This is a genomic window from Prevotella fusca JCM 17724, assembly GCF_001262015.1.
Classification (GTDB): Bacteria; Bacteroidota; Bacteroidia; order Bacteroidales; family Bacteroidaceae; genus Prevotella; species Prevotella fusca.
In genome coordinates, this window is the sequence record NZ_CP012074.1 from 197,843 (window position 1) to 255,513 (window position 57,671).

The 57,671-nt window shown below is 45.8% G+C and carries 45 protein-coding genes, 1 tRNA gene and 1 pseudogene (2 of these 47 running past the window's edge); 26 read left to right on the plus strand and 21 right to left on the minus strand.

Annotation, left to right across the window (positions count from 1 at the left end; all coding sequences use genetic code 11):
• The 4 genes from ADJ77_RS00790 to ADJ77_RS00805 all read right to left on the minus strand — a co-directional run.
• Window positions 1-714 carry the 5' end (the start) of an acyl-CoA dehydrogenase family protein gene (locus ADJ77_RS00790; protein WP_025078024.1) on the minus strand. It extends 1,020 nt beyond the left edge of the window, so the window shows 714 of its 1,734 coding nt (coding positions 1-714); the start codon lies at window positions 712-714; the stop codon falls past the left edge of the window.
• 80 nt (window positions 715-794) lie between these two features.
• Window positions 795-1,184 (minus strand): endonuclease domain-containing protein, encoded by a 390-nt coding sequence (locus ADJ77_RS00795; protein WP_025078025.1) that lies wholly within the window; start codon window positions 1,182-1,184, stop codon window positions 795-797.
• Between the two features lie 86 nt (window positions 1,185-1,270).
• A complete protein-coding gene (locus ADJ77_RS00800; protein ID WP_025078026.1) occupies window positions 1,271-2,293 on the minus strand; it encodes an electron transfer flavoprotein subunit alpha/FixB family protein in 1,023 nt (340 codons plus the stop codon).
• Between the two features lie 193 nt (window positions 2,294-2,486).
• On the minus strand, window positions 2,487-3,356 hold the full coding sequence (locus ADJ77_RS00805) for an electron transfer flavoprotein subunit beta/FixA family protein (protein WP_025078027.1): 870 nt from the start codon (window positions 3,354-3,356) through the stop codon (window positions 2,487-2,489).
• Window positions 3,357-4,626: 1,270 nt separating this feature from the next.
• Between ADJ77_RS00805 and ADJ77_RS00810 the strand changes: the two genes are divergently transcribed.
• From ADJ77_RS00810 to cls, 4 genes are all read left to right on the plus strand, one after another.
• Window positions 4,627-5,655 carry a hypothetical protein gene (locus ADJ77_RS00810; RefSeq protein ID WP_234398077.1) on the plus strand — a complete coding sequence of 343 codons (1,029 nt, stop codon included), beginning with the start codon at window positions 4,627-4,629 and terminating at the stop codon, window positions 5,653-5,655.
• 134 nt (window positions 5,656-5,789) lie between these two features.
• Window positions 5,790-7,724: a DNA primase gene (gene dnaG, locus ADJ77_RS00815; RefSeq protein ID WP_050695924.1), complete on the plus strand. Its 1,935-nt coding sequence runs from the start codon at window positions 5,790-5,792 to the stop codon at window positions 7,722-7,724.
• Complete coding sequence (locus ADJ77_RS00820) at window positions 7,721-9,403, plus strand: hypothetical protein (protein ID WP_050695925.1); 1,683 nt, start codon at window positions 7,721-7,723, stop codon at window positions 9,401-9,403. The genes dnaG and ADJ77_RS00820 overlap by 4 nt, the downstream gene beginning before the upstream one ends.
• A 19-nt stretch (window positions 9,404-9,422) precedes the next feature.
• Window positions 9,423-10,844 (plus strand): cardiolipin synthase, encoded by a 1,422-nt coding sequence (gene cls, locus ADJ77_RS00825; protein WP_025078029.1) that lies wholly within the window; start codon window positions 9,423-9,425, stop codon window positions 10,842-10,844.
• A gap of 886 nt (window positions 10,845-11,730) precedes the next feature.
• On the opposite strand, the gene rsmD is transcribed toward cls, so the two are convergent.
• Window positions 11,731-12,261: a 16S rRNA (guanine(966)-N(2))-methyltransferase RsmD gene (rsmD, locus tag ADJ77_RS00830; protein ID WP_025078030.1), complete on the minus strand. Its 531-nt coding sequence runs from the start codon at window positions 12,259-12,261 to the stop codon at window positions 11,731-11,733.
• Between the two features lie 190 nt (window positions 12,262-12,451).
• Window positions 12,452-13,264, minus strand: coding sequence for a DUF3822 family protein (locus ADJ77_RS00835; protein ID WP_208595987.1), 813 nt, complete (start codon window positions 13,262-13,264; stop codon window positions 12,452-12,454).
• A 225-nt stretch (window positions 13,265-13,489) separates the two neighbouring features.
• On the opposite strand from ADJ77_RS00835, the gene ADJ77_RS00840 reads away from it, so the two are divergent.
• Both ADJ77_RS00840 and ADJ77_RS00845 read left to right on the plus strand, forming a co-directional pair.
• Window positions 13,490-13,993, plus strand: a complete 504-nt coding sequence (locus ADJ77_RS00840; protein ID WP_025078031.1) for a CidA/LrgA family protein — start codon at window positions 13,490-13,492, stop codon at window positions 13,991-13,993.
• Window positions 13,993-14,742 (plus strand): LrgB family protein, encoded by a 750-nt coding sequence (locus ADJ77_RS00845; RefSeq protein ID WP_025078032.1) that lies wholly within the window; start codon window positions 13,993-13,995, stop codon window positions 14,740-14,742. Before ADJ77_RS00840 ends, ADJ77_RS00845 begins: the two co-directional genes overlap by 1 nt.
• A 58-nt stretch (window positions 14,743-14,800) precedes the next feature.
• Here ADJ77_RS00845 and ADJ77_RS00850 read toward each other — a convergent pair whose 3' ends face one another.
• From ADJ77_RS00850 to surE, 3 genes are all read right to left on the minus strand, one after another.
• Window positions 14,801-15,385: a hypothetical protein gene (locus tag ADJ77_RS00850; RefSeq protein ID WP_025078033.1), complete on the minus strand. Its 585-nt coding sequence runs from the start codon at window positions 15,383-15,385 to the stop codon at window positions 14,801-14,803.
• A 314-nt stretch (window positions 15,386-15,699) separates the two neighbouring features.
• A complete protein-coding gene (lpxB, locus tag ADJ77_RS00855; protein WP_025078034.1) occupies window positions 15,700-16,893 on the minus strand; it encodes a lipid-A-disaccharide synthase in 1,194 nt (397 codons plus the stop codon).
• 12 nt (window positions 16,894-16,905) lie between these two features.
• Window positions 16,906-17,679, minus strand: coding sequence for a 5'/3'-nucleotidase SurE (gene surE, locus ADJ77_RS00860; RefSeq protein WP_025078035.1), 774 nt, complete (start codon window positions 17,677-17,679; stop codon window positions 16,906-16,908).
• 115 nt (window positions 17,680-17,794) lie between these two features.
• On the opposite strand from surE, the gene ADJ77_RS00865 reads away from it, so the two are divergent.
• From ADJ77_RS00865 to ADJ77_RS00885, 5 genes are all read left to right on the plus strand, one after another.
• Window positions 17,795-18,562, plus strand: a complete 768-nt coding sequence (locus ADJ77_RS00865; RefSeq protein WP_025078036.1) for a ParA family protein — start codon at window positions 17,795-17,797, stop codon at window positions 18,560-18,562.
• Window positions 18,563-18,765: 203 nt separating this feature from the next.
• Entirely contained in the window at window positions 18,766-19,671 is a 906-nt protein-coding gene (locus tag ADJ77_RS00870; protein WP_050695927.1) for a ParB/RepB/Spo0J family partition protein, read from the plus strand.
• A 213-nt stretch (window positions 19,672-19,884) separates the two neighbouring features.
• Window positions 19,885-20,664 (plus strand): DUF5683 domain-containing protein, encoded by a 780-nt coding sequence (locus tag ADJ77_RS00875; RefSeq protein WP_025078038.1) that lies wholly within the window; start codon window positions 19,885-19,887, stop codon window positions 20,662-20,664.
• Between the two features lie 40 nt (window positions 20,665-20,704).
• Window positions 20,705-21,841, plus strand: a complete 1,137-nt coding sequence (locus tag ADJ77_RS00880) for a lytic transglycosylase domain-containing protein (RefSeq protein ID WP_050695928.1) — start codon at window positions 20,705-20,707, stop codon at window positions 21,839-21,841.
• A gap of 40 nt (window positions 21,842-21,881) precedes the next feature.
• On the plus strand, window positions 21,882-24,173 hold the full coding sequence (locus ADJ77_RS00885; protein ID WP_025078039.1) for a RelA/SpoT family protein: 2,292 nt from the start codon (window positions 21,882-21,884) through the stop codon (window positions 24,171-24,173).
• 794 nt (window positions 24,174-24,967) lie between these two features.
• Here the strand turns inward: ADJ77_RS00885 and ADJ77_RS00890 are convergent.
• The 4 genes from ADJ77_RS00890 to ADJ77_RS00900 form a co-directional block, all read right to left on the minus strand.
• Entirely contained in the window at window positions 24,968-26,479 is a 1,512-nt protein-coding gene (locus ADJ77_RS00890) for an ATP-dependent DNA helicase (protein WP_025078040.1), read from the minus strand.
• Between the two features lie 41 nt (window positions 26,480-26,520).
• On the minus strand, window positions 26,521-27,402 hold the full coding sequence (locus tag ADJ77_RS00895) for a DNA/RNA non-specific endonuclease (RefSeq protein ID WP_025078041.1): 882 nt from the start codon (window positions 27,400-27,402) through the stop codon (window positions 26,521-26,523).
• Between the two features lie 22 nt (window positions 27,403-27,424).
• The gene (locus ADJ77_RS13695) at window positions 27,425-27,775 is read right to left on the minus strand and encodes a hypothetical protein (RefSeq protein WP_148301581.1); all 351 of its coding nucleotides are present in this window, start codon (window positions 27,773-27,775) and stop codon (window positions 27,425-27,427) included.
• 476 nt (window positions 27,776-28,251) lie between these two features.
• Entirely contained in the window at window positions 28,252-28,833 is a 582-nt protein-coding gene (locus tag ADJ77_RS00900) for a DUF417 family protein (protein ID WP_025078042.1), read from the minus strand.
• A 1,040-nt stretch (window positions 28,834-29,873) separates the two neighbouring features.
• Here ADJ77_RS00900 and ADJ77_RS00905 point away from each other — a divergent pair.
• The 6 genes from ADJ77_RS00905 (at window position 29,874) to ADJ77_RS00930 (ending at window position 40,398) form a co-directional block, all read left to right on the plus strand.
• On the plus strand, window positions 29,874-32,297 hold the full coding sequence (locus ADJ77_RS00905; protein WP_208595985.1) for a TonB-dependent receptor: 2,424 nt from the start codon (window positions 29,874-29,876) through the stop codon (window positions 32,295-32,297).
• 16 nt (window positions 32,298-32,313) lie between these two features.
• Window positions 32,314-33,771 (plus strand): hypothetical protein, encoded by a 1,458-nt coding sequence (locus ADJ77_RS00910; RefSeq protein ID WP_050695929.1) that lies wholly within the window; start codon window positions 32,314-32,316, stop codon window positions 33,769-33,771.
• A 15-nt stretch (window positions 33,772-33,786) separates the two neighbouring features.
• A complete protein-coding gene (locus ADJ77_RS00915; protein ID WP_050695930.1) occupies window positions 33,787-35,193 on the plus strand; it encodes a hypothetical protein in 1,407 nt (468 codons plus the stop codon).
• 441 nt (window positions 35,194-35,634) lie between these two features.
• The gene (locus tag ADJ77_RS00920) at window positions 35,635-36,714 is read left to right on the plus strand and encodes a DUF4876 domain-containing protein (RefSeq protein ID WP_025078043.1); all 1,080 of its coding nucleotides are present in this window, start codon (window positions 35,635-35,637) and stop codon (window positions 36,712-36,714) included.
• 164 nt (window positions 36,715-36,878) lie between these two features.
• On the plus strand, window positions 36,879-39,476 hold the full coding sequence (locus ADJ77_RS00925) for a transglutaminase-like domain-containing protein (protein WP_050695931.1): 2,598 nt from the start codon (window positions 36,879-36,881) through the stop codon (window positions 39,474-39,476).
• A gap of 160 nt (window positions 39,477-39,636) precedes the next feature.
• A complete protein-coding gene (locus ADJ77_RS00930) occupies window positions 39,637-40,398 on the plus strand; it encodes a copper homeostasis protein CutC (protein ID WP_025078044.1) in 762 nt (253 codons plus the stop codon).
• Between the two features lie 641 nt (window positions 40,399-41,039).
• On the opposite strand, the gene ADJ77_RS00935 is transcribed toward ADJ77_RS00930, so the two are convergent.
• Complete coding sequence (locus tag ADJ77_RS00935; protein ID WP_025078045.1) at window positions 41,040-41,378, minus strand: MerR family transcriptional regulator; 339 nt, start codon at window positions 41,376-41,378, stop codon at window positions 41,040-41,042.
• Window positions 41,379-41,556: 178 nt separating this feature from the next.
• Here ADJ77_RS00935 and alaS point away from each other — a divergent pair, with 178 nt between their 5' ends.
• The gene (gene alaS, locus ADJ77_RS00940) at window positions 41,557-44,223 is read left to right on the plus strand and encodes an alanine--tRNA ligase (protein ID WP_050695932.1); all 2,667 of its coding nucleotides are present in this window, start codon (window positions 41,557-41,559) and stop codon (window positions 44,221-44,223) included.
• A 241-nt stretch (window positions 44,224-44,464) separates the two neighbouring features.
• On the opposite strand, the gene ADJ77_RS00945 is transcribed toward alaS, so the two are convergent.
• Both ADJ77_RS00945 and ADJ77_RS00950 read right to left on the minus strand, forming a co-directional pair.
• Window positions 44,465-44,857, minus strand: a complete 393-nt coding sequence (locus tag ADJ77_RS00945) for a rhodanese-like domain-containing protein (protein WP_025078046.1) — start codon at window positions 44,855-44,857, stop codon at window positions 44,465-44,467.
• A gap of 72 nt (window positions 44,858-44,929) precedes the next feature.
• Window positions 44,930-45,000: transfer RNA gene (locus ADJ77_RS00950), tRNA-Gln, on the minus strand.
• Between the two features lie 339 nt (window positions 45,001-45,339).
• Here ADJ77_RS00950 and rsfS point away from each other — a divergent pair.
• From rsfS to ADJ77_RS00970, 4 genes are all read left to right on the plus strand, one after another.
• Window positions 45,340-45,699, plus strand: coding sequence for a ribosome silencing factor (gene rsfS, locus ADJ77_RS00955; RefSeq protein ID WP_050695933.1), 360 nt, complete (start codon window positions 45,340-45,342; stop codon window positions 45,697-45,699).
• A gap of 50 nt (window positions 45,700-45,749) precedes the next feature.
• A complete protein-coding gene (gene ftsH / locus ADJ77_RS00960) occupies window positions 45,750-47,780 on the plus strand; it encodes an ATP-dependent zinc metalloprotease FtsH (RefSeq protein ID WP_025078047.1) in 2,031 nt (676 codons plus the stop codon).
• 14 nt (window positions 47,781-47,794) lie between these two features.
• Complete coding sequence (locus ADJ77_RS00965; protein ID WP_025078048.1) at window positions 47,795-48,661, plus strand: phosphatidate cytidylyltransferase; 867 nt, start codon at window positions 47,795-47,797, stop codon at window positions 48,659-48,661.
• 87 nt (window positions 48,662-48,748) lie between these two features.
• Window positions 48,749-49,396 (plus strand): SprT-like domain-containing protein, encoded by a 648-nt coding sequence (locus ADJ77_RS00970; RefSeq protein WP_025078049.1) that lies wholly within the window; start codon window positions 48,749-48,751, stop codon window positions 49,394-49,396.
• Between the two features lie 284 nt (window positions 49,397-49,680).
• Here the strand turns inward: ADJ77_RS00970 and ADJ77_RS00975 are convergent, their stop codons facing one another.
• From ADJ77_RS00975 to ADJ77_RS01000, 5 genes are all read right to left on the minus strand, one after another.
• Window positions 49,681-50,748, minus strand: a complete 1,068-nt coding sequence (locus tag ADJ77_RS00975; RefSeq protein WP_025078050.1) for a relaxase/mobilization nuclease domain-containing protein — start codon at window positions 50,746-50,748, stop codon at window positions 49,681-49,683.
• Window positions 50,732-51,163: a plasmid mobilization protein gene (locus tag ADJ77_RS00980; protein ID WP_025078051.1), complete on the minus strand. Its 432-nt coding sequence runs from the start codon at window positions 51,161-51,163 to the stop codon at window positions 50,732-50,734. The genes ADJ77_RS00975 and ADJ77_RS00980 overlap by 17 nt, the downstream gene beginning before the upstream one ends.
• Before the next feature lie 340 nt (window positions 51,164-51,503).
• Window positions 51,504-51,992: a DUF3408 domain-containing protein gene (locus tag ADJ77_RS00990; protein ID WP_025078053.1), complete on the minus strand. Its 489-nt coding sequence runs from the start codon at window positions 51,990-51,992 to the stop codon at window positions 51,504-51,506.
• A 4-nt stretch (window positions 51,993-51,996) separates the two neighbouring features.
• Window positions 51,997-52,977, minus strand: coding sequence for a toprim domain-containing protein (locus tag ADJ77_RS00995; protein ID WP_025078054.1), 981 nt, complete (start codon window positions 52,975-52,977; stop codon window positions 51,997-51,999).
• A gap of 207 nt (window positions 52,978-53,184) precedes the next feature.
• Window positions 53,185-54,540 (minus strand): VapE domain-containing protein, encoded by a 1,356-nt coding sequence (locus ADJ77_RS01000; protein WP_234398078.1) that lies wholly within the window; start codon window positions 54,538-54,540, stop codon window positions 53,185-53,187.
• Between the two features lie 491 nt (window positions 54,541-55,031).
• On the opposite strand from ADJ77_RS01000, the pseudogene ADJ77_RS01005 reads away from it, so the two are divergent.
• From ADJ77_RS01005 to ADJ77_RS01020, 4 genes and pseudogenes are all read left to right on the plus strand, one after another.
• Window positions 55,032-55,323, plus strand: a pseudogene (locus ADJ77_RS01005) (helix-turn-helix domain-containing protein).
• Window positions 55,320-55,610: a helix-turn-helix domain-containing protein gene (locus ADJ77_RS01010; protein WP_007410962.1), complete on the plus strand. Its 291-nt coding sequence runs from the start codon at window positions 55,320-55,322 to the stop codon at window positions 55,608-55,610. The pseudogene ADJ77_RS01005 and the gene ADJ77_RS01010 overlap by 4 nt, the downstream one beginning before the upstream one ends.
• A 417-nt stretch (window positions 55,611-56,027) precedes the next feature.
• The gene (locus tag ADJ77_RS01015) at window positions 56,028-56,642 is read left to right on the plus strand and encodes a TetR/AcrR family transcriptional regulator (RefSeq protein WP_025078056.1); all 615 of its coding nucleotides are present in this window, start codon (window positions 56,028-56,030) and stop codon (window positions 56,640-56,642) included.
• A gap of 125 nt (window positions 56,643-56,767) precedes the next feature.
• On the plus strand, window positions 56,768-57,671 hold the 5' portion of the coding sequence (locus ADJ77_RS01020; protein WP_244148553.1) for an ABC transporter ATP-binding protein. The gene runs 758 nt beyond the window's last position; the window shows 904 of its 1,662 coding nt (coding positions 1-904); the start codon lies at window positions 56,768-56,770; its stop codon lies off the right edge, out of view.

Below are 57,671 nucleotides of genomic sequence, written 5' to 3' on the forward strand. Positions count from 1 at the left end.
ATAGATGAACATTGAGAGTCCACGACCATCACGTGTGCCCTCTTCTGAACGTGCAAGGACGAGGTGGATGTCAGAGTCACCATTGGTGATGAAGCGCTTCACACCATTCAGTCGCCAGCAGTTCTCCTTCTCGTCGAAGGTTGCCTTGAGCATCACGCGCTGGAGGTCGGAGCCAGCATCAGGCTCGGTGAGGTCCATTGACATTGTCTCACCGGCACAGATACGTGGGATATACTTCTGACGCTGCTCCTCGTTGCCGAACTCGTAGAGTGTGTCGATACAAGACTGCAGTGACCAGATGTTCTGGAAACCAGCATCGGCAGCAGCGATAAGCTCAGACATCATAGAGAAGACAACGTTTGGCAGGTTCAGTCCACCATAGCGGCGAGGCATAGAAACGCCCCACAAGCCAGCCTGACGAGTAGCTTGGATATTCTCTAAGGTCTTGCTGGCATAGTGCATACGTTTGTCGATGAGGTGTGGACCTTCGAGGTCAACAGACTCCGAGTTAGGTGCAATGATGTTTGCTGTTATGTCACCAGTGATATCCAAGATGCGCTTGTAGTTCTCGATAGCATCCTCATAGTTTACCGGTGCATCAGCGTGTGTCGTAGCATCAGCGTAGTTACGCTCTTTCAGCTCTACGATGCGTTTCATCAATGGATGCTCCAAGTGAAACGCTATTTCTGGGTGGTCAGTATAATAATTTGCCATGATAAAAAGAGCCTCACCCCCAACCCCTCTCCGAGTGGAGAGGGGAGTGAAATGTTCTATTGGAGGTTGTTAGGACTTTATTATTTATAATATAATTCTTCTTTGATAGTTCTTAAAACAGCTTTTGGGTTTGATAGTGCTTCTTCGTTAGTGAAGCGTATTACCTTATATCCCATATCAGAGAGTATGTCCGTGCGGACTTGGTCATTCTTTTGTTGTTGAGGTTCACTGTGATATGCTCCATCAACTTCTATTATCAGTTTTGCCTCTAAGCAGATAAAGTCAGCAATGAAATCGTTGATAGGATGTTGACGTCTAAATTTAAAACCATAGACAGTTTGACGTAAGAGAGTCCAAAGTGTTTTTTCGGCAGCGGTCATGTGCTGTCTGTTTTCTTTGGCATATTCTTTTAAGAGGTCGTATCTGTCAATAGATGCAGTTTCAAACCATTCTGTTACATCCTTCTCCATGTGCTTTAGCAACTCTTTCTTTTTAGTCTCACCAAACATTGGTGATTACTCCCCTCTCCACTCGGAGAGGGGGTCGGGGTGAGGCTTTACTTACTATTCTGCTTATAGTACTTTATCAACTTCGGAACAACCTCTTCAACAGAGCCATTGATGACATAGTCGGCAATGGTATTGATAGGAGCGTCTGGATCGTTGTTGATAGAGATGATGATGCCACTGTCCTGCATACCAGCGATGTGCTGAATCTGTCCAGAGATACCACAAGCAATGTAAACCTTTGGATGGACGGTGACACCGGTCTGACCAATCTGACGATCGTGGTCTACCCAACCTGCATCAACGGCGGCACGGCTGGCACCAACCTCTCCATGAAGTTCCTTTGCCAACTTAAAGAGTAGGTCGAAACCCTCTTTAGAACCGACACCATAGCCACCAGCAATAACAATTGAAGCTCCCTTCAGGTTGTTCTGTGCTGGCTCAACATGACGGTCGATGACCTTTACCACATAGTCAAGCTCTGGTACATACCTCGCTACGTCTGGATAGACAACCTCACCCTTTGCCTTACCCTCATAGATAGCCTTCTGCATAACGCCAGAGCGTACGGTAGCCATCTGTGGGCGGTGGTCAGGGTTGACGATGGTTGCTACGATGTTACCGCCGAATGCAGGACGAATCTGATAGAGCAGGTTCTCATAGTGCTTACCAGCTTTCTTATCTTCGTAGTCACCAATCTCAAGTTGAGTACAATCGGCTGTAAGGCCACTGGTCAATGAAGATGACACACGTGGACCAAGGTCACGACCGATAACAGTAGCACCCATCAAACAGATCTGTGGTTTCTCCTCAGTGAAGAGGTTAACGAGAATGTCTGTGTGTGGTGCTGATGTGTAAGGGAAGAGTCCCTCACCGTCAAAGACAAAGAGTTTGTCTACACCGTATGGCAGGATCTGGTCTTCTACCTTTCCCTTGATACCACTACCGGCAGCGATGGCATGGAGTTCCACACCTAACTCATTTGCGAGCTTGCGACCCTTGGTCAGCAGCTCCTGTGAAACCTCCTGTACGGTGGTTTCCTCTATTTCGCAATATACAAATACGTTGTTCATACGCCTCACCCCCGCCCCCTCTCCGAACCAACGGTCACTGACCGAAGGGAAGTAATGGAGAGGGGAGTGAAATGCTTCACTTGCTGGGGGATTTTCTTATGTTTATATGATACCTCCCCATAATGTTCAATCTTATGTTTAACAGAACATTCTATGCCCCTCTCCACTCGGGGAGGGGTTGGGGGAGAGGCTTTTAACCAATAATCTTCTCTCCTAACAGTTCCTTGATGAGTCCTTCCACATCCTCGTCTGAGCCGGTGAGGGTCTTGCTCTCCTTAGCTTGGAAGACGATGTTCTGAACAGACTTCACCTTTGTTGGCGAACCACTCAAACCGCACTGCTCCTCGTCACCGTCAACATCGGCAACTGACCACTGGTTCAGTGTGAGGTAAGGACGCTCCTCATAGAGCTGTGTCCAAGGTTCATCGCCCTTGCGCTCCATAGGACAAGTAGCATACTTGTACTTCATTACGAGCTTGGCATTGCAAGGACGTGCAGGAGCAGCCGTACCATTCACTGTGACGAGTATTGGCAATGGAGCAACAACGGTCTCTACACCACCGTCAATATAACGGCGGATAGTAGCCTTGCCATCCTCAATCTTCAGGATTTCCTCTGCATAAGTAACTTGATTGAGTCCTAACTTCTGTGCAACCTGTGGTCCTACCTGTGCGGTATCACCATCGATAGCCTGACGTCCGCCGATGACGATGTCTACATCACCGATTTTCTGTACAGCCATCGCCAAAGCATAAGAAGTAGCGAGTGTGTCAGCACCAGCAAACTTGCGGTCAGTAAGCAGCCAGCCGGTATCAGCACCACGATAGAGTCCCTGTCGGATAATCTCTCCAGCACGTGGAGGACCCATGGTTAAAATTCCTACAGTAGAGCCTGGGTTCTGTTCCTTTAGTCTCAGAGCCTGCTCCAGAGCGTTTAGGTCTTCAGGGTTGAAGATGGCAGGCAGCGCAGCACGGTTCACCGTTCCTTCGGCTGTCATAGCATCTTTTCCCACATTTCTTGTGTCAGGTACCTGCTTGGCAAGTACTACAATTTTCAAACTCATAAATATAATAATGTGTTATTTAAATATTCAATTGTTTTGGTTGAGGGCAAAAGTACAGTTTTTTTGTAACATAAACAAAAAAAGTTGCACAAAAACCGCTTGACTGTGTTTATGTTTATTAGGAGTCAGGGGATTTTTCCATTGGGTGCTTTGTTGGAGTTAAACCTTTTCCTTTAATTGTATGGGCGTAGTAAAGATGGTGATTGACGACTTTTGTTTAACCTCTATAAAGCGGTTCTTCCGTTAAATGTGTGGATGCTTTTCGTATAGCTTTAACGGAAGAACCAAAGTTATTCGTTAAACAAAAACATAGCCAAGACCGTCTTGGCAGTCTGTTCTGTTATCATCCTCCGACACAGAAAACCTTTTCATGTTAATACTTTGAAATCCGCAGATAATGAATTGAAAAAACATGACATAATTTCGGGTGAAGCACCTACAAATAAAGGCAAAAACACGTGTAAAAAGCAAGTTTACAACCAACAGTAAATCAGTCAGTTATAAAGTCGTGCAAGAAAAGGTGCTTAATTGGACTTCAAAAGGGCGTTAGTTAGACCTCAAAAGGGCATCTATTGCAAGTCAATTGGGCGTCTTTTAGAAGCCAAGAGACCATGTATTGGTTTTGGAATGCATGAAAATAGTTTACAAACATTAAGTGATATGGGACTAAGTTGTTTGTAGAAGACGGAAGGACATAGTATTTATTTACCTTTTCTACATTTTACCTTATCCCCCCTTGTAAGACCATCTGATTTTGGATAGTCATACCATGCAGGTGGATAAGCCTTTGTTCTATTTCCAAACTACGCATTTATCGGATGAACCTATAAAGCCCTTGAAACTAATGGGGAACCCTGTCTGATGTCCAAATTGTAGCCTGTGCAATGAACAAAACCACATAACTTGTAAGTTCTATTCACGATCATAAATATTTTTCTTCACGAAAATAATTCGGCAGTGAGTGTGTAGCATGACAAAGAAGTATGTATTTTGTTATGATACAATATGTTTATGAGTGCATAAATTGTGTAATAAAAGTAGACGGTATTGTGTGTGTTTTTCTTTTTTCATACCTTTGTGCGATGTGTTGTCACCTTTTAAGAATCTTGATACTTGCAGAATCATGAAGACAATAGGAATTAGTTGATAAATAAAGCTGATGTGCCAAATGAATAAACGGTCTGTAGTCGTTGTTGCTTTTTTATTTCTTTCTGTGACTCTGTTTGCGCAGAAAGGCTTTGTGATTTGGGATAGGGTAAATAATATTCCAGTGAATAGGGCAAGCGTATATACCACCTACATGGGGAAGGTGAGAAGTACGTTCAGCGACCAGCAGGGTAGGGTAGTTGTGGATTTTGCCTTTGATAATCTGACAGTCTCGCATATAAACTACCAGAAAGAAAGTGTGAAAGTATTGCCTGATACACTGTTTATGGAGCAAAGCACACAGTTGCTTTCGGAAGTTGTCGTGAGTCCTGTTGGTGAGCCGGCATGGGTCAGACCCATGTTGATGGGTTTTGTGAAGACGAAAGCACGGAAATATAGAAACGTTGGTGTGCAACGATATGCGTATCAGACGCAGAATGTGGGCGATACTGTGTTGTACCGCTTTGCGAGTAATGGACTGGTAAGAAAGAACGAATACTTTGAGATCTCTCCCTTGGAGAATGTTATCACCTTTAAGGATAAGTCGGCTGGCTGTGACTATGGTAACCTTAAAAACACGCTCTATCATGACTTTGTTTCTGATATGGACGAGAAGTTCGTGAAGGAACATAAGTTTTATGTGGATAACGAATCTGAAGATTTGGGAGCCAATGTGGTAAGGATTCTGTTCAAGTCGAAAAAGGATTGGAAAGATTCGGGCTATTTATGTATAGACACACTGCAGAATGCCATCCTCAGGGCAAAACGTTCTACGGGGTTGGCTTATAATGTACAGCACCGAACCAATGCCCTTGTGCGCTCAACAATCAATGCCATGTACGGGCATAAGTATAAGGACTGGCAGATTGACATTGAAGCAGTGTATCAGCAGGCAGACAATTACTTCTATCTAAGTAGCTGCCGTTATTCCAATTATATGCAGGAGGAGTTTGACGGAAAGAAGAAAAGGGTTGAGGTTTATAATGTCATATCTACCTATGAGGCACAACCTTGCCAGAAAGATATGGTAGGCGAGGATGCCGTCTTTCTCCTGTTGCCCCGCCCTTTTGCGATGAAGATTATCATGAGCAAGAAGGAAAGCAGACAAGAGGGGTTGCTGCAGAATGTGAAGAAAGCGTATCATATTTATTGAATGCCGTGTGAGGATTCTATGAAGTCTTGGCATAGAGAGCAGTTGTCTATGGCAAGGTTTTCTTGCAGGATGTATCTATCTTTTTCCTGTTCTTGCTTTGTCATATCATCGGTTTATGTTATCTTTGTAGCATAATGATTGACAGACCGACCGTAGACAGGATTATGAATGCGTCGAATATCGTTGAGGTAATCAGCGATTTCGTTTCTTTACGCAAGGCGGGAACAAGCTACAAAGGCTTGTGCCCTTTCCATGATGACCGTACCCCATCGTTCTCCGTCAGTCCGGTGAAAGGTGTTTACAAATGCTTTTCATGTGGCGCAGCGGGTAATGTGGTGAAGTTTGTCATGGAACATGAGCAGATGACTTATCCCGAAGCCTTGAAGTGGCTCGCGAATAAGTATCACATCGAGGTGCATGAACGGGAACTTACGACTGAAGAGAAACAGCAGGAGAATGAACGGGAATCGATGTTCCTGGTCAATGAATGGGCTGCAAGGTACTTTGACAACATCCTGCACAACGATGTTGACGGTATGGCTGTTGGTATGCAGTATTTTCGCAGCCGTGGTTTCAGAGATGATATTATCCGTAAGTTCCAGTTGGGTTTCTGTTTGTCGAACCGTCATGCCTTTGCTGATGCTGCCTTGAAGGCAGGTTTCCAGAGGGATTTTCTTATTAAGACAGGTCTTTGCTTCGAGCGTGAGAATGGAGAACTTATCGACCGTTTCAATGGGCGTGTAATGTTCCCGTGGGTGGGTGTTAGCGGTAAGGTTACAGCCTTCGGCGGTCGTCTGCTGGATGCACGGACGAAAGGAGTGAGTCAGAAGTATGTCAACTCCCCTGATAGTGCCATATACCACAAAGAGCGTGAACTCTATGGCATTTTCCAAGCGAAGAAAGCCATTGCCAAGTATGACCTCGTCTATATGGTGGAAGGATATACGGATGTTGTTTCCATGCATCAATGCGGTATTGAGAATGTTGTTGCCAATAGTGGTACGGCACTTTCGGTGCATCAGATTCGGCTCCTGCACCGTTTTACTTCCAATATCGTTCTGCTCTATGATGGCGATGAAGCCGGACAGCACGCAGCCCTTCGAGGTACTGACATGCTGCTGTCGGAGGGTATGAACGTGAAGGTGCTATTGCTTCCTGACGGCAAAGACCCTGATGAGTTCGCACGTAATCATAGTGCGGAGGATTTCAGAAAGTATATAGAAGACAATCAGACTGACTTCATTGTCTTTAAAATTAATATTCTTCTCAATGGTGTTACCGACCCTGTCAAGCGTTCAGAAGCTGTCGGTTCGATAGTGCAGAGCATCTCTGTTATCAAAGACCCGATACTCCGTGATACCTATATCCGTGAGTGCGCTAACCGAACTGGTGTGTCAGAACGGACGTTGATGGAGCAGATGAATCGCAATATCTATTCCAACCGGGAACAGCAGACACGTGAACAGCAACAGCAACGGGATGCGGTCATACGGCAACAGCAGGTGGAAGAACAGGCTACAGTACCTGTCCGGCAGGTGTCGAAGGTGGAACAGATGCTCGTTCAGGCTGTCGTCAAGGACGGTGAAAAGGTTATCTTCCGTGACGTGAAAGACGAGGATAGCGGACAGGTCTACAGTCTGACCGTAGCGCAATACATAGCCTACGACCTTGGAAGTGACAACCTCGGCTTTTCGAACGAACTTTATACAAGGATATTGCAGGAAGCAGTAGACCATTGTGGCGAGGAGGGTTTCAAGGCAGAAGAATACTTCACGCAGCATGCAGATATTCATATCGCATCTGCAGCCGTGAAGCTGAGTGTTGACCGTTTCCAGCTTGCAGAGAGTCTGCAGGTGAAGGAAACAGAACAGACGTTGCGTGACCGTGTTTTACATCTTGTTGCCGACTTCCGTCTTGATTATGTTTCTTCCCATCTGAAAGAGCTCATGGAGAAGATGCGACAGACGCAGGATAGTGAGGAGATGATGAAGACAATGGCAGAAATCAAGAAGTTGCAGCTTCTCCGCAATGAACTGGCAAAGAAATTAGGTAGTGAGATTCTGATATGATAAATAAGATAAGAAACATATTCAGACAGCCGCTTCAGCTCTCAAACCTCAATCAGAGTGAGAACAGAAGGATTGTGTCAAAGGCACTGAAGGCACTCAATTGTACTGGAGTGTGGCGGGAGGAGAAGGAAGCGGTCATTGTTCGTTTTGACTTCCAGAGCGGACATTTCGGTATTCATATCTCTAACCAGCATCCGCAGGTAGAGTTGTCTTTCCTCTTTTTTGCTGAAACAGAGGTGAATGACATCAATATAGTGCGCCATGTATGCAATCAGTTCAATCTTAATTCTGACGGTCCTCGGTTTAGTTATACTATCAATGAAGAGACGAATGTCATTGATTTGCATATTCTGAGGACGCTTCTGCTGGATGATGACCGTGCCAAAGAGATTCTTTCTTCGGCTATGGTTGATTCCTTTGCATGGCAGAGTGCATTTGTAAGAAACCTGAATGAGGTGAAGAGGGATGCGAAGAATTCGGATACAAACGACATAGAACGTGCAGTGAAAGACCTGTCGCGTGACTTCTTTCTTCTGCGTGAACAGGAACTGAGACACCAGAAGACGGCACCTGGATGGCGGCAGAACGACAAGGATGTTGCCACCTTGAGCCAGTGGATGGATAAGGTGTTCGGTATGGTGGATGCGGTTTTCTCTGAGTTGACCGTTGTGACAGAGGGACTGACGGTCATCAACGACCGTGATGCCATTGCTTCCTATAACCTTTCTGAGGAGTTGATAGCTGACGGTTCGTTCGTCCGACAGAATGTAATGCTCGACCTCATCTTCTTTCTTCCGTCTCATCCCACGACACGGCGTCGCATGACTTTCAGTATTCAGCAGGCAGATAGTTGTGATGATGTGCTCTATTACCAGGTAGTTGCCACGTTGTTACCGTTGCCGTCAGCGGCTGGCAGACCCCTTTATTCGAGGGAAATGCAGGTGGTGTCGCGTTCGGTTCTGTTGGCATACGACCTTCGCACAACGAAGCAGTTGCAGGATGAGTTTGTCTATATGTGGAAGGAAGCCAAGAGCAAGATCGCTAATGGTGAGGGCAATCAGCTTACCGAAGAACAGCAGGTGATAGCCAACGTGGTAAACATGGATGCCGGTCAGTTTGTCTATCGTGGCAGAGCTCTTTATCGGCAGAAACGTTATTATGAAGCAGTAGCCACTTTGGAGAATGCTTTCCGACTGTTGCATGCAGGTTTCCAGAAGTTGGGTAAAGGTGAGCGTGACATCTTCTTTGAGATATGCTATATGTTGGGTTTCTGTTATAATGAGCTGCGACAGTATGAACGGGCTTATTATTATCTTACGTTCACCATCGGACTTAACCGTGCTGTCTATGCCGAAGAGTATGTGAACTGTCTGGTCAATATGGGCGACTTCCGTTCTCTTATGAGCATAGATAATATCTTGGAGGAACTGAGAAATTCTGTTCCAGATGATGATGAGGAAGAACTCGACCCGCTGTTGCGCCCTTTCCTGCAGTTCCTGTACAGGCGGAAGGCTTATGTGTTGATAGAGCTGCGTCGGCTTGATGAGGCTGAACAGCTGCTCCGTCAGATGGTTGATGACCCGGAAAACAGCGACTTTGCATTGGATGAATTGGCATATATCCAGCGTTTGCGGGAAAAGGAAGGAATAAGCGGAAAAGACAATTCTAAGGGAAAGTGAAAAGGAAAGGAGGATAAAGATGGATTACGTTCATTGGATTTTCCTGGCTATCTACATCGTTGTCATCATCATAGTGATGGTGCGTGTGTTGATGGACAACCGGCAGCCTGCCAAGACAATGGCGTGGATGCTGGTACTGACGTTCATTCCCATGTTGGGTATTATCCTCTATTTCTTCTTCGGACAGACAACACGCAAGGAACGTAAGATATGGCAGTATAGCATTGACCAGCTTACCAAGCGTTCCATGTTGGAGTTTGTTGAGCAGAAAAGGCTCCATCTGCCTGATGAGTATCGCATGCTCATCAAACTTTTCATGAACCAGAACTGGGCTTTGCCTTTCAAGAATAACGAAACGGAAATCTATACCTCTGGGTATGAGTTCTTTCCTTCGTTGCTGATGGAAATAGGTAAGGCGGAGCACCATATCCACCTTGACAGCTTTATCATATCCGATGATCCTTTGGGACAGATAGTTGCCGATGCACTGATTGACAAGGCACGACAGGGTGTTGAGGTGCGTGTTATCTACGACGATGTGGGTTCATGGAAAACCAAAAACCGTTTCTTCGACCGTATGCGTGCTGAAGGTGTTGAGGTACATGCCTTCATGCCTGTATGTTTCCCGGTCTTCACGAGTAAGGTGAATTACCGTAATCACCGCAAGATCTGTGTGATTGATGGCGAGGTGGGCTTTATCGGTGGTATGAATATAGCCATGCGCTATGTGAAGGGAATCGGGAAGTTGGCATGGCGTGACACACATGTAAAGATAACGGGTGCAGCTGTATATGGCTTGCAACGTGCTTTCCTGGTAGACTGGTTCTTCGTCAGCCGGGTGCTGATAACTGACCGAAGTTATTATCCGGCGAGTATCGTGGGTGAGAATGACTGTATTGTACAGATTGTTACGAGCAGTCCCACAAGTCTGTGGCCTGAGATTGAGCAGGGATATGTAAGGATACTTGCCAGTGCCAGACATTATGTTTACATGGAAACACCTTATTTCCTGCCTACCGAGCCAATCCTCTTTGCCATGCGCACGGCGGCGTTGTCGGGTGTTGACATAAGACTGATGATACCTTACGAGACGGATACGAAGATTGTGGAATGGGCATCACGTTCGTATGTGATGGCAACGGTGAAGGCTGGTGTGAAGGTGTATCTGTATAAGGCGGGTTTCAATCACTCAAAACTCCTTGTAACTGATGATACAATGGCAACCATAGGATCTACGAATGTAGACTTCCGCAGCTTTGAGAATGATTTTGAATCCAATGCTTTCTTCTATGATAAGGATGTTGCGCTGCAGGTAAAGGCAATCTTTCTCAAAGACCAGGAAGAGTGTGTTGCCTTGGAGGATGTGCGCAATCTTACCCATCGTTCTTTCCTTCAGCGTCTGTGGGAGTCGATGGTAAGGCTGTTGAGCCCGCTGTTGTAAAGGTGAAAAGCCCTTTCAAAGGTAGAAGTGGGCAATATAATAAGGATAAAGATAGATAATCGGGCGGATGTGTCAAAAGAATAACGGACACTCCGAAGATTACAGATTATATTCGTCAAGTTTTAAAGAGCCATATCGGAACGCTAATAATGGGTTCCGATATGGCTTTTTTTGTTGTTGAATATGCTTTAGTCCTATAGAATATTATAATCCCAGGTTGAGGACAATCGGGAATTAGGAAAAGTTGAGAGCTATTATTATCCGATAAAACTTAAATAGCATCCGCTCCAATGCAAAATCTCTTTTAATCCCAAATCAGTTCATTAGAACCTGAACGGATTTGTTTATTGTCGAGCTGATTGTCTTTGTGATGAAGGCGTAGGGGCGACAAAGAACACTGCCAACGGCGGTAATCATAATCCTGAATCACTGGCGTAGTCTTCTGTGAGTTCTATGACCTTCAGGTCTTTGTGACACAGCTCTCACACAGAGAGCCCTTGCGGTCAGTGGAGTGCACAGAGTGTGGGAAAGATAAAGACGTTAAACTGTTATTATGTCCTGATGTTCTAATCAAATAAGTGTTGTTTGCTTATGGTAGTACAACTGTTTTCCAATAACATTGTATTGCAAGGTGTTCAGCACCCAACACCATTGGTGTTTACCAACAACACCAATGGTGCTGGGCAACAGCACATCGGCAGAAAATGATAAGAGAGATTTATAATTGTCGTTATAATGATTGGTAGGACACTAATGACTAACTTCCATGGGAAAAGTTGTCGGATAGCAATGGTTTGGAACTGGATTTCTGACAGCTGATTGGGATTAAAAGAATCTTTCTTATGTATTTGACCGTTGATACCCGAAGGCGGCGGAGTGGCAGTGCCTATCTGAACAACGTGAAGTTCACACTGCCATAACTTCTGTGTTCAAGGAAGTGGGGATGGGTAGAGAAATCATTGTGCTTGCCATGTTCAAAGACGAGCAGACCATCTTCATTCAACAGGTCATACTGGAAGATTAGGTCGGGGATGGTAGCCAGTTCCTGCAATGCATAGGGAGGGTCGGCGAAGATGAGGTCGAACTTCTGATGACAGCTCTTGAGGAAACGGAAGACATCACCTTTTATCAATATATGGTCATCTGCCCCGATTTTCTCCATACATTGACTGATGAAGCGGGCATGGTCACGGTCTTTCTCTACGCTTATCACCTGTCGGCAGCCCCGTGAGAGAAGTTCCAGGGAGATGCTTCCCGTACCTGCGAAGAGGTCGAGTGCGCTTGTCTCTTCCCAGTCTTGATAACCGTTGATGACATTGAAGATGTTTTCTTTGGCAAAGTCGGTTGTCGGACGCGCCTTGAAGGTACGTGGGATGTCGAAATGCCTGCCTTTATATTTTCCTGTTATGATTCGCATTGTTTCTTTTTTAGGAGTTGTAAGGGATGGAAGGGGTTGAAGGGATGAAAGGAGTGAAAGGGAGTTAAGGCATTACCCTTTATCGTATATGTAAGGAATTATAGAAACTAAGGGAATTATGGGGAGTTAAGTTGGCATAACCTCTTCGGTCTCCCTTGACCCTTTATGCCTTATCTGCCTCTCCTCCCTGTTATTCCAGATAGATGGCTTTCATGTCGTAAGGAATCTCCATCCTTCGTGCCAGCTGAACGTTGTTGAAGTCTACTTCCTGATTGACTATCCTACAGAACTTCAGATGCTGTTTGATATTTCCGACAAGTCGCTCCTGATCAGGTATGTCACCGATGAGATATAACTCGTCCTTGTCAGTATCCATTCCCGTCAGTTTCCATATATAAAGAAGATAATAGAGGGCATCATGTGCCTGTGCTACATCGTATGAATTGCAGAAGCGGAACCTGTTCTGCTGGAAACTGAAAACTTCCATCCGTTTCTCATGGAAGTAAGCGTAGAGCTTTCGGCGTGGACCAGCAAAGGATCGGCGGTAGAGATGTGTCCATACCGATTGCATCAACGGTTGGATGCGGATGTCCTTGAAGTGGTCGTCAATGACAAGTTTGAGGTCCTTGTTGATGGCAAAGACCGCAACAGCATTCAAGTCGGGCAGCACACTGGAGAGAATCTCTTCGTTGCCCTGCCTGTGATAGGTGTGATGATAGAGTGTTTCAATATCCTGTGTTCTGAATTCATCGACCGGCATCAGCATCACGGGCGTATCCAGCTCAGCCAGCAGTCGTTTGTAACCACTCTGCAACAGTTCTGAAACCTTGAAGGCTTCACGCAGGTTGGCAGCTATGGAGATACCCGTATTCATTTCGTAGGGTTCATAAACAAGCATGCCGTTCTCCTGTGGGTCGCCTACGGCAAATGCCATGCTGTTCCTGCCGAATCGGATGGTCAGTCGCAGTTTCTTGTCGGATATGTTGTTGTCAGTCTCTGTCATTACGGAAGTCATAAACCTTTTTATTGTCTGCAAACTTACGCAAAAAAATCCGATTACGCTTGTTTTCTGATTGATAAATATCACCTACTGGACTTTTAGCAAGTATTAAAAAAGAGAAAAACAGATGCGGATACCTGAAAAAACTATAACTTTGCATGGACATTTAAGTGCTGTAACTATTCAAGCGACCATTTCTTTGGCTGTGCTGAATAATAACTATTTTACATGGCAAGACAGTTTTTCGTCATCTTCGGATGCCTGGCATTGGGAGAGTTTGTTGTATGGGCTACAGGAATAAAACTGCCGTCCAGTATCATCGGTATGCTTCTTCTCACGCTTTTCCTAAAGTTGGGATGGGTGAAGTTGAAGTGGGTTGAGCGTCTTTCAGAGCTTCTGATAGCCAACCTTGGTTTCTTCTTTGTTCCGCCTGGGGTAGCATTGATTCTCTATCTTGATGATATCAAGGAAAACTGGTTCCCGATAGTTACGGCAACTGTTGTCAGTACTCTTCTCGTGCTGGTCGTTACGGGTCACATGCATCAGCTTGTCATCAAGTTTGAACGCCGGTTGATGGCAATGGACCTGCTTCATCATCGTGCCCATGCTGAAAAGTTGAAGAAGGCACTTCAGGAAATGGAGGAGGCTGAAGCCTTGAAAGATGCTGAACAGGCTGAGGTGGAGAAAGCGTTACACGGACAGAGTGAAATCAATAAAACGGAGGAAGAATAATGTCACCATTGAAAGAAACTATTGGTCAGACGATCAACCTCATACAGGACGGCAAGGATATTTTCTCAAATCAGTATGTCATCCTGACATTGACTTTTGCAGCGTTCTTTTATATCCGTCGTCTGCAGCAGCGTACAGGCTGGATGCTACTCAATCCTATCTTGATTGCGATTGTGCTTATCATCGTTTATCTCAAGGTGACGGGTGTATCTTTTGAAGTCTACAAGCAAGGCGCACAGCTGATTGACTTCTGGCTCAAGCCTGCTGTCGTAGCCTTAGGCGTACCTCTTTATCTTCAGCTCGATGCGATTAAACGATTGTGGTTCCCAATCGTCATGTCACAGCTTGTCGGCTGTCTTGTCGGCATCGTGAGTGTTGTTTTGGTAGCCAAACTTTGTGAAGCACCACCGGTAATAATACTTTCAATGGCAAGTAAGTCTGTCACAACACCTATTGCGATGGAAGTAACGCAGAGTCTTGGCGGTATTCCTTCACTTACTGCAGCTGTAGTCGTTATCACGGGTATCATCGGTGCATTGGTAGGCTTCAGAACCCTGTCTATTGGTCATGTCAGCAGTCCTATCGCACAGGGTCTCTCTATGGGAGCAGCTTCCCACGCCGTTGGTGCATCGACTGCGATGGCATATAGCAGCAAGTATGGTGCCTTTGCCAGTCTGGGTATTACCCTGAATGGTATCTTTACAGCCCTGCTTACGCCGACGGTACTCCGTCTGATGGGTATTATCTGACCAGATAATCTTCCCGCTCTTTTATGGAAAGGGTGGGAGGAAACCGTATTCAAGCCTTTTATGATATGGAAGCTATGATAAACATAAGTAGACTTACGCCTAAAACCACAATACTTAAAGGCAGGATGAAATAGTCCCGGATTATTTGAAAATTAAAGAGGATTGTTCCGATGGCACCAAGAGCCCACCAAATAAGAACGGGGTTATAGCAAGAGAAAAGGATGTCAAAGAACAACCAAAGGGTAGTTCGTGGATTACCTTTTTCGCATAATCCATAGTAAGGTATTCCCTTTTTCCCATCTTTTACTTCATGTTTAACGGTATAGAAGGTAACAGTTTCATCCTTTTTCCCATTATGTTGAAAACACAGCCAGCCATCATAACGTTGAGTTATATACACATTTGTGTCATTCCTGATTTTTAGAGTTGCATCATTGAATTCTCCGCCTGTATGATTCCAATAGGAAACAACCCCTTCTTTGTACTCAAGGTTGTCTATCTTGTGGCATGTGTTGCTTATCGTAACATAGTCAACGTATAAACAGCAGTAGATGAAAAACAAGCCGATAAGGTAGGATGTCTTCTTATGGCTTAGAAAGAAGGTTTTAGCTTTCTTCCATGTCAGGGAGATATTTAACTTCATGTGTCTTGACTTGTACAATATATGGAATTAACATGGGAATGACTGTTATTCCAGCTTGTTATTGTGATTGTTTAGACGGTAAAGTAGCCTCGTTGCCGAATTCTTTTCATGAAAAGAAATATTTATTTTCACGAAGAGAAATATTTTTCTTCATGAAAAGAAATCTTTATTATCGTGAAAATAAATCGCAGTGGTGTGGTTTAATGTGGCTCAGTTGCTGCCCCTTCTGTCTTGAAAAGTTGAAAGGGATAGTTTGAACAGCAGCTATCGTGTCAAGCAACCTGTCTGCTCGTCAACTTTTTCCGTCGTCAACTTTATCCCTGTTCATTCGTCAACTCGTTCGCTTGTTCACTTGTCAATCTATCCACTCGCCCATTTGTCAGCTTCTCAACCATAATTCTTGCCGCATTGTCGGGTGCAGCTTCATTGCCCAATTGGTCGCGTACAAGCTGATAATCAGCAAGCATGCGGTCGCGGGAAGGCTGACCGGGAAGAATGCGGTAAAGCTCGTTGGCAATGTTGCGGATAGAGAAACGGTCGGCAAGAAGTTCCTGCACAATCTCCTTGTCGGCAATGAGATTGACGAGGGAGATGAAGCGTACCTTGATGATATGCTTGAAGGCAAAGCGAATCAACTTTGGAACTGGTGTTTCGTAGCAGACCACCTGCGGGACATTCAGCAGTGCGGTTTCAAGTGTAGCAGTGCCACTGGTGACAAGTGCTACAGTGGAGTGGGAGAGGAGCTCGTATGTCTGCGTCTTCACCATCTTAGCCTCGCTGTCGCCCAGGAACTTCTTATAGTAACTTTCAGTGATGGAAGGTGCTGCAGCAATCACCATCTGATAGTCCTCGAAGTGGCGTGCAGCCTCGAGCATAGAGGGCAGGTTGTCCTTGATTTCCTGCTTCCTGCTGCCGGCAAGGATGGCTATGATAGGCTTGGATGACAAGCCGTTGCGCTGGCAGAACTCATCTTTTGACTCTGTGTAGACATGGCGGAAATTATCTATTTCCTCGGCTGTCGGGTTACCAACATAATGAATTTTGTAATTATGCTTCTTCTCATAGAAAGGCACTTCAAACGGCAGGATGGAGAACATCTCCCTCACGTCACGCTTGATAGATTTGATACGCCACTCCTTCCATGCCCATATCTTCGGTGAGATGTAATAATAGACAGGAATCTTTGTATTCTTCTTTACAAACTTGGCGATATTGAGGTTGAATCCCGGATAGTCAACGAGGATGACGACATCAGGCTTCCAACGCACGATGTCTTCCTTACACATCTTCATGTTCTTGAAGATGGTGGGCAGGTGCAGCAGCACAGGAACAAAGCCCATATAGGCAAGCTCACGGTAATGCTTCACACGTGTACCCCCTGCTTTCGTCATCAGGTCACCACCGAAGAAACGGAACTCTGCGTCCGGATCATACTGCTTCAGCGACTGCATAAGCCGTGAGGCATGCAGGTCGCCGGATGCTTCGCCAACTATCAGGTAATACTTCATAATATCAATGAATTAAAGAGATTCCCACGTTTTCATCTTGTTGAGCACCTCGAAGTCAGTCACGTCAATTTTCGTTGGTGTGACAGATACATATCCATGTTCCAATGCCCACTGGTCATTGTCGGTTGCTTCTGGCTCGTCGTTACGGTAATGTCCTGTCATCCAGTAGTAGTCAAAGCCACGAGGATGCTTGCAACGTTCCACCTCTCTTATCCAGCTTCCAAAGCCCATACGGCACACCTTCAGTCCGGCAAACTTCTCAACCTTAGGGAAGTTCACGTTCAGACAGATGCCTTTCGGTAATCCCTCGTCAAGAACTTTCCTGACAATAATCCTTACGTAATCACGCAGGTAAGAGAGGTCGGCAGCAGTGTTGTAGTCGCAGCTTGAGAATGCTATGGAAGGAATATACTTCATGCAGCCCTCATACGCAATACCCATTGTTCCGCTGTAATGATTGTTCACAGAAGAATTGTCGCCGTGATTGATACCGCCCAGGATGAGGTCGGGCTTGCGCCCGGCAAGAATCTGGTCCAAAGCCAGCTTCACACAGTCGACAGGTGTACCCGTGCAGGACCATACCTCACAGTCGGGTATGTTGTGACGCTTCTTCAGCAGCAGGTAATCGACTACGGAGAAGGCGCACGAGAACCCCGAACGGGCTGCCTCTGGTGCACAGACAACGATTTCGGCAAAGTCGGAGAGGAATGAAACGAGCGTGCGGATACCGTTAGAGTGGTATCCGTCATCGTTGGATATAAGTATGAGAGGCTTCTTGGAATTCATAATTTTCACTTTTATTTCTGTGCAAAAGTACGAAAAAAGGTTTATAAAGCCCTCCAATCTCATATAAAATATGTATCTTTGTACCCTAATAAACGTATTTGGATTAAATAGAAAAATGGGAAAGATTATCGCACTTGCCAACCAGAAAGGCGGCGTAGGAAAGACGACTACCACCATCAACCTGGCGGCTTCCTTGGCAACACTTGAGAAGTCTGTATTGGTGATTGATGCCGATCCGCAGGCGAATGCGTCCAGCGGTCTGGGCGTGGATATCAAGGAGGTGGACTGTTCGCTTTACGAATGTATCATTGACCATGCCGACATAAAAGATGCTATCTATACAACTGACATAGAGGGGTTGGATATTGTTCCGAGCCATATCGACCTTGTTGGAGCTGAGATTGAGATGTTGAAGCTCAGTGGTCGTGAGAAGGTGATGAGCAATCTGCTTGCTCCGATTCGTGATGACTATGATTACATTCTGATAGACTGTAGTCCTTCGCTCGGTCTGATTACTGTCAATGCCTTGACGGCAGCTGACTCGGTCGTCATTCCAGTTCAGTGTGAATACTTTGCATTGGAGGGTATCAGCAAGCTGTTGAATACCATCAAGATTATCAAGAGCAAGCTGAATCCGAAGTTGGAGATTGAGGGCTTCCTGCTGACGATGTATGACAGTCGTCTGCGCCTTGCCCGTCAGATTTACGACGAAGTGAAACGCCATTTCCAGGAGTTGGTGTTCAAGGCGGTTATCCAGCGCAACGTGAAACTATCCGAGAGTCCGAGCCACGGCTTGCCGGTCATCCTCTATGATGCCGATTCTACTGGCGCAAAGAACCATCTCAACCTTGCAAAGGAAATCATTGAAAAGAATAAGAACTAAAGAAGGGAAAGACGCAGAGGATAAGGATATGCGCTGAAAACTGGGGATGTGCTGTTTGTCGGTTGTGAACCTGCTGTTTTGTAATCGTAGATGTGCCGTCCGCAGAAAGTAAGGAAGTCGTCTGTCGGAAGCAAAGAACAATGTTGTGGCTGGCTTGATTCCTGCTGATTACCCTTGGCTGCTTTAACTCCCAAACAAAGACTATGGCTGTACAAAAGAAATATAATCGAAATGCAAAGACCAATGCCCTCGGCCGTGGTCTGGATGCGTTGATATCTACTGAGGCTGTCAGCACACAGGGCAGCTCAACGATTAACGAGGTCGCTTTGGACCAGATAGAAGCCAATCCTAACCAGCCGCGCCGTGAGTTCGATCCCGTTGCGCTGGAAGAGTTGGCAAACAGTATTCGTGAGTTGGGACTCGTTCAGCCGATTACCCTGCGTCAGGTGGACGATAACCGCTTCCAGATTATTGCTGGTGAGCGTCGTTGGCGTGCCAGTCAGCTGGCAGGATTGACAGCTATCCCGGCTTATATCCGCACCATCAAGGATGAAAGTGTGATGGAACTGGCGTTGGTTGAGAATATTCAGCGTGAAGACCTGAATGCGATAGAGATAGCCTTGGCATACGAACATCTGCTGGAGAAGAGCGGTATGACACAGGAACGTGTGGCAGAACGTGTGGGCAAGAGCCGTGCAGCCATTGCCAATTACCTCCGTCTGCTGAAACTTCCGGCACTGGTCCAGATGGGTCTGCAGAAGAAGGAGATAGACATGGGGCATGCCCGTGCACTGCTTTCACTGGACAGCCCGTCGCTGCAGCTGAAGCTCTATCGTGAGATACTGAAGAACGGTTATAGTGTCCGCAAGGTAGAGGAACTCTGCCAGCAGCTTAATAGTGGTGAAGATATCCAGAGTGCAAAGAAGAAGATTGCAGCCCGCACCCGCCTGCCAGAGGAGTTCAATATCCTCAAGCAGCGTCTCTCGTCGTTCTTTGATACAAAGGTACAGATGAGTTGCAATGCGAATGGTAAGGGTAAAATCAGCATTCCGTTTGCATCAGAAGAGGAGCTGTTGCACATCATGGAAGTGATGGACAAGATGAAGTAGGCTTTTCGGATCTTGGAAATAAAGGTATTAGTAAACATAAGATAATCAAGATTTCTGATTCAGACGGATTGTTGCTAACTATTGGTAATACGATTACTGGCTGTTGGTAATATGATTGCCTGATAGTGGGATTGCCGTTCAAACTGCTGGCTGCAGAGCAGATGACGATGAGTTTGCGGCAAATCAGAAACTTGAGAAAGATAATGGGTGGTGATGAAGTTGAATGAAATGATCCTCAGAGGACTGTTGACAGCCGGAATGTTTGCCGGTGTCGTGGGCGTACAGGCGCAGGTTCTTTCCCATGACACGATAAAGGTGGTCTATCCAGGTGATTCTGCAGTCGTTGAGGTGACTGATTCGCAGGATAAGTACATTGAGGAGAAAGCTATCCTTACGCCAGACGCCGAGGGGAGGCTTACCTCCGTGATGCGGAAGGACAGTGTCAGCATGACAAGAAAGAAGGGGCGCGACTGGGACAAGTGGCGTCCAAGTCCAAAGCGTGCACTGTGGCTTGCCCTCGTGTTGCCGGGTGCTGGACAGGTCTACAACCGCAAGTACTGGAAGCTGCCTATCTTCTATGGAGGCTTTGTGGGTTGTATCTATGCCATGACATGGAACAATCAGATGTATCATGACTATGCCCAGGCATACTTAGATATTACAGATAATGACCCGAAGACGCAGAGTTATAACAACTTCCTGCATCTCGGAACGGCCATCACTCCTTCCAATGAGGAACGCTACAAGAACATCTTTAAGCAGCGTAAGGACCGTTATCGTCGTTGGCGTGACTTGAGTATCTTTACCTCCATCGCCGTTTATGCGTTGTCGGTTATTGATGCATACGTGGATGCCTCATTGTCTGACTTTGACATATCAGACGACCTTTCGCTGCACATTGCACCGACGGTCATATCAGATAAGAGTTTCGCTACACCCAACAATCCTTTCCGTTCATCGGCTATAGGACTCGGTTGTAGTCTGACATTCTAAGCAGCAGCGCACTGTTTTTGCGCCAACTAAACAAGAAATAATGAACTGGAAAAGATATATTGTTTCCTTCCTTATAGCAATGGGGGCAACTTGTGGAGTACATGCACAGCACCAGATGGTCATTGATAATCGCGGTAAGACCGTTGATGTGATGATTCCTGCAGCTGATGGAACTATGGTAGGGTACGTGGATGTGGACTATTCGGATGCAAAGTTCTATAACAGTGGCATGCAGATGGGGTTCAACAGCACGCCTTCATCCAGTATAGCAGATGCAGATAACGGTATGGAAGTTATCGACCGTAAGATGCGCAATCTCTCGAATGTGATGATGCTGACGTGCAATGAGGAAGTAAAAAGGTATATCGACCGTTATACAAAGGCTGGACGTCAGTCTACCTGTTACCTGCTTGGACGGGCACGTTATTACAATCCGTTCTTTGAGAAAGCACTGCGTTCCTACGGTTTGCCGTTGGAACTAAAGTATCTTCCTGTGATAGAGTCCGGACTGAATCCCAATGCTACATCACGTGTGGGGGCTGCAGGATTATGGCAGTTCATGACAACTACAGGAAAGCAGTATGACCTTCAGATAGACAGCTACATTGATGAACGGCGTGACCCGGAGAAGTCTTCTTATGCCGCAGCACGTATGTTGAGCGACCTTTACAATCGTTTCGGCGACTGGACACTGGCACTTGCTGCCTATAATTGTGGTCCCGGTCGTGTCAGCAATGCCATAGCCAAGGCTGGTGGAGGTGCCGATTTCTGGGCGGTCTATCAGTATCTGCCGAAGGAAACACGAGGTTATGTGCCGGCTTTCATCGCAGCCAGCTATGTGATGAACTACTATGGTGATTACGATATAACGCCTTTGTCGACAGGTCTGCCTAACAGTTGCGATACGATTATCGTGGAAAAAGACGTCACACTTGCCAGAGTCGCAGGCGTATTGGGTATGAATGTGGATGATTTGAAGGTTCTCAACCCGCAGTACCGGCAGGGTTTCATCAGGGCTTTTGCCAGCAATGGTGCAGCCAAACTGCGTCTGCCGTCTGAAATGATTGAGAAGTTCAGATGCTACAAAGACCAGATTTACCAGAACGATACAGCCACCGAAGATCCTGACATGACCATTGCAGCTGCTAATACAAGCCAGCAGGAAGCACTACACTAACAAGAAACTTTCACCTTATTATATAACTGGAGGATGCACTATGGAGAAGGACAATATTGAAGTTAAAGAGATTGACTATGAGAAGATGGTTGATGATGCCTTTCAGCATCTTATTGATACCTATCTCGCTTCACGTCACCGAAAGAAGGTTGACATCATAACCAAGGCATTCAACTTCGCACGACAGGCACACAAGGGCGTGCGCCGCTTGTCGGGTGAACCTTATATTATGCACCCTATTGCCGTTGCACAGATTGCCTGCGAGGAAATGGGACTGGGTGCAACGAGCATCAGTGCAGCCCTGTTGCACGATGTTGTTGAAGATACCGACTATACGGTTGAAGATATGGAGAATATCTTTGGTCCGAAGATTGCACAGATAGTGGACGGGCTGACAAAGATTTCCGGTGGTATCTTTGGCGAACAGGCTTCGGCACAGGCTGAGAACTTCAAGAAACTGCTGCTTACGATGAGCGATGATATTCGTGTTATCCTCATCAAGATATGCGACCGTCTGCACAACATGCGCACCCTTGAGTCCCAGCCTGCCAGCAAGCAGTATAAGATTGCGGGTGAAACGCTTTACATCTATGCGCCTCTTGCCAACCGTCTGGGGTTGAATAAAATCAAGACAGAACTGGAAGACCTCAGCTTCCGTTATGAACATCCTGATGCATACGCCTCTATTGAGAGGAAACTTGCTTCAACACAGGCACAGCGTGACACCCTCTTCGAGCAGTTTACAGCACCTATCCGTGCCGAACTTGACAAGATGGGCTTTGAATATGAACTCAAGGCACGTGTGAAGAGTCCTTATTCTATTTGGAATAAGATGCAGAACAAGCATGTTACCTTTGAGGAAATCTATGATATTCTTGCCGTCCGAATCATCTATAAGCCTAAGTCAAAGGACGATGAAATCAATAACTGTTTCCAGATTTATGTGGCTATAAGCCAGATTTACAAGAGCCATCCTGACCGTCTGCGTGACTGGGTGAACCATCCGAAGGCAAATGGCTATCAGGCTTTGCACGTGACGCTCATGTCTGCTAAGGGGCGTTGGATTGAGGTGCAGATTCGTTCCGAACACATGAACGAACTTGCTGAACAGGGCTTTGCTGCACATTGGAAGTATAAGGACGGCGGCGAGATTACAGAGGATGAAGGCGAATTGAACGAGTGGCTCAGTACGATAAAGGAAATACTTGACGACCCGCAGCCGGATGCCATGGACTTCCTCGATGCCATCAAGCTCAACCTCTTTGCATCAGAGATATTTGTCTTTACACCGAAAGGTGAGATTAAGACGATGCCGGCAGGATGTACTGCACTTGACTTTGCTTTTCAGATTCATACCTTCCTTGGCAGCCATTGTATTGGTGCGAAGGTCAACCACAAACTTGTACCATTGAGTCATAAACTCAGCAGTGGTGATCAGGTTGAGATTCTGACTTCCATGTCGCAGCATGTCAATCCGTCATGGATAAACTTCGTTTCTACGGCAAAGGCGAAGGCAAAGATACAGGCTATCCTGCGGCGTGAGAGCCGTGAGTTACAGAAGGCTGGTGAGGAACAGCTTTCAAAGTGGTTGCAGGCACATGACCTGGAGATGACCACAGCTACGCTGGATAAGCTCTGTGAGCTGCACGACCTGCACAAACATGACAGTCTTTTCCTTGCTGTCGGCGACAAGACGGTTATCCTCGGTGACACTGATCTGAACGAACTTCGTGGAAAGAAGACGGAGAAGACCATTTCTGTTAAAAAGTGGCGTCGTTATGTTCCGTTCCTGAAGTCGAATGAGAAAAAGGCTGATGCTCCATCAGATGCTAATAGCCTCTCATCCACAGAAGGATTGATTGTTGTGACAAAAGAACTCAACAGGAAAAAGCCAATCTTCATCAACGAAGAGAATGTTCATCGTTACCTTTTCCCACATTGCTGTCATGCCATCCCAGGTGATGATGTTCTCGGTTATATAGATAATAAGAACCACATCGAAATCCATAAGCGTGCCTGTCCGGTTGCTTCAAAGCTGAAGGCAAGCTATGGTGGCAGAATCCTGGATGCCAAGTGGGATATGCATCGCCGTATCTTATTCGATGCAACGATTGAGATATGCGGTATCGACCGCAGTGGTATGCTGCATGACATCTCCGATGTTCTTTCCGATCAGTTGGGTGTCAATATTCGCAAGATAACCATTTCCAGTGATAATGGTATCTTTGAGGGAAAGATAGAATTGCAGGTTCACGACCGTAAGGATGTCAAGCTCATTGTGGAGAGTATGAAGAATATCAAGGACATGCAGGAGGTACTGGAGGTGCTTTAGCCTTTTGGTAAACTACTTGTTCTCATGTCCTATACGTGTGTCAAAGCTATGACGGCACAAAGAAAAGTTTATATTGTAAGGATTAAGATTTAAAGAGCCGTACCGGAATGCTGTGTTAGCATTCTGATACGGCTCTTCTTCGTGTTTAGTAGGTGTTTAAAGCTATCACGCAATTGTTTCATTAAACCTCAACGTTCATCATTCCTTATTAATTGTTTTTATATTCGGCACCTTGTCTGCCTTCCAATCTTGTCCTTGCTCGCTATACCTTTGTTATAAAGACAAACATTCTGCCCGACAATCAACCGAAAAAGGTTCAGGCTCTAATGAACGATTCGTTTAAACACACCTGTGCGTCTGTTCTGTTTTCTTTCTTGCTTTACTAATGTCTTCAAATCTGTTTTTCTTCATTCCGCCTGCTATTCATCTGTCTGAAGTTATTGTAGCAGATAGGAACAGGCATTCTTCTCAGTCCATTATATCAAATTGTGGCGGATTCTAAAAGGGTGTTTCTCCTCGTTCAAATCTTCTCTTTGGCGAATTCTTTTCATGAAAAGAAATACTTTTCTTCATGAAAATAATTATTTCTTTTCGTGAAGAAAAATATTTATGGTCGTGAAGAAAACCTGCAAGTTATGTGGTATTACTCATTGTAGACAGGTGTACTGTTACCCGTAAAGCCTGCTTTTGTGAGGCGAATGGTATATGAAAAAGAGGGAGTTCAGTATCAGCTCTCTCTTCATTACATTTCTTTGGACTGTGATTAAGTCTGCGATGGTAATTCCCACAGTCCTTTATTCCACTTGTGTCTTCGGCCAGTTGACAAGATAAAGATGCTCTGTAGCACGGGTGAAGGCTGTATAGAGCCAGTGGATATAATCGGGTGTAAGCATCTCATCCGTCATATAACCTTGGTCGAGATAGATGTGTGCCCACTGTCCGCCCTGCGCCTTATGGCAGGTGATGGCATAACCGAACTTAACCTGCAAGGCATTGTAATAATCATCCTCACGGAGTTTCTTCATACGGTCAGCCTTTAATGGAATGTCTGCATAGTCCTCCAGCACACGCTGAAAGAGCTGTTCATTCTGCTTCTGTGTCAAGGCTGGTGCCTCCGTCATCAGTGCATCAAGGATAACGGTCATATCCTCTTCTGCATTATCATAATCGGGGAACTCCAGCGAGACATCGGCAAATCGGAATCCATAGAGTTCCCGAACGTTGCGGACACGGCGGACAACGGCACGGTCGCCGTTGGCAATGAAGGAGAGAGATGTGGGATGTCCTGTCGCTGACAACAGAGTGTTGTTCGGGATTGTATTAGCAACAGCGGGGCTTATGCCCCTCCCTTCGGGGGAAGGGAAGGGGGAGGTTACAGGTTCGTTTGCTTTATACTTATTCTTCACCACCATCAACATATCTCCCGTAGTCAGTTCCTCTTCACGTCCAAGCACCATGGTGCGGATACCCTGATTGAAGATGTTGGCACGCTTGTTTGAGCGTGTAATGACCATCGTTTCATCTATCCCTACTTCCGAATAGCTGGACGCAAGTCGCTCGATGAGCTCGTCACCGGGGACGATGGAGATGTCGGCAAAGCCGTTGAAGCGAATCTTGGGCAGCTGCGTGACATCATCGTGGGTAATCATCTGTCGGATAACCGTGGCATTATAAAGGATGCCGGAGTCCTGGCTCTGGCGGAGTACCTCATTCAGGTCACATTCGTAGACCGTCAGTCCGTATGTACGCAGCACATCAGCACGCAGGGCAGGACTCTCTTCTTCCCCCACTGGAGGGAGCTGTGCCTTGTCACCCACAAGCAGCATACGGCAGTTGCGGTCGTTATATACATACTGAATGAGGTCATCCAGCAGACAACCACTGCCAAATGTCGTGTTGTTTGATGACAGACTGATCATAGAAGCCTCGTCAACCATGAAAAGGCGGTCGCGAAAGAGGTTGACATTCAGATTGAACTTCCCCTCCAGTCCTGTAAAGGCTTTCTCCCGATAGATACAACGATGGATTGTGGAAGCCGGCTGGTTTGCATTCAAGGAGAATACCTTTGCTGCACGACCAGTCGGAGCCAGTAGTGTGACCTTCTGTCTCAACTCCATCATTGTGCGCACAATAGCACCCGCCAGGGAGGTCTTACCCGTGCCGGCACTGCCTCGGAGAATCATCACCGCACGCTCATCACGGTCGGTCATGAAACGTGCGAAGGTGTCGGTGGCACGCATCTGGTCATCGGTAGGAGCGAAACCAAAGTTCTGCAACACCCTATACGTCAGTTCTTCGTGTATCATCTTTCATTGTTCTGAAGGGTTATAAGGCATTGACTTGCCGATTACCATTCTGCAATATCGGTCCGACGCTCTATGCGCTGTTCGATATCATCCGGCAGTTGTGGGAAGAAGTCCATCCCTGTGATACGTTCCACTTCGTCAACCGAATTGACATAATCAGTCTTCTTGTGCCCCTTGGCTGACACGTTCCTACAGATAAAACCGATGGCTTTCGGTTCATCTTGCAGACAGAGAACCACCTTGAAGAACGCTTCCGGCACCTGCACCTTGTTCTTGCCGATGGTCTTGTGCTTCTGATTGAAGTAGACCGGACCACAGACAATGTACACATCACCATACTTCTCTGCCCATGTGCGGCATTGTTTCTCTATCGTATTCCACAGTCCGCTGTTCAAAGCAGGACTCTGAGGACAGACATTCGTCATCAGGAAACTCTGTTCCATTGCCAGTTCACTCCAGTGATTATCACCCGCAGGACACATGTGTCCACGGTCGTAACCTGACCGCATATAGTCGTAGGTGTCAACACGTGGTTCCGGGACATCCTCATCTGGGTGAAAACCAATGCCTTTACGCTTTGCAGGTCCATTGGTGTGGTCGTCTGTCAGATGCCATGCAACCCAGTTAGGTGTGCGCATCTCCATATTATAAGAAGCTGTATAACCCTCACGATAAAGCAGTATCGACGGAACACCAGCCTTGCCGACAGGAATTTCCAAGCCCTGTCTGTAGCCTGTCTTCTTGGCTTGGGCATCCCTATTCTTCGTGTTTGAAGTCTTTTCGGCATCCTCTTGCTTGTTCTGCTGAACCTCGCTGAAGGGCTGGTCAAAAGTAGATAAATGTCCTTTCCTGCTTCCTCCCTGGCATGCAACAGCCATCAAGGACAAGGAAAGGACAATGGTTTTAAGGCATATTCGTTTCATCGTTCAATTCCCGACAACCGTATTAGTTGCATCTGGAGCATGCTCTGTAGCCTTCGTTCAGGGCTGCCTTTAAAGATATACGGGAGTAGTTTCCACGCCAAAGAGCAGGACAGGATGTGCGGGAATGGTGGCATGAGCCTGTAGGAGTTATATATACCATGCGCCCGACACTGGCTGAACGTGACGTTGTCCTACGGCTTCTCTGTTTCTTAGCCTTTGCACGGTGGTGGTTTCTTGTGCCTTTGTGCTTCTTTTGTTTTTGTACGCCAGCTGTAGAAAGTTCAGTGCGGTTAACCTCTAAGGTTTCGTAACTAAAACTGCTTGTTCCCAACAGCATCGCTATCAGGAAGAGAAAGGAAAGTAGATTTTTCATATAAACTGTTTTTAAAATTAATTGATAACGCTTACAAAGTTACAATTTTCTTGTTAGTTTAAGCTGCTTTTCAAATACAAAAAATGAATTAAGATGAATATGTGAAGTGCAGGGGAATAGCAAGTGCCATATTGATATAGTCCCCATACAGTTCTCTCCTTTCATTCGTATCTATAGTAAATAAAGTACGCTTAAACAGGTATGACTGGCATAGGAAAACCTGTATCTGTTATCCGCTTCCTCCTTGTTTTGTCTTGATAGAATCATTATGGATTACATTGTTTGCATGACTTGTCCGCACTGTGATGTATCTTTGTCCAGAAATTCTATTGTATTCCTAATTTGTGAGTATTGTCCTTCTTATCAGTCAAACAGTACCAAAGTGGTTTTGTCTAAACTCTTCCCATTCATCATATCCACGTGAAAAAGGGAAGGTTCATAATTCTGAAACCTTCCCTTTCTGCATGGCTTATTGCTTACTTCCTCTTCAAGATTCGTTGTGCACAGTCTGCCAGTACCACTACTGCTCCTGCCAGGATACATACGTCTTTGATAACAAGGCGTCCAGCACCAGTGAGTAACGGGAATCCATGCTCTCCACTTCCTAAATCAGGAACCCATACTTCAGGTGTAGTTACGAGGAAAGACAGTGTCCCAAAGGTCATCAACGTGACCAGCCCCGTACCAATAAACCCGACTTTAGGGAACCAGATGCCTAACAAAGTCAAAAAGCCGAATGACATGATGGCAACACCCAGTCCGTGGGAGAAGGTGTATGTGTTGTTTGCCTTATGCCATTCGTGCTTAACCTTGTCAAACTCACCTTCTTTGAGTTTATAATCCTTATACTCTGGCGCATCCTTTGCATAGAAAAAACTCATGAAAGGACTGTTTGCAACGAAAGGAACGATACCTTCCGCTTCATAATTCCAGAACTTCAACCCACCAATCCATACAAAGATGATAAAGATGGCAATACGTACCATATGAATACCAGCACCTTTCAGAGAAGCTGCAGTGTTGAGTACGAAATCTATCAGTAATTTAACTTTGCTCATAAATATTGTTATAAAATTAATAATTGTATCTGCTCCTTATTCTGCCGTTTGCAGTTTAAGCCCGTATTTCATTGTTATATTCCCTTGTTTTTATCCTTGAATATGTGAATCTTTTTATCTCTAACATGTAATTTATCGGCAAAGATATACAATTGTCATCAAACCACAAAAGATTATATTGTATTTATTCCAATCTTCTTCCTTTTTTTGTTTACAAGTGGCATAAAAAACATCATACCATTACTCCAAATTCCGGAAAATCTGAATATATCCCAAACGCATAGAAGGTTCACAGTGTTTACTCCCCCTCTTCGTCTGGAGAGGGCTTGGGGTGAGACCTTTTGTCCATTTTTTTCCTATCCCTGTTTTCAATCTACGCTTTCCTGCACTCGAATTAAGCCCAGATTGGAGTTCAAAAGGGCGTTAATTGAGGCCTAACTAAGGCTTAATTGAAGTCCAATTAAGCACCTTTTCTTTCGCACCTTTGTAACGTATTGAATTGTTGTTAGTTATAAACTTGAAAACAATAAGAGTTATGCTTGGGTTTTAAGGGAGAATGGCAAGGATTATTGTAAATATATTTCAAAGCTCGTACTGCGGTAAAACGTTATATAGAAGACTGGAAAAAGCAATATGAAAAACATACAGTTACTTTGGCTTTATTCCCTATCGGTTGTCAGCTCATTGATAAGTCGGGGCTTGTCTTGTAATACATTATTATATGATAACTTATAAAATAGCATTTCTGATGTCGGTTATCAGGAAGCCATTTTCAACAGCCATTTATGTTCTGATGGATGATTTGGGTTAAAAGAAGGGAGATGATAATTCACTAATTGTAAGTATTGTATAAGACAATTATTCTCTTTATCTTTGCATCCGCAAATCGTAAAAAATGAAAGTGTGAGACTGACTTTATTTGCAGATGCCTGCAGACTTGGTCTGAAACCTGAGTAAACCATACAGACTTGTCTTCTTCTCTGTGATAATAGGGGAGTGGTGGGTCCACATTAAAAACAAACATTTGTAATCTGAGTATAATGAACAAATCAAAATTGAGCTATGAAAGGCGTATCAGGTACTCTGTATCCGCCGCTCTCTTGTGTTCTTTGTTCCTGTTCTCGCCTGCTTTCGTACCAGTGCTGTCGGCGCATGGGAGGGAAGTTGGTGTCGAAGAGGACAAGGATGCTAAGTCATCTGTTACATTCCGGGTCGTTGCCGAGCAGTCGCAGGACCCGCTTATTGGTGCCATCGTTCGTTGTGAAGGGCTTGACAAGCCTGCTGTCACAGACATAGACGGCAGGTGTATTGTCAACTTCAGTCATGTCGTCGAGCGTGTGAAGATAACGGTTTCGTACGTAGGGTATAAGACTGTGACGAGAGTTGTCAGCATCCCTGCTGACCGTACGGTGACACTGCAGCTGAAGGATGATTCCAAACAGTTGGATAATGTGACTGTCATCGCACAGAAACGCCATACAAGTGCGTTGCAGCAGTCGTCAGCCATCAGTCAGGAAGCATTGGAAAAGGGTGGTGCAACCTCCTTGGCAAAGCTGCTTGAGACAGTGCCCGGTGTGAGTTCTATCAGTACGGGAAACACGATTGCGAAGCCGGTTATACAGGGTATGCACAGCAGTCGTATCCTCTTGATGAACAATGGAGTACGTTTGGAGAGCCAGAGCTGGGGTGCCGACCACGCACCAGAGCTTGACTATACGGGTTCAAGCATGGTTGAAGTGGTGAAGGGTGCGGAGTGTATCCGTTACGGCTTCGGTGCGATGGGGGGAGTGGTTCTGTTGAACGATGCCCCCTTACCCTACGAAAACAAGAAGATCAAGGTCAATGGAAATGTCAATGTGGGGTACGATACCAATGCCCGTGGCTTCAGCGGGTCGGGTACTGTAGAGACAGGTTATAAGCAGTTCGGTTTGCGCCTGCATGGAATGTACACCAAGGGAGGTGACTATCATACGGCTGATTACGTGTTGAACAACACGGGATATAACACTATCAGCTTTTCAGCATTGGCTGGTTGGCAGGGAAGGAAGCTGACCGCAACGCTCTTTTCAAGTATTTATTATCAGCGAAGTGGCATCTATTACGCCAGTAAGATATCCGACTTGTCACAGCTGATAAAGCGCTTTGAATATGGTCGTCCTGACCCGGAGACGGTCAAGCCCTTCTCTTACGAAATCAAACCACCGTTCCAACAGTCGCAACATGTGACGCTGAAGGGTGAACTGAAGTGGGAACTCAATCCGAACCATCACCTGAATTTCACGCTGTCGTTCCAAGAGAACCTCCGTCAGGAGTTTGAAAACCGAAAGAAGACACAGTGGAGCTGGATTCCAATGCAAGACCTGATACTGAAAACCTATAAGTTCGACGTACTTTGGCAAGCGAAATGGAAGCTGTGGAAGATGACGACTGATGCTGGTCTTTCTAACACCTATCAGACTAACTTCAACTACCCGGGCACCAAACAGCCGGCTTTCGTTCCTAACTTTGCAGCCCTTTCGATGGGTGGGTATTTCCTTCATAAGGCAGAGTTTGGTAAGTTGCAGTGTGCGCTCGGTATGCGTTACGACTTCCGTGTGTTGTCCGTAAATGGCTATAGCAGCCTCAGCAATTACACTTACTACGACGATTTCAAACTCTATAGTAACTTCACCATGAGCCTTGCCACCCACTATCAGTTCAGTGACAAGTGGGATGCACGTGCGAACATCGGATGGTCATGGCGTCCGCCTGATATCAATGAGCTTTATGCCATTGGCTTGCAGGATGGTTCTTACTGGGTAGTAGGTAACAAGAACCTTGCCAGTGAGCGTGGCTATAAGCTCGTGTTGGGAACCCGATACAGGAACTCATGGCTCTCGGTAGAGCCAAGTTTCTTCTTCCAGCGTATCAACAGCTATATCTATGACCATATCGGAACGGGTAAGGACCGCTTCCATAACCATCCAAGTGGTAAGTATCCTAAGTTTATCTACGACCAGGATGATGTGAAACTCTATGGTGGTGACGTCGAAGCGACGGTGAAGCCTGTGCATGGACTTACTTTTGTAGGCAAGGGAGAGTGGATGTTTGCACGCAACATCACCCATAACGACTGGCTGCCTTTCATGCCCTCTGACCGTTACGGACTCTCGGCAACTTACGACCTGCCGCTGTCAAAGAATCATAAGTATCGTTCATCACTGTCGCTGTCAGGCATCTATGTGACGAAGCAGACCCGTTTCGACTCTGATAAGGACCTTGTTCCTGACTCGCCTCCAGCCTATTTCCTCCTGAATGGTACCGCCGAGTTCCGCATCGGATTACCGCAGAACAGGGAGTTGAAGTTCATGGTTGTCGGTGATAACATTCTCAATGCACTCTATAAGGAGTATACCGACCGCTTCAGATACTACGCTCACGAGCGGGGTGCCAACTTCTCCTTACGCACATTGTTTAAATTCTAAATAGCAGAAAAAGAATATGAAACTGAATAAAGATATACGACTTTTACTTGCTACTGCAGCAGTGGGACTTCTCTTCGGAAGCTGCTCTAATGACCAGGTGGACGATTTCTTCAAGAAGATAGTACAGGCTCCTCCTTCATCCATCGAGCGTGATGTGAAGGGACATGAGCAGATTTACGCTGTCCATGCCATCTTGAGAATGGGCTATAAAGGCGGAATGATTGGCGTTGGACCTGACGGAAATGACTCTGTCCGGGCATATAACACCTATCATCTGGTCAGTGGGGAGACATCAATCCCGGTCATGCAGGAGATTGATATTGCCAAGAATGATGAGGGGCAGATGACGATTACGACAGAGCGTGACTGCTTCGACGTGATTGCTTCGGATGATATTTATTACGGATTGGAACTGAAGTATTACGATCAGAATGGTATGCTCATCAATCATCAGTTCTCTGGTTATCCCTTCACGAAGGACAAGGAGGGTTATAATATCCCCGATGAGGACAATGCAACACTGCTTGTTCACCAGCACTTCTTCGGTATTGGCAACGCATCATTGAACAAGGCGGTGGCTGATAGTACCGCTGGCAGACGCGGACAGGAGGTGCGTGGATTGCAAATGGCATACCCGCGCTCGTTGGCTTCAATGCCTACATATTATGACCGATATACTTTCAGAATGAAGGATGGCAACCCTGAACCTGCAACAAAGTTCTCGACGTCCAACATCTATGCGCCTGACGGCTTTGTGTTGGGACAGAATCAGGTGCCGTTTAACAGTGAATTGGCATGGAAAGCCATTGAGGTATCGGGTAAGCCGGAGGCTTTGCAGCCTTATACCTTCGATGGGAAGACCTACCATCTCTTCAAGACAATTGACCAGATGGAGCTGAACAAGATAACACCTGAGGTCTTTACCTACGAGTATCGTGATACTGACCCTGTAGAAGAGGAACTTGGCAAGCTCTTTACAGAGGCTTATAATGACGACTTTACTGACCCCGATACAGAGGCACCACGCCAGCGTTATGGTCACACCGTGGGTTTTCTTCGTCAGAAACGCAGCTTGGATTTCGGCTCTGATATGGACCGTCTGGGTTTCAAGGGTATCATGCAGTTCCATAAGTCAGACATTGCTTTTCAGCTGCAGGTGCGCATCTGCCATATTCTCAACAAGGGGCAGCAGCACGTGGGAGAGTCTGAAAAACCTGCAAAGTACTGCAATACGAACAATAGCGAGCACAGTTTCCTATGGGATTTCAACCAGTTACAACCTGGTTGGGACAGCTTTGATATTGATTATCCGCTGTCTGTTCGTGTCATAGCCAATACCAAAGATGGTGAAGATAAGTGTTTTGAAGATGTCAGGCGGTTCTATCCTGCTGCCGACAAGGCACAGTTATGGCGTATGCTGACACAGCCGCAGGACTTCTTCACACAGTACAGACAGAACGTAGTATTGATGTAAAAATGAATTGGGAAGATGAATAAGATATTCAAGAACATTCTTTTGTTATCCTGTGTTGCCGCACTCTTCGCTTCATGTGACGACTTCGTGTTTGGCAATGTACATGTTGATTATAACGAAAATCCTTTGGAAAGCAAGGGAGTGGCACGTAGTGGCGCTGACCGTTATGTAGATAGTCTGTCGAAGGTGAAAGTGGGTGGAGAGATGAATAACCCTGACCCAGACGGAGCTTTCAATGGCTGGGCAACCTGTCTGGCAATGTTTAAGGAGGGACACTCCCACGGTGACGGTATGATGCACGGTAACTTCGTGTATCAGAACGCCCCATGGAAGCAGGAAGAGTTTGTCATCATTCGCAACAATACGGCAAAATGGCCTGCGGTTGAGGTGCAACGCCAGAGTACGGTGACGCATCTTGAACAGAGTGATGGCAAGACTGGACCTGATTACATCCGCATCATCGGTGGAAAACTGAAACGATGGGGACTCTGTCTCTACTTCTTTGACAAAGAGGGTAAGCTGATGAATGACAACATCCTCGACCACTCGGATGAATATCAGATATTCTTCACTGTAAGTGAGGTGGATGATAAGGGTAATCCATACGAAGTGATGGACTGCCGTGGTACGTGGAAGCCGAACAAGAACAAGTTTGGTGACTGGAAGAAGGGAGGTACAGTGGACACGACACCTGTTCCTTCTCCCTTCTTTGCCAATAAGACAACATGGAAGGAGCGTGCTGAACTGACCCCGAAGATATTTGAATACACCTATCGTGATACGTGGATTCATAATGCAATGGCGGATGGTGCACGTGAGTTGTTCAACCAACGTCTTCTCCCACCGCTCACTCGTGAGGATGCTGACTGGGCTGTTGCGCCTTACGACCAGGATCGTGTAGGACTGAAGGGGCATTTCAACTTCGACATTGAAGCCGATGAGAACGATGCGCTTCATCAAGAGTGGCCGTTGGAGATTACACGCCGTCTGGACCCAGCAACAGGTGAAGCGGGTCGTTACACTCGTCCCTCTTATCTCTTGCCAAAGTTCTATCTGTCAATAAGAGTGATGAAATGCCCGAAAGGAAAGAAGGCATTGATACCGAAGGATGAGTATCTGAACCGCCATTCAACCTACGTCTTCCGCAGTCCGTTCATCTGTTCTGAGGCTTATAACCCGGATGAACCGAAGGAGTATGGTGCAGACTCGGAATGGAAGGAGCTTTTCCGCTTCAATATTCCTATCAAGGTATTCTGCAGCAGTTTTGATACTGACCCTACCACCATCGATCCGAATGACCCGCTTTATTTCTATATGGGACATGAAATAGGTCTGTCACCACTTGATGCCATGGAAGCTGCACAGAATGTTCAGACACATGGTATCGGTGGAGGTTCTGGTTTCGGCAACTGGTTCTTGTAACATTGGCAGGGGAGAGGACGGACTATGGCTTTGGATTTATCACTACGCCTGTAACAAGCGTATAATTCCATCGTGATGGAAGTTCCTCCCACTGTGCGGGAATTGTATAAACATAAAAAGAATATTGTTGTCTGATAAAACTTAAAATAGCATACCCTCCCATGCTCTTTCAAACAGATAACATCGTATCTTTTAGTAGTACAGCTCTTTTCTGACAATAAGCTGCTCCCATACTGACAACAGATTGCAGCGTGTTCAGCACCCAACACCATTGGTGTTTACCGCCAACACAACATGTGATAGGCGTCAGCACATCGGTAAAAGATGGGAAGAGAGGTTTATTGTCATGGTCATTATGATCATACATTGTGAAAGACAATGATGGCGAGCTTATATGAGAAACGTTTTATCAGGCACAAATTTTAAAAAAGAATATAACAAATGAGACGAAAGAAGATAACAGCAATCCTGCTCTTCGGACTGATGCTTTTAAGTCTGAACAGCTGTACACGTAACGAAATGCCGGTGAAGCAGTCTACTTCCAAGACAAAGTTAGACCACTTGATTATCAAGGAGGTGTTCTATGTCGGGCATTATTGGTATCGTGATGTGAAGGAGTGGGGGATGAAGAACTTGAACCAGATGTACAATGACGACCAGTATATCGCTATCTACAATCCTACGGACGAGGTGAAGTATCTTGACGGACTGGCTTTGTGTGTCAATGCCATTGAGCCGAGCAAAGCCATTCAGTTTGCACCGAAGGATGATTTTGTCAACCGTTACTATGGTGCTTCAGGCATCTCTTACTTTCCCGGCAAGGGCAATGACTATCCTGTAAATCCCGGACAAACCATTATTGTGGCAAAGTATGCTATCGATCACAAGGCACAGTTTGAGTCGGAACTTGAGGGCGAGGACTTGAGTAAGTATGGTGGTCTGGCTGCTTTCCTTGACTTGAGCAAGGCTGATTTTGAGTGGACGAATATTAACTATGATGCTGGTAGGAAGAACAACCCGAACGTTCCCGATATGAATGCTATCCTCACATCTACGGACAGTAAGGGCAACGTCGGACCGTCTTATGAGTTCTCCAATGTGTCGGAAAGCAATGGTATAGCCCTGATAAAGCTGCCATGGACAGCTGAGGAGTTCAAGAAGAATTATGCTGACACGAAGGATGGTAAAGGATATTTGCATTATATCACCGTCACGAGCAGCGCATTCGGCGACTTCTATGCGATAGAGATACCCTTTGCAAACGTGATAGACTGCATTACCATCTGTCCTCGTCGTATGTTCCAGATGCGTCCGAGCAAGTTGGACAGAGGTTATAACGCCGTTACGGATGTTTCTTTCTCCAGTCTGAAACAGAGCGATTATCCCATCTCTTCCGGGCTTGCATTAGTGAGAAGGTGGGACGGAAAGAAGTTTGTGGATGACAATAATACCACTGCCGACTTTGAAGTAAAGGTCGCTTCGCTGTCAAGAAAGGACAGTAAGGGAAATGCTATAAAGTAGTAATGATGTAAAACAGCCCCTCCTCTTCCTCGATGGAAGGGGAGGGGCTGCTCCATGTATTTCTCACTTTCTATGAAAAACATTTGCATATCTTGTTTTTTTTTACGAATATTGCAAACGTAAATTAGCGGCTGATGAAAGTCGCATAAACTAAAAACAAATCTATGAATAAAATCTTATTGAGTCTGTTTCTTGCTGCTGTCAGCCTTTCGAGCTATGCACAGCACTTTATTACAGACCCTAATTTCAGACAGAAAGTAGAAACTGCATTCCAAGCCAAGATGAAGGTTATTGGCAAGAAGTTCTATAACACGAAGGGACTTCGGGTGTCTCCTGAGGAAGAGGAAGCCTTACGCTTCTTGTATGCTTATATGCCTATCGCCGACGCAACGGACTATCCAACCGCATATCATCTTAAAAATATACGTACCGCCTTGCGCACAAGGAAGTCTATGGCATGGGGAAAGGATGTCCCAGAATTGCTTTTCAGACATTTCGTTCTGCCTATGCGTGTGAACAACGAACCGCTCGATAGCTCACGTGCAATCTTCTATCGTGAACTGAGCGAGCGTGTAAAAGGTCTTCCTATGAAGGAGGCCATCCTTGAGGTAAACCACTGGTGCCATGAGCGTGTTACCTACGAGCCTTCTGATGCTCGTACTTCTTCACCACTGCAGTCTATCCGCACGGGTCGTGGACGTTGTGGAGAGGAGAGTACCTTTACGGTAGCAGCTCTCCGTTCTATCGGTATCCCAGCCCGTCAGGTCTATACACCTCGCTGGGCACATACGGACGATAACCATGCTTGGGTTGAGGCTTGGGCGGATGGCAAATGGTATTTTATTGGTGCCTGCGAGCCTGAACCAGTGCTTAACCTTGCTTGGTTCAATGAGCCTGCATCACGTGCTATGCTGATGCACACACGTGCCTTTGGTGACTACGAGGGTCCTGAGGAGGTGATGTTACGTACAAACAACTTCACCGAAATTAACCTTATTGATAACTATGGTAGTACGTCAAAGATTGATTTCAAGATAGTTGATAAGGATGGTAAGCCTGCCGACAATGCAAAGGTAGACTTCAAAATCTATAACTATGCCGAGTTCTATACCGCTGTATCTAAGTACACTGGCGAGGATGGTACGACCTTCCTCTCTGCTGGTAAGGGTGATATGATTGTTTGGGCATCCAAGGACGAGCAGTTTGGCTTTGCCAAGGCTACCTTTGGAAAGGACAAGTCGATTACCATCAAACTGGAATATAACGAGAAGAACGTACCAAAGGAGGCAGATCTCGACATCGTTCCACCTGCTCAGAACTCCACATTACCTGCCGTTACCAAGGCACAGCGTGATGAGAACACACGTCGGTTGACTTACGAGGATTCAATCCGTCATGCTTACATCGCTACTTTTCCTACGACAGAGAGTATGAAGGATTATCGTTACCCAGAGGCTACATCTTATATTGTCAAGGCACGTGGTAACTGGAAGACTATCAAGGCTTTTGTGGAGAAGTATGCAAATCAGCAGGAACGTGCCATCCAGTTGCTCAGTACTTTGAGCGACAAGGACCTTCGTGATATGCCAATGGAAATCTTGGAGGATAACATGAAGGCAAAGAGTAGCCAACTCTCTCCACGTGTTGAGAGCGAGATGATTCTCACGCCGTTCAAACAATTCTTTGAAAAAGCCTTTGCCAAAGAGGCTGCCAGCTTCCGTAAGAACCCAGCCTTATTGGTAGATTGGATTAAGAAGAATATCCGCATGAACCCCGATAGTCGTGCAATGAGAATCCCACAGACGCCAAGAAGTGTTTGGGAAAGCAGGATTACCGACAGCCGCAGCCGTGATATCTTCTTCGTAGATGTTGCCCGCAGCTTGGGGATTGAGGCACGTATGGACTTTGTGGCATGGAAGATTCAATATAAGCAGGATGGCAAATGGGTGGATGTTGACTTTGACGCAGCAGCACAGCAGACTGCCAAGACTGGTAAGTTGGTACTGACTTTCACTCCTGATGGCTTCCTTGATGACCCTAAGTATTATAGCCATTTCTCTATCAGTAAGATTGTTTGCGGACAGACCTGGCTGATGAACTTTGACGAAGGACAGGTTGACATGGGTGGCGGTGCTACCTGGTCGAATACCTTTAAGAATGGTGCTACACTTGACGAGGGTACTTATATCCTCGTGACTGGTCAGCGTATGGCTGATGGTAGTGTACTTGCACACAGCCGTTTCTTCCAGATCGAACCTGATAAGACTACTACGCTGCCGCTTGATATCCGTCAGGAGAGCGAAGGGGTGAAGGTGATTGGTAGCTTCAACAGCGAGGACTTGTTTGACAAAGACGGTCAGAGCGTTTCTATCTTGAGCCAGACAGGACGCGGCTATTATGTTCTCGGTGTATTGGGTATTGGACAGGAACCAACCAATCATGCACTGCACGACATTGAGAAGATGAAGGACAAGCTCGACAAGTGGGGTCGTCCTTTCGTTCTGCTCTTCAAGAATGAGGCAGAAGCTAAGAAGTTCCAGGCACAGAAGGGTGAGTTCCCTAACCTGCCGGAAAAGACCATCTTCGGTATTGATAAGGACGGAACAATTCAGCAGGAGATTGCAAAAGAAATGAAACTGCGCAATACGGAACAGTTGCCAATCTTCATTATCGCTGATACCTTTAACCGCATTGTTTTCCTTTCTCAGGGATATACAATCGGATTGGGTGAGCAACTCGTAAAAACAAGTAGTAAACTTTAAATAAAGAGGGAGGGGAGTTAAGGAGTGAAAGGGAGTTAAGACAACACTATCTGTTAGTGTGATATATGATCGTTTATTGTCTGATATATTACATTATATAAAAGTATTGTCTTAAGTCCCTTTCACTCCTTAACTCCTATAATTCCTCAAATAATCCAATATGAACCGAACTGATTTTGAGATAGAGGTATGTGCCAACAGCGTTGAAAGCTGCATCGAAGCACAGAATGGTGGGGCTAATCGCGTAGAGCTTTGCATGGGAATTCCAGAAGGTGGCACCACTCCATCTTATGGTGAGATAAAAATGGCGAGAGAAGTGTTGAAGGAAACACGTCTACATGTCATCATCCGGAACCGTGGAGGTGACTTCCTTTATACCGAACAAGAGCTTCAACGCATGGCTATGGATATTGATCTTTGCCGTGAGATGGGTGTGGATGGCGTTGTCTTTGGCTGTCTTACTGCCGATGGTGACATTGATTTGAAAGGCAATGAATATCTGATGTCTCACGCAAAAGGAATGAGCGTCACCTTCCATCGTGCCTTTGACCGCTGTCGTGAACCAGAGAAAGCCTTGGAACAGCTCATCACTCTTGGCTTTGAAAGAATACTTACTTCGGGGCAGCAGCCCACTGCTGAGGAAGGTATCCCCTTGCTTCAGCGATTGAACCAATTGTCAAACGGTCGTATAAAGATTATGGCTGGCTGTGGAGTGAACGAAAAGAACATCGCTCGCATACGCCAAGAGACAAGCGTTCCCGCCTTCCACTTCTCTGCTCGTGAACCACAAGCAAGTCGTATGACCTTCTCCAATCCTTCTGTCTATATGGGTGCTGAGGGCGCAGATGAAGACACAATTATGCTGACAACTGAGCGAAGAGTAAGAAAAACAATTGATGCATTGATGGGAAAGATGGCGTGAGAGAAATACTCATGTACTGGAAATAAGTTTGAAAACAGTTACACCAATAGTCTTAGGGCATCCAGCTCTTTGGTGCTTTGTACGCAACTCATGTTGTGCTCATTGCCTGCACGGGACGTGCGGATGAGTAGCACAATATGTGCTGACGATTTGGAGTCATGCTTTTAATACGCTTATTCCTCTAAATGATATGAGGTTCTCTACCCCTCTGGTAGATACATGGAGCTTGGGGAGTATTAGTACAGAAAAAAGAACTGATAAGTGTGAGGCTATAGGCTGCATTTCTTACAGGGTCTTTTCTTTCGTGTGTTGCTTTATTGATATATTGAAACCTTAGTAAATGTTTTCTGCGTGAGAAAAAGATTCTTCTTGTGACAAGATGACCCAAAAAGGGTTGTTATTCTGTCTTGAAGTGCAAATTGGAGTGTGGGGCTATTTGGATATAATTTAGAAGTTACCGTCACTGCTGTCACAGTAAATCATGCTGTAAGTAGCTTATTGTAAGTGTTTTGTTGAAAGTGTTAAAAGTGACAGCAACTGAAAACAAAAATAAAACAGGGGAATTAAGGAAACGAAAACGCTCACGATAAATATAAAAAAGAGTGCGTTTTCTGTTGTCTTATTCTTGCAGCTAATCCCTCTTATACCAATCCGTCCAACTGTTTCTTGAGGTCTTTCAGCTGGTCACGTACAGAGAAGAGGGTTTCCATAACCTTCTGGCTCTTGTCAGCACCGCTTCTATTCTCCTGCAACATTTTGCGAGCTGCAGCAATCTTGAAGCCACGCACCTTGACGAGGTTGTAAATAACCTTTATCTGCTCAATATCCTTCTCCGTATATTGGCGTACACGGTTGCCCGTCGTCTTAGGACGAAGGTGTGGAAACTCGGTCTCCCAGTATCTCAACAGACTCTCCGTAACGTTAATCTGCTGTGCCACTTCCTTGATAGAATAATACAGTTTATGCGGATTCTCTGCCATGTCTTAGTAACTTTTATATCAATTATTTACACAAACTCGGTGCTGAACAGGAAGACTATGTCCACCTCTAAAAGAAGTTTTTACGTATTCAGCAGCCTAATTGTTTGCAAAAATACTCAAAAGTCAGTATCTTTGCAACTCTTTTAGGTAGAAAAATTGAATTAAAAATAAAATAAAGATGATGACAGCAAACGAAATCCGCGACTCATACTTAAAGTTCTTTGAGTCGAAGGGACATGTTATCGTACCGTCTGCCCCTATGGTTATCAAGGACGACCCTACGCTGATGTTCACTAATGCTGGTATGAACCAGTGGAAAGATATTATCCTTGGAACAAAGGAACCAGACCCTCGCCGCCGTTCTGACTCGCAGAAGTGCCTGCGTGTCAGTGGTAAGCACAACGACTTGGAAGAGGTGGGACGCGATGCAGCTCTCAGCCACCACACTATGTTTGAGATGTTGGGTAACTGGAGCTTCGGTGATTATTTCAAGGAAGGAGCGATTGATTATGCATACGAATACCTCGTTGACGTTCTCCATCTCGATCCAAAAGACCTTTATGTAACGGTTTTTGAGGGTGATGAGGCTGAGGGAATCTCACGTGATGACGAGGCAGCAGGCTACTGGGAGAAGCATTTCCCGAAGAACCATATTGTCAACGGAAACAAGCACGATAACTTCTGGGAGATGGGTGATACGGGTCCTTGCGGTCCTTGTTCAGAGATTCATATCGACTTCCGTTCAGAGGAAGAGAAGGCAAAGGTGCCTGGTGAGGAACTTGTAAACAAAGATCACCCACAGGTTATTGAAATCTGGAACATCGTGTTCATGCAGTTCAACCGTAAGGCTGACGGCAGTCTTGACCCGTTGAAGATGCATGTTATAGATACAGGTATGGGCTTTGAGCGTCTCGTTCGTCTCATGCAGGGCAAGAATTCCAACTATGATACGGACATCTTTGCACCTGTCATTGCCGAGATTGAGCGTATCTCTGGAAAGAAGTATAACCACACCTTCCCGGAGGGTGTTAATGGTGAGGGTGTCAACGAAGAACAGAAAGTGGATATTGCCATGCGTGTTGTTGCTGATCACCTGCGTGCAGTTGCTTTCTCCATTGCTGACGGTCAGCTTCCAGGCAATGCCAAGGCTGGTTACGTTATTCGTCGAATCCTTCGCCGTGCCGTGCGTTATGCTTATACCTTTCTCGGTCAGAAGGAAGCCTTTATGTTCAAGTTGCTTAACGTATTGGTACATGAGATGGGTGCTGCCTATCCTGAACTCACCGCACAGCGTGAGCTGATTGGCCGTGTGATGAAGGAAGAGGAAGATTCATTCCTCCGTACATTGGAAAAGGGTATCATGCTGCTTAATGGCGCGATGGACGAACTGAAGGCACATGGCAAGACTGAACTCGACGGTAAGGAGGCTTTCCGCCTTTTCGATACCTACGGTTTCCCACTCGACTTGACAGAGCTTATCTGTGCAGAGAATGGTTATACCGTTGATGAGAAGCAGTTCGACGAGGAGATGGCACAGCAGAAGGCACGTGCCCGCAATGCTGCTGCTGTTGAGAATGGCGACTGGGAAGTGCTGCGTGAAGGCGAACAGGAGTTTGTTGGCTATGACTATACAGAATACGAGTGCCACATCCTTCGCTACCGTAAGGTGACACAGAAGAAAAATAGTTTCTATGAACTTGTACTCGACCATACACCTTTCTACGGTGAAATGGGTGGACAGGTAGGCGATCAGGGTGTGCTCGTCAGCGAGGAAGAGACCGTGAACGTCATTGATACCAAGCGTGAGAACAATCAGAATGTACACATCGTTAAGGAACTTCCAAAGAACCTTGAGGCAGACTTCATGGCTTGTGTAGACACAGACAAGCGTGATGCTTCAGCAGCGAACCACACAGCAACCCACCTTCTCGACTATGCGCTGAAACAGGTTCTTGGTGAGCATGCAGAGCAGAAGGGTTCGTATGTAAGTCCTGATACCCTCCGTTTTGATGTTTCTCACTTCCAGAAGATTATAGATGAGGAACTCCGTCAGGTTGAAAGACTCGTTAATGAGATGATTCGTAAGGACTATCCAATGGACGAGCATCGTGATACTCCGATGGAGGAAGCTAAGAAGATGGGTGCAGTAGCCCTTTTCGGCGAGAAGTATGGCGACAAGGTTCGTGTTGTTCGCTTCGGTCCAAGCTGTGAGTTCTGTGGTGGTATTCATGCCACATCAACAGGTCGTATCGGTTTCTTCAAGATTGTTGGTGAGAGCAGTGTGGCTGCTGGTGTACGCCGTATTGAGGCTATGACTGGTGAAACCTGCGAAAACGCTATCTATGTTCTTGAAGATACTTTGCGCGACTTGAAGGCAATGTTCAACAATGCCAAGGATCTCAAGGCAGTCCTTGCAAAGTTTGTTGAAGAGAATGATAGTATTAAGAAGGAGCTTGAGAGCTTCCGTTCTCAGGCTGTCAGCCGTGCTGCAAAGTCGTTGGTAGAGCGTGTTGAGACTGTCAATGGTGTGAACGTTGTAAAGGCTGTATTGCCTGTTGATCCAGCATCGGCAAAGGATATCGTCTTCAAGGTACGTGAGGCATTGCCAGAGAAGCTCGTTTGCGTGCTTGGTTCCGTACATGACGAGCGTCCTCTGCTGTCAATTATGCTCAGCGATGATATGGTAAAAGATCACGACTTGAATGCGGGTAAGGTTATCCGTGAGGCTGCCAAGCTCATCAAGGGTGGCGGGGGCGGTCAGCCACACTATGCTCAGGCAGGTGGTAAGGATGCTGAAGGCATTAGAGCAGCAGTAGATAAAGTGATTGAATTGATCAGCTTGTAAGATGATTAGATATAAAGGAGAAGGAGAGCGGTGAGCTCTCCTTCTTTTTTTGTTCATTTGTTTATTGCAAGTTGTTTTCATGAAGAAAAACATTTCTGCTCATGAAAATAAATGTTTCTCTTCATGAAAAGAAATATTTATCCTCATAAGAAGAAATACACAAAAGTGTGCTTCTGTACGGAATAGAATACATTAAAGGAATTTTATCCACGCATTAAACTCACGCCGAAAGCTGCCTGTTTTATTCCTTCACGGTCTTTTTATCCGCCTTTGTCCAGGCAATGATGCCACCCAAAAGATTAGTGACCGTAAAACCCTCCTGTGCAAGCAGTGAAGCAGCCATGGCAGAACGTTTCCCCGAACGACAATAAACAGCGCAAGGACGGTTCTTGTCAAGCTGTGAAAGAGCCTTTGCAAGAAAGGTTGAATCCAATACGTTGATATTTAATGAACCAGAGATATGTCCTTCGGCATACTCATCCGCTCTACGGACATCGAGTAACTGAACAGAGTCAGACTTGATAATCTGCTCGAAACGATTGACATCGGCGTTATCATAAACATTCTGCGCCGTGGTACCCATGCTTATTCCAAATACTGCCAAAATGGCTGTAATTAACTTTACGACCTTCATTCCAATATTTTTTCTTGTTTATTTAAAGCTATAAAACAAAAAAGAGAGTTGAAAATCAACTCTCCTTCTTTGTTGGGATACCCGGATTCGAACCAGGAATGACAGGACCAGAATCTGTAGTGTTACCATTACACCATATCCCAATAGTCTTACAACTCGTTTCCGAATTGCGAGTGCAAAGGTAGTACTTTTTCTTGAACCACCAAAACTTCTACCGTTTTTTTTCACAAAAACCTGTAAAAACTTTCTGAAGGAACGTTTCTCATCAGTCTTATCGCCCTAAAACGGCTAATTTTCACAAACAGAATACAGCAAAACGAACAAGCCACATCAGCTGAGCAAGGTAATAAAGCGAATATATCCTATAAGCCCCGTGAAACCTGTGGGTCGAAACAACACAAATTGCTAAATAAAACAAAATTTATTTTGTGCTTCATTCCTTTTACGCTACCTTTGCACCTCATATATTATAATGTAATTTAATGGAAGAGACAAAGAAATTAGTAGAGCTGGTTACAAAGGGAATTCAAGATAAAAAAGGACATGGCATAGTTATTGCAGACCTGTCGGAGATCGATGGTACTATCTGCCGCTATTTCGTTATCTGTCAGGGAAACTCCTCACAACAGGTAGAAGCCATTGCCGAATCAGTGGGCGACTATGTTCGTGAAACTATCGGCGAGAAGCCTATCAACTGTGTAGGACTTGGCAATGCCCAGTGGGTGGCAATTGATTATGCGGACGTTATCGTCCACATCTTCCTCCCTGAGACACGTCAGTTTTATGACATAGAACACCTTTGGGAAGATGCCAAATTGACCTATCTGCCAGATATAGACTGATGCAGTGACCTGGTAATCTACCTTTTCATATCAAAAATTCAGACTTCAATATGGACAATTCAAAACCCAACAACAAGCCGAATATGCCGAAATTCAATATGAATTGGCTCTACATATTCGTAATCATTGCCCTCGGAGTAGTATTCTTTGCCGGGGGGAATGGACTTATGGCGTCAAGCGCAGGTATAGACAAGGACTATACCACATTCAAGCAATACATTGCCAAAGGGTATGCCACGAAGGTCGTTGTCAACAGAAGCGACAACACGCTCCGCATGTATGTCAGCCCCGACCACATACGTGACATCTTCAAACAGGGCACCCAGGAAGTGGGCAAGTCTCCTTATGTCACCGTAGAGATTGGTTCTGTTGATAAAGTTGAGACCTTTCTCGACCAGGCTGTAGCCCAGAAGAAAATCGCCAGCTACAGTTATGAGAACAAGTCAGGTAACACTTTCCTTGACATTCTTGGCTCAATCGCACCATGGATATTCTTCTTCGGCATCTGGTACTTCCTTATGCGCCGCATGAGTGGTGGTGCCGGAGGCGGCGGAGGTGTGTTCAGTGTGGGCAAGTCCAAGGCAAAGCTGTATGAGAAAGCTAACGAAATGGGCATTACCTTCAAAGACGTTGCCGGGCAGACTGGTGCAAAGCAGGAGGTACAAGAGATTGTTGAGTTCTTGAAGAATCCAAAGAAATATACCGATCTTGGTGGTAAGATTCCCAAGGGAGCACTGCTTGTCGGACCTCCGGGAACAGGTAAGACCCTTCTGGCAAAGGCTGTTGCAGGTGAGGCGGCTGTACCATTCTTCTCCATGAGCGGCTCAGACTTCGTTGAAATGTTCGTCGGTGTCGGTGCCAGCCGCGTGCGTGATGTATTCCATCAGGCTAAGGAGAAGTCACCTTGTATCATCTTCATTGATGAGATTGATGCCGTTGGCCGTGCCCGTTCAAAGAACCCTGCAATGGGCGGAAATGACGAGCGTGAGAATACACTCAACGCCCTTCTGACCGAGATGGACGGCTTCGGAACAAACTCTGGTGTCATCGTTCTTGCAGCAACGAACCGTGTTGATATGCTCGACAAGGCACTTCTTCGTGCCGGACGTTTCGACCGTCAGATACATGTTGACCTGCCTGACCTGCCTGAACGTAAGGAGATATTCCTCGTCCACATGCGCAATCTGAAGCTGGAGAAGAACCTCGACATCGACCTCCTCGCTCGTCAGACACCGGGCTTCTCAGGTGCTGATATTGCCAATGTATGTAACGAAGCTGCCCTCATCGCAGCCCGTCATGACAGCACAGAGGTGACAAAACAGGACTTCCTTGACGCTGTTGACCGTATTATCGGCGGTCTGGAAAAGAAGACAAAGATATTGACAGCTGACGAGAAGCGCACCATTGCCCTTCATGAAGCAGGTCACGCAACCATCAGCTGGTTCTGCGAGCATGCTCACCCATTGGTTAAGGTGAGCATCGTACCACGTGGACAGGCACTCGGTGCAGCATGGTATCTGCCAGAAGAGCGTCCTATCACGACCAAGGAACAGATGCTTGACGAGATGTGTTCACTGCTTGGTGGACGTGCTGCAGAAGAACTCTTCACAGGTCATATCTCAACAGGTGCTATCAACGACCTTGAGCGTGCGACCAAGAGTGCATATGGAATGATTGCCTACGCAGGTATGAGTGAGAAGTTGCCAAACATCTGCTATTACAACAATGATGAGTATAACTTCCAGAAGCCATACTCTGATACGACTGCCAAGACCATCGACGAGGAAGTCCTGAACATGATTAACGGACAGTATGAGCGTGCGAAGCAGATTCTGACCGAGAACAAAGAGGGGCATAACCGTCTGGCACAGCTACTCGTTGAGCGTGAGGTAATCATGGCAGAAGACGTTGAGAAGATATTCGGCAAGCGTCCGTGGGTCAGCCGTACACAGGAATTACTGGAGCAAGAAGAGAAGTCTCAGCCCAAACTGGAGGACATGCCAGAGGAGGTTAAGCAGGCACAAGCAGAGCACGAAGCAAGAATCGCTAAAGAAGGCAGCGACAAGGTCAGTGATTTATAATCAAACGTACAGTTATGAGTGATAAACTAAAGAATCTGATTATCAGAGCTATCACAGGCGTATTCTTCGTCACGGTGATGGTGTTGGGCATCCTTCACCCTCACGGACTGATTGCTCTTTTCGCACTCATCACGGGTCTTTCCATCTGGGAATACACCGGATTGGTGAACAACATCAAGGGCGTAAAGGTCAACCGCTTCATCTCAACCATTGCAGGAGTCTATTTCTTCCTGTCGGTTGCAGGGCTGCGCCTGACACCGGTTGAGGGTTTCGTTGTCTTTGTTCCCTACATCCTGACAATTCTCTACCTCTTGGTTTCAGAACTGTACCTGAAGAATGAGAACCCTGTCAACAGCTGGGCATACACGATGTTGGGACAGATGTATATCGCACTGCCTTTCTCAATGATTAACGTATTGGCTTTCCAGCAGGTTGAAGCAGGACAGGCAACCTTTGACTTCCTCCTTCCGTTGAGTATCTTCATCTTCCTATGGACCAACGATACAGGTGCTTATCTCTGCGGTTCACTACTCGGAAAGCATAAGCTCTTCCCACGTATCAGTCCGAAGAAGAGTTGGGAAGGAAGCATCGGCGGTGGCATTCTCGTTCTGATTGTGGCTGGTGTCATCGGCTACTTTGCAAACATCGGGGCTACACCTCACATGCTAAGCATCCCTGCATGGGTAGGCTTGGGGCTCGTCGTAGTAGTCTTCGGAACATGGGGCGACCTTGTAGAGAGTCTTCTCAAGCGTACGCTCGGAGTCAAGGACAGTGGTAATATCCTGCCGGGACATGGTGGCATGCTCGACCGTTTCGACTCATCACTCTTAGCAATACCAGCAGCTGTCGTGTATCTCTATACACTGACGCTCTTCAATTAAACTCTAACAAAAAGAAATAACAGACGTGTAGGGACAGACGGGGACGTCTGTCCCTATATTGTTTATAATACCTGCCATATCCTGACAATGAACGCAGAACTCACCACAGACTATCTCCAACAGGCTTTTGAGCATTACAATGCCCTCATATTTGAAGGCAAACTGCCCGTACCTAAGCTGAAATGGTCACGTGCCAAGACCCGTTTGGGGCAGATGGCGTGCAAAAGAAAGACAAGCTGGGGACGTACAAAGTTCTATGACTACACCATTTCCGTCTCCAACTATTACAAACTGACGACAGAAGAGATAGATGATGTGCTCATCCACGAGATGATACACTACTCTATAGCCTATACAGGACTGAAAGACACATCAGCACATGGCATTGTCTTTCGTGGTATGATGGACAAGATTAACCGTACTTTCGGCAGACACATCACCATCTCTGTGCGCACACGCAACCTGCAGCCGCGCATGGCACAACAGCCCAAAGACTATCTCATACTGGCTTTAGAGATGAAAGACGGTAAGTATTATCTCTCTTCCGTCAATCCCTCTGCAGCCCGAAAGATAGCAACCTCCCTTGCCCGCACCCGTGAAATAGCACATTACGTATGGTATCAGTCACAGGATGAATACTTCCACGGCATGCCTCGTGTACGCTCTCTGCGTGGCAAACGAGTATCTGCAGAGGTCTACGAAACGATAATCGGAAAGATGAAACTACTAAAATAAAAGCCTGATAGAAGCCTAAAAACGAATTATTTTCACTCTCTGAGATAATTTTCAAAACGTATCTAATTGAAAATAAAGAAGTTACCTTGTTGCATAAACTAAACAGGTAACGATTTGGAAACGAGCGAACTGCTTTTAGTCGCGGGTTTCTGCATTAACAAAGAACGCTTGTTATTCTATTTGCAAAGATAATCATTTGCTTTGAATAACAAGCGTTTTTGATGAAGATTTCTCTCTTTTGCTTTGTCTTCGTTTTGGGGAAAGACAGGGATAACGAAAAGTGGTTACAATCCTCTTCCTCTTTTCTTCTTTTTCTTGGCTTGGTTTCTGAGCCTGTGTTGCCATGCTGTCTCGGCATAATCATCACGGTGTGTCTGTGGGCTGATTAACCCACCTGCTCCGGAAATGATTTCTTCGGCTGCATTTATGGCAGTACTTGCCACATTACCTACGGCTTGTGCAATAGATGAATTTTCATTTGTGTTGGCAGGTGACGTATAGGAGCGGCTGGGAGGAACAAGTTGATAACCTGTATCGGATTGAATTTTGTTCTTTGCCAGCTCATCTGCCATTGTCGTGGCTTTCTTTGGTTCTGTCTTGTTACTTATCTCAAAATTCTTCTGCAAGGAACGGTAACCGAATTCCCTGCCGATTTCAGATGCCTTGAAAGTCTGGCTGTCGTATGCGAACTTCAATCCATATATCTTTCCCTGTTTGTTCTTTAAGCGTTCAATGGTTACACCACTCTTGCTAAGGTCGTAGAGGAACATCGAATGCCCTGTGATGCCTGTGCCTTTGTACCTATCAAGTAAAGCATAGCATATCTTCTGTACCTGCTGCTTTGTTTGTTCTCTTGTTGGGATAGCTTTTATCTTTTTGTGTGTCCTTTCCGTCTTGACTTCCTTTGCGATGGTCATACCATACTTGCGGCTGAGTTCCTCTGCAACCCTTGCTGCCTTGTTACTCACAAAGGTAGTGTCATAAACGTTGCCATACAGACTAATGCGATTGGCGATGATATGGATATGCATATTGTCGGTGTCTTTATGTGTAACCGCCACCCATTGATGGTTGGCAAGTCCCATGCGTATTGCAAAGTTTGACGCAAGGTTACGGACGGATGCAAGACTCAATCTTTTCTCGTCCTGTGGTGCTATGCCGATTTCGATACGCAGGAACTTGTTTCTGCACCATGTGTTGTAATCGCTGACCATCTTCATTTCCTCGTAAATTTCCTTTGGCGTAGTGCCGCAGAGATTGTGAAAGAGAAGCGTTTTTCCGAGTTTTCCCTCTCTGAAAATATACTCCAGTGCATTACTGCCATGTGCTATTGCTTTACATTTTCCTATCATTCTCCATCAGATTTAAGAGTTTAATTGCCCTTTCCTCAATACGGTATTTGGAATTAAAGAAACGTTTAAAAGTTTCCCTTGCCAGATAGGAAAGGCTTTGGGTAATCAGTACCCACGTATCATCCTTTACCTTGATAAGGTTGGAAATATGCATAAAGAAGTAGGCAGTTCGTCTCAACACCTCTATGGCTTCCTTTTCATTGTCCGTCATCTTAGGAACAGAAATAACTTCTCCACTAAGAAGCATCTCGCGGCAGTAATCAGAGAACTTCCGTCCTGTGCTTTCTGCCTTTGATTTAATTCGTTGCTTTTCCTCTAAGGTGCATCTTACCTTGATGAACTCCGTCTTGTTCATCCGCTGTTCTTTCTTCTCCTGTTGCTGCCATCGGGCAGTCTTTCTGTTGTTTCTGTTCATATAAAAGTCCTCTTTTCGTTATTTCTTAATTTCTGATGGCTGACCGATGAGAACGGAGTGATTACGGTCTAATCTCCCCGATAATCGAATGAGGGGAGCAAGCGCAGTTTGTGGGTACAAACTGACGTCTTGCAATGCTACCCAATATGCCGTTTACACATAAAGTATTTTTCTGCTTGAAAACGAATGCACTGCATTCTGTGTTTAACTGCGTTCGTGGCATTCCCTCCGTTCTGCATGTTCAGTAAATTGGCATTATCGTATTCTCTAAAAAAGGACGTGGGTTCTGAGTGAAAGAGACGTCTCTTTTCAGTAAAACCCTCGACCCTTTTCGTGCGGTTTACAGCTTTCTCCATTTCTCTATGTCCTCACCGTATTCCTCCAAATGAATGCGCACGATATTCTCCACAAAACTTGAAAGGTTGCTGCCCCTGTCGCCCAGTCTGCGGACGATGAAGTCTGCACGCTCCTGTGTCGCCTTGCTCAGATAAACCGCCTTTCGGTCGTTCAATTTGGACGGAACAAGGAACGCCTGTTTGTAGGCTTCGAGCGTTCCCCGTCTCATCTTGGCACTGATGCGCCGTTGAATGGTTGCATTCTCTGTCTGCAGTGTAGGTTCGGATGGCTCGGAAGCTATTACTTCTCGGCAATCTGTTTCTTTTGATGGCGCTTTTGCCTGTGGTTGTTCTTCCACCTCGTCTTCTGTATCTCCCAAGTAGTATGTAAGACTTTTCCTTTCTGTTCTTTCATTACTTTCCTGTCTGTTCATGTTGAACGCTTCTTTTATGGATTGGTCTATCTCCTCTCTGCTTGCTTTCATCTTTTTCATTGCTCTATCGTATTTTTAGTTTGACTTGTTTTACCTTATTGCTTGTTTTGGGTGTTTTCTCCAACTTTTTCTGTTGCTCATGAACACGGCTGACATGATACTCGTTGAGGTCTTTGAAGTTCCCGTAATGTACAGATATATCTTCTACCTTAAAACCTGCCTTTATCAGCTCCTGTGTTGCTCTCCGCCCTGCGTCGTCGTTATCAAGGAAAATACGGATAGAAGATACTTGCTGGTTGTTCAGATAGCTGATACTTCTTCCTATGTTGCTCACAGAGTTCAACACAAGGCAGCGGTTATTCACTTTTTCTTTTATTGAAAGGAAAGAGAGAAAGTCCATAAACCCCTCGAACAGACAGACGGGCTGTGGCTTATTCTCAAATATCGGGGTTATATCTTTTGGGGCTACCGTTCCTTTGAACGTCTTGTCGTTCCGAAGTTCATAGCCGCCGGAGAGGTTGGCAAAGCCAATGGCTTCGTATCTTCTTCCTCTTACCTCATAGCTGATGGATTTGAGAAAGGGCAATGCCTTTTCCAAGTTGATGCAGCGCACCTTTGTAAGATACTCCTGCAAATGTGACGGTAAGGTGTCTGATACATCTATCAGTATCCTTGCCCCGTTTGCCATTTCCTCTTTTGGTAGTCTGATACTGCCATTGCTGCTGTATACCTTCTCTTTTGAGAGTACGGCATTGTTGCACGCTGTATCAAAGGAAGTGGTCTGCCCCAAACGGCAGATGGCTTCCGACAGCGTGCAGTCCTCCAAAAGCATACAAAGGTCGATGATGCTTCCACCTCTGCCTTCGGCATAGTCTATCCAAAGGTTCTTCTCTGTGTCCACCTTGAAACTCGGATGTGTTTCTTCACGAAGTGGTGAACGGTACAGGGCATAGGCAGGTGTCCTGCGTATAGGATTGATGCCTTTCCTTTCAAGATACGCCACAATGGGGTATCGCTTGATAAGTGATAAATCTTCTTCTTTCATTGTCATAAACTTTAAATGGTTGGATAATTCTTATTTGAATAATAATGGTTGGTTTGAATGATATTTGAATGCCGTTTGAATGAAATCCTCTTTTCTAAAGTTTTCCCCTCCAAACTTTTTTACCTTTCTTCTTACTACATACTATTTTAATATAAGTAATTGATAATCAGCAATAATTAGTAGTATGTGGAGATACTACACACTCTACTACATCTGGCTACTACAAGTTTGAATGAGTGGACATGGCAAGATTTTTCTAATCTTGTAGACATAGATGGGATTCCCACCGTTTCTTCGCTTACTCACCTTTATATATCCTGCTTTCTTCAAGGCTTCTCCCATACGTTTGGCAAGAAGTGGCTGGTGGGTATAAATACCCAAATAGGTGAGTATCTCCGTAGTGGTCATTAACAAATAGTTTTCGTCCTCCATTGGCTTCTCAAAACAACGCAGCAAGAGTTCCATTTCCGCTGTCTGTACTTGAAAGTCCTCGCTCTCCCGATACAGTTCGGCTATCTCGTCATCGTCAAACCAATAGCGGAAGCCTGACCTTAACAGGGCTTTGGCTTCTGTATAGACTTTATCCATCGAAATAGCCTTTGCTCTTTCTATGTCAATGGAGAGTACCTCAAAAGGCAAAAAACGTCTGCTGCCTGTCGGGTCTGTAAGGAAGTCGTTGCCATTCACCGATGCCACGAAGCTCGCCAAGTGAGGATGTTCCTCCACATATTTGTCATAGGGCATGCGATATTTAACCATCGGACAGGTAATGAGGTTTTTTAGTTCGTTTTCGTCCCATTTGTTGAGGGCTTTGAGCTGGTCGTCAATGTTTACGATAAGGTTCTGCCCGATATAGGTAAGTGTGTCCTTCTCCTGCGGATATATCTTGCCCGTATAACTGTAACCGTGCAATGCCGGTGGACAGAGCAAGTCAAGGAAGGTCGTCTTGAACTTGCCCTGCTCGCCTGTCAGCACAAGACAGGTATGGTTACGGCACTCGCGGTCGTCCATTGCATTGTCAACCACTGCCACAAGCCATTTGGTGAGATACGGCAGCCACTTGTCAGAGTTGCGCACGGCAACACAGCTTGCCAAATCGGGAATAGCCTTCAATGAAAAGGAAGAAGGAACGATACTACCATTGCAACCACCACAGCTATTATCATCGCCTATATCTATCATCGGCAATCCCTTGAAATACTCCTGTATGGGATTGATGCGTGGAGAGAAACTGCTCTCAATGATAGAGTATAGATTATCGGAAGAAGTAACAATACCGACATCGTTGTCAAGTTCCCTGCGGAGCGTGTTGATTTCATAACGACCGACCTTTGAGAAGTGAGCATCGTTCTTGTCACGATATTCGGTTCTTCCCAACACCGTATTGTATCTGAACTCATAATAGGAGGATAGATAGGTTTCTATCTCTGCGTTTTTGGACGAGCTACTCTTGCGATTGTGATTTCGCCTGTCGTTTATATTGCCTGCATCTGCTTCTCTTTTCATTATTCCCTTGAATTGGTTGCCAAGAGTGAAGTTAGGGTGAGAATGCGTAACTTCCAAGCATTCAGAAACTTCTTACATAATGTTGCATCCGTCTGCTGCTAAATTCTTAGGGAAGCAAGTCAAAAAGAAGAGCATTTATCGCCTCATTAAGCAAAAATCGGATAGTCAGAAGAAAAGGTTGGCTGGAATATCGATGTCGTTGTTTGCTTTCATATGCAGTCGTTTGCTTTGATTATCTTGTTAGCCTCATTTGGGTAGTAACGAGAATATCAATCTGTCTCTTTTGTCCCAGTCATAGCGCCACAAGCTGCCAGTTGAATGAAAAGTGATGGAATAAGAAATGTCCTATCTTAATTTTGCAATGAAAGAAAAACATAGGGGGCAGGAAAACGCAAACGCGAACTGATGAAGTGGATTGCTCTTTTTCTTATTGTTCCCGATACTTCCCTGCTATTCCCTGCTGCTTTGAGAGGCCTACATACACCATTATCTTTGCCGATGGAAACAGGAAAAACTAGAAACAACAAACAATAAAACAAGATAAGATTATGAACTATTACATCATTACAGAAACCCAATTGGGCAAAGCTGCGAGATGAAATCTTGAGCCTTGCAGAATGTTGCCACAAAGCATTCGGAGAAAAGAGCAAACACACCGACTGGCTGCACAACGGAGATGTGTGTAGGCTGTTGGACATCAGCAAGCGCACCTTGCAGCATTACCACGATACGGGCGTGCTGCCGTTTACGCAAATCGGGCACAAGTGCTATTACAGGCGTGAGGATGTGGAACAGCTGCTCCTTGCAAGAACAGACAAACCTAAAAACAACAGTATATGATGGAAATGGCAAAAGATTTGAACATGGAGAGCGATGAGATGCAGCTGGTTGTCTCGGCACTAAGAGGTGTGAAAAAAAGAATTGTGGAAGTGGCAGAAACGCACAAGCCGATCTTTTCCGGAGAACTTTTCCTTACGGGTAAGGAAGTGTGCGAGCGGCTGTATATCAGTCCCCGTACCTTGCAGGACTATCGCGACCGAAAGGTTATCCCCTACACGCAGATTGCAGGGAAAATCCTCTATAAGGCTTCGGATTTGGAAAAGATGTTGGAGGAGAATTATAAGTGAGGGGATTGATTTTATATAACTGAAAATCTTCATATTCTATTTCACAATATGAGACCTCTGCAAAACCTCATATAGATAGCGAAATCATAAATATAACTCATTGATTATCAATAGTAGCTTTTAGGTGTAAAAAGACTTTTGCAGAGGTCTCAATATGTTGTTTGACTTATAAAATAAATTTAGACATTCAACACATATAAGTGTTTATTGCAAAATACTTATTTTTGGGTATTGCGGTGTTTTTATATCTTTACTACTTTTGCAAAATAAACATTGCAGTTATGCGAATACACAATATTTATATAGTAAGAGCGCAAATAGGCTCGTTCAATAAATCGCACCGTTCGATTACGAAACGGTGCGATTTTTTATGAACAAAACAGAACTTGGTTCATTATTTAAAGTTTTCATAGGCGTATGCAGACACTGAAAGACGACATTCGGCAGCGTATCGTTGCCGTAGCGCGCGAGGAATTCATCGCTCACGGCGCACGCAGCACGTCTATCCGCACGGTGGCGCGGCGTGCAGGCATTGCTGCGGGCAACGTGTACAACTACTTCCGCAGCAAGGACGAGCTGTTCTGCGAGGTGTTGCGGCCACTGCTCAACGAGCTGAACCGCTACATTCTGTCGCACAACGAGGAGCGGCACCTTAGCATAGAGGTGTTCGACGCACTCGATTTTCAGAACGAATACATCGGCGCAATGAAGCGAATGGTGAGGCTTTACCGCCTCGAGCTGCGCCTGTTGCTGTTCAATGCCGAAGGCACATCGCTTGCAGGGTACAAGGAGAGAATAGCCGAGCACCAGCTGAAAGCTGGTAAGGAATACCTGCGACTGATGAAAGCGCGCTATCCGCACATCAACATCGACATATCGCCCTTCTTCCTGCACATTGCGAGTTCTATGTGGGTGAACATCTTCTGCGAACTTGTGGAGCACGAGGAGTACGACGAAAGCGAGGTGAACCGTGCGCTCGAGCAGTATGCCGCTTACAGTATGGCAGGGTGGAGAGAACTGATGAAACCGTAGAAATAACAACCTTTTAACATATATAGAAGAAGATGATAAGAATACTGAAACGCTTAGGACGTTACATGGGAGGGCGCAAGCCGTTGCTGCCCTGCTCGGTTGTGCTGTCGGCAGTGAACGGACTGCTGTCGCTCGTACCCTTTATTTTCCTGTGGTTGGTGGTGCGCACGCTGCTCACTGCCGACGGAAACCTTGCCGATACGCCCGTATGGGACTATGCCATTGCGGCGTTCGTGGTGTCGGTGGCGAATGTTCTGCTCTATTTCGCCGCCCTCATGCTCTCGCATCTTTCCGCTTTCCGCATCGAAACCAATATGCGGCGCACTGCCATGGAGCGGCTGATGCGGGTTCCGTTGGGCTTTTTCGACACGCAGAACACGGGGCGCATGCGCAAGATAATAGACGAAGATTCGAGCCAGACCCACACTTTCGTGGCACACATACTGCCCGATGTGGCAGGCAGCGTGGTGGCTCCGATAGGCATTATAATACTTCTGCTTGCCGTAGACTGGCAGTTGGGCATTGCCGCAATGGTGCCGATAGTGTGCGCCTTCGGCATCATGGGCTACATGATGAACCCTAAGAACAACGATTTCCAGTGTATGTACCTCGACGCACAGGAGAAAATGAGTGCCGAAGCCGTGGAATACGTGCGCGGAATACCCGTCGTGAAGGTCTTCCAACAGACGGTGTTCTCGTTCAAACGCTTTCACGACAGCATCATCAACTACCGCGACCTCGTCATCAGATACACCCTTCTGTGGCGCACGCCCATGTCTGCCTACACCATAGCCATCAATGCTTTCGCCTTTCTGCTTGTGCCTACGGGCATCATACTGATAGGGCACGGCGGCGAGACTGCCATCATCGTTTCCGATATGGTGCTGTATGTGCTCATCGCACCCATCATTGCAGCCAACGTGATGAAAGCCATGCACCTCAGTCAGAACCTCTTTCTGGCAAACGAAGCGGTAGACCGATTGGAGAAACTCACCGCCACGCCACCGCTTCCAGAGAGTTCCGAGCCCG

Bases quoted from the DNA above. Each gene is read 5' to 3' on its own strand.
- ADJ77_RS00920 (WP_025078043.1), top strand. From the start codon at position 35,635: ATGAGACGAAAGAAGATAACAGCAATCCTGCTCTTCGGACTGATGCTT.
- ADJ77_RS00925 (WP_050695931.1), top strand. From the start codon at position 36,879: ATGAATAAAATCTTATTGAGTCTGTTTCTTGCTGCTGTCAGCCTTTCG.
- ADJ77_RS00820 (WP_050695925.1), top strand. From the start codon at position 7,721: ATGATAAATAAGATAAGAAACATATTCAGACAGCCGCTTCAGCTCTCA.
- ADJ77_RS00900 (WP_025078042.1), bottom strand. From the start codon at position 28,833: ATGAGCAAAGTTAAATTACTGATAGATTTCGTACTCAACACTGCAGCT.
- ADJ77_RS00880 (WP_050695928.1), top strand. From the start codon at position 20,705: ATGAACTGGAAAAGATATATTGTTTCCTTCCTTATAGCAATGGGGGCA.
- cls (WP_025078029.1), top strand. From the start codon at position 9,423: ATGGATTACGTTCATTGGATTTTCCTGGCTATCTACATCGTTGTCATC.
- ADJ77_RS00875 (WP_025078038.1), top strand. From the start codon at position 19,885: ATGAAGTTGAATGAAATGATCCTCAGAGGACTGTTGACAGCCGGAATG.
- dnaG (WP_050695924.1), top strand. From the start codon at position 5,790: ATGATTGACAGACCGACCGTAGACAGGATTATGAATGCGTCGAATATC.
- ADJ77_RS00835 (WP_208595987.1), bottom strand. From the start codon at position 13,264: ATGACAGAGACTGACAACAACATATCCGACAAGAAACTGCGACTGACC.
- ADJ77_RS00910 (WP_050695929.1), top strand. From the start codon at position 32,314: ATGAAACTGAATAAAGATATACGACTTTTACTTGCTACTGCAGCAGTG.
- ADJ77_RS00930 (WP_025078044.1), top strand. From the start codon at position 39,637: ATGAACCGAACTGATTTTGAGATAGAGGTATGTGCCAACAGCGTTGAA.
- ADJ77_RS00935 (WP_025078045.1), bottom strand. From the start codon at position 41,378: ATGGCAGAGAATCCGCATAAACTGTATTATTCTATCAAGGAAGTGGCA.
- ADJ77_RS00990 (WP_025078053.1), bottom strand. From the start codon at position 51,992: ATGAAAAAGATGAAAGCAAGCAGAGAGGAGATAGACCAATCCATAAAA.
- ADJ77_RS00970 (WP_025078049.1), top strand. From the start codon at position 48,749: ATGAACGCAGAACTCACCACAGACTATCTCCAACAGGCTTTTGAGCAT.
- ADJ77_RS00980 (WP_025078051.1), bottom strand. From the start codon at position 51,163: ATGAACAGAAACAACAGAAAGACTGCCCGATGGCAGCAACAGGAGAAG.
- ADJ77_RS00945 (WP_025078046.1), bottom strand. From the start codon at position 44,857: ATGAAGGTCGTAAAGTTAATTACAGCCATTTTGGCAGTATTTGGAATA.
- ADJ77_RS00845 (WP_025078032.1), top strand. From the start codon at position 13,993: ATGTCACCATTGAAAGAAACTATTGGTCAGACGATCAACCTCATACAG.
- ADJ77_RS00895 (WP_025078041.1), bottom strand. From the start codon at position 27,402: ATGAAACGAATATGCCTTAAAACCATTGTCCTTTCCTTGTCCTTGATG.
- surE (WP_025078035.1), bottom strand. From the start codon at position 17,679: ATGAATTCCAAGAAGCCTCTCATACTTATATCCAACGATGACGGATAC.
- rsmD (WP_025078030.1), bottom strand. From the start codon at position 12,261: ATGCGAATCATAACAGGAAAATATAAAGGCAGGCATTTCGACATCCCA.
- ADJ77_RS13695 (WP_148301581.1), bottom strand. From the start codon at position 27,775: ATGAAAAATCTACTTTCCTTTCTCTTCCTGATAGCGATGCTGTTGGGA.
- ADJ77_RS00800 (WP_025078026.1), bottom strand. From the start codon at position 2,293: ATGAACAACGTATTTGTATATTGCGAAATAGAGGAAACCACCGTACAG.
- ADJ77_RS00905 (WP_208595985.1), top strand. From the start codon at position 29,874: ATGAACAAATCAAAATTGAGCTATGAAAGGCGTATCAGGTACTCTGTA.
- ADJ77_RS00840 (WP_025078031.1), top strand. From the start codon at position 13,490: ATGGCAAGACAGTTTTTCGTCATCTTCGGATGCCTGGCATTGGGAGAG.
- ADJ77_RS00915 (WP_050695930.1), top strand. From the start codon at position 33,787: ATGAATAAGATATTCAAGAACATTCTTTTGTTATCCTGTGTTGCCGCA.
- ADJ77_RS00995 (WP_025078054.1), bottom strand. From the start codon at position 52,977: ATGAAAGAAGAAGATTTATCACTTATCAAGCGATACCCCATTGTGGCG.
- ADJ77_RS01015 (WP_025078056.1), top strand. From the start codon at position 56,028: ATGCAGACACTGAAAGACGACATTCGGCAGCGTATCGTTGCCGTAGCG.
- ADJ77_RS00805 (WP_025078027.1), bottom strand. From the start codon at position 3,356: ATGAGTTTGAAAATTGTAGTACTTGCCAAGCAGGTACCTGACACAAGA.
- ADJ77_RS00890 (WP_025078040.1), bottom strand. From the start codon at position 26,479: ATGATACACGAAGAACTGACGTATAGGGTGTTGCAGAACTTTGGTTTC.
- ADJ77_RS00870 (WP_050695927.1), top strand. From the start codon at position 18,766: ATGGCTGTACAAAAGAAATATAATCGAAATGCAAAGACCAATGCCCTC.
- ftsH (WP_025078047.1), top strand. From the start codon at position 45,750: ATGGACAATTCAAAACCCAACAACAAGCCGAATATGCCGAAATTCAAT.
- ADJ77_RS01010 (WP_007410962.1), top strand. From the start codon at position 55,320: ATGATGGAAATGGCAAAAGATTTGAACATGGAGAGCGATGAGATGCAG.
- rsfS (WP_050695933.1), top strand. From the start codon at position 45,340: ATGGAAGAGACAAAGAAATTAGTAGAGCTGGTTACAAAGGGAATTCAA.
- ADJ77_RS00885 (WP_025078039.1), top strand. From the start codon at position 21,882: ATGGAGAAGGACAATATTGAAGTTAAAGAGATTGACTATGAGAAGATG.
- ADJ77_RS00795 (WP_025078025.1), bottom strand. From the start codon at position 1,184: ATGGAGAAGGATGTAACAGAATGGTTTGAAACTGCATCTATTGACAGA.
- ADJ77_RS00850 (WP_025078033.1), bottom strand. From the start codon at position 15,385: ATGAAGTTAAATATCTCCCTGACATGGAAGAAAGCTAAAACCTTCTTT.
- ADJ77_RS00865 (WP_025078036.1), top strand. From the start codon at position 17,795: ATGGGAAAGATTATCGCACTTGCCAACCAGAAAGGCGGCGTAGGAAAG.
- lpxB (WP_025078034.1), bottom strand. From the start codon at position 16,893: ATGAAGTATTACCTGATAGTTGGCGAAGCATCCGGCGACCTGCATGCC.
- alaS (WP_050695932.1), top strand. From the start codon at position 41,557: ATGATGACAGCAAACGAAATCCGCGACTCATACTTAAAGTTCTTTGAG.
- ADJ77_RS00965 (WP_025078048.1), top strand. From the start codon at position 47,795: ATGAGTGATAAACTAAAGAATCTGATTATCAGAGCTATCACAGGCGTA.
- ADJ77_RS00975 (WP_025078050.1), bottom strand. From the start codon at position 50,748: ATGATAGGAAAATGTAAAGCAATAGCACATGGCAGTAATGCACTGGAG.